The organism is Acinetobacter sp. M5A5_2a (genome assembly GCF_053345265.1).
On record NZ_JBKEZV010000009.1, the window covers coordinates 230687 to 287718 of the forward strand.

Below are 57032 nucleotides of genomic sequence, written 5' to 3' on the forward strand. Positions count from 1 at the left end.
ATTTGGGGAGTCGTGACTTATAACCTCAAACGAATGAGATAAGGCGTTACTTTGCTTTAGTTACTGATCCGAAATAGGGACCAGTAACTTTAAGATAAGTAATATTTTTAAATTTGCCCAATCAATAAACATGTAGCGATAATTACCATAAGACCACCCGAAAAGCGACCGACTAACTGTGCTGCTTGTGGTCTCGTTTTCAAAATAGCTTCTGAACCGTAACCTACCATTAAGTAAATAATCGCGCAGCTAATCATGTGGACAACACCAAAGGCAAGAATTTGTGTTGTCACTGACCATGAAGCAGTGGTGTCAATAAATTGAGGAAGCAAGGCTAAAAAGAGTAGAAAAACTTTTGGGTTTAATCCACTCACATAAACGCCTTTGGTTGCCCAGCTCAACCATGACTGAGCCTTTTCAGAACCAGACTCATTCGGAGTAGGAGGGGTAAGTAATAAGTTTATTCCCATCCATAACAAATAAGCAGAACCTGCAATTGTTAGGATCATGAGTGCAGTTGGATTATTTGCTACAAGCAGACCAACACCAGCCGCTACCAATAAAATCGTAATAAAGTGCCCAAATAGCATACCTGCGACAGCCGGTACGACGACTTTGCCTTTAATTCCTGCCGAGATGGCATAGGCCCAGTCTGCCCCTGGAGTAATAATAAAAAGAATGGAGACACTCCAAAATGCAATAAAAATGTTAAAAGCCATATGCTTATCTCGGCAAAATATTTTCCAAAGGTTTCGCTCGTGGTTTAGAAAAAATTCCTATTCATTCGAACTTGTTGAAAATAATATGCTCATGTATTTAGAATGTGCTTTTAAATGTTTGCTCATATCACACTCATTTGGGGTAAATTTTTCTAAATGGATCGCACAGATAAAAAGATTCTTGCTGAATTGCAGTTAAATGGCCGATTATCTATTACTGAATTGGCAGAAAAAGTAGGCTTAAGCATTTCACCATGTCATCGACGAGTGAAGGCTTTAGAGGAGTCAGGAGCCATCAAAGGCTATCGGGCAGAACTCGACCCAAACTTAGTGGGATTTGAGTTTTCAGCGATTGTTTTTATTACGCTTAAAGAAGGTGATAAGCAGGCAGTTGAGAAGTTTGAAAATGCTGTGATTGATATTCCGCAAATCATTCAGGCCCAGCGCTTATTTGGTGAGCCAGATTATTTGCTGCATGTGGTAGCAAAAGATTTACCCGCTTTTCAACGGCTATATGATGAAAAGTTATCGGCTATTCCGAGTGTGCAACGGCTTATCTCAACCATTGTGATGAAAGATGTTGTGCCTGAACGTTTATTTCCGATTGGCTAAAATTTTTAGGGGTAAAAAAAAGAAGCTTTAAAAAGCTTCTTTTTTAGTCTTAAGGATATTTAGGTATCTAGTGTTTTACATAAAGAGCAGATCGTACCGTTATGTTTGTGAGAGTACATAATATCTGGACGCTCGTAACCTTCTTCACATACGCGGCAATGGTAAACAGTGGCAACTGGTGTACCTTCAGCATCAAAACGTGGTTCTTTAATGCCGTCATCATGTGACTTGATGTAGTATTTTCCTTTGGTTAATAAGCCCATGATTGGTGTTAATACAAAGGCAAGTACAAGTGCGATAAGCGGTGAGTATGGAGCCAAGAAACTACCAAGTAATCCGAAGAATGCTGCGATTGATAGTCCTGCTGACACAAGGAACGCCACCATACCCACAGGGTTTACGTTGTAGAGCATGTCGCGGCGGTATTCCGGTTCTTTTGGTGAAAGCTTTAAAACATATTTGTTGATTGAAATGTCTGTTGCAACAACCACAACCCACGCAATCGCAAAGTTTGAATAGAACCCTAAGATTTTACCGAGTACTGCAAACATGTTGCCTTCCATTAAGGCAAGGGCAATTGCCAAGTTCACCATCACAAAGACAATACGACCCGGATAATGTTTGCTAATACGAGTGTAGGCACTTGTCCAAGCAAGAGAACCAGAGTAAGCATTGGTCACGTTAATTTTAATTTGAGAAATGACCACCAAAATAACCGCAAGTGTTAGAGCAGCCCAGCCCGGAAGCATGTCATGAAAGGCTGCATTAAACTGTTGAACAGGTTCAGTACTGTTTACACCCGGTAATTTTGTTAATAAGTAGAAACCTAAAAATGCCCCAATAATTTGTTTGATTGCCCCTAAAATTACCCAACCTGGACCTGCTGAAATTACGGCTGCCCACCATGCTTTGCTATTTTCTTTTGTTTTAGCAGGCATGAAACGTAAGTAATCAATTTGCTCACCGATTTGCATAATCAAAGATAAACATATGCCAGCACCTAACATGATCGCGGCCATATCTACAGTCGCAAAACCCTCTTTACCTGTAAAAGTAGCAAACTGGCTGACTAAGGTGGGTTCTTGGTAAATCAGATAGGCCACAGGACCAATCATGAGAATGAGCCAAAGGGGAGTTGTCCATACTTGTAATTTACTCAAGGCCTTCATGCCGTAAATAACAAGCGGAATCACCATGACGGTCGAGATGAGGTAGCCTGCCCAAAGCGGAATATCTAAACCGAGTAATAACCCTTGCGCCATGATTGAACCTTCAAGGGCAAAGAAAATAAATGTGAAACTGGCGAAAATGATACTGGTGAGGACTGATCCGATATAACCGAAACCTGCCCCACGGGTAATCAAGTCGAGGTCGATGTTATAACGTGCTGCGTAGTAGGCAAGAGGAATACCGGTTAAGAAGATAATAATTGCTGCAAATAAAATGGAGAAAACCGCATTGGTTGTTCCATAAGACATACCAATACTGGCGCCAATAGAAAAGTCAGCAAGATAGGCAATACCACCAAGTGCAGTAATAGCAACAACTTTGGGGCTCCAGCGCCGAAAGCTATGTGGAGCATAACGTAAAGTATAATCTTCTAAGGTTTCATTCACTGCTTTTTGTGAATCTGTACCTTGCACAGTGTCCAGATTTGGATGTTCAGATACACTCATAACATCAATCTCCCAATCATTTTCGGTCAATCAACACAAATATTGATCATTGTTTTTTGATGAATTTGAGTGTGTGATTTTTGATGAAAATTGGAAATACGTTATTTTGCGTATATGTGCGTATTCGAGAAAATCGCCATGATAAATGACTTTTGGCATAAGGATTGCTGGGTTTAATGCAGCCACATGCCAAACATGAGTGTTATGCCAGATTCTTCACGCCCCCAACAAGCGCCACAACGTGTGATCAAAACGCGCCGTGAATATAATATTTGGGTGGCAGATGAAAGTATCGAAGATTATGCACTCCGCTATGCACCTACCTCAGTGAGAAAATGGTCACCTTGGACCGTTACCAATACCGCAATTTCAACCGTTAGTTTTCTGGCGATGGAAGCCATTGGGGCGACCATGCTTTGGCAGTATGGCTTTAGCAATGCAGTTTGGGCAGCAATTGTCGTATGCACCATCATATTTTTAACCAGTTGGCCGATTAGTTACTACGCTGCAAAATATAATGTAGACGTCGATTTGCTTACTCGTGGTGCAGGTTTTGGCTACATTGGCTCGACCATTACATCTCTAATTTATGCCAGTTTTACCTTTATTTTACTTGCGTTTGAAGCCGCAATCATGGCGATGGCACTTGAGCTTGCTCTTGGCATCCCACAAGTTATTGGTTACTTAATTTCTGCATTAGTGATTTTGCCTTTAGTGGTCAAAGGTATTGATTTTATTAATAAAGTTCAGGCAATCACACAACCAATTTGGCTCTTGTTGCTGTTGTTACCTTGGTTTTTTGTACTTTGGAAACAGCCACAAATTTTAAGTAGTAGCTTGCATTTTGTTGGTGCGGTTTCAAACTCGACCGATTTTAATTTGTATTACTTTGGTGCAGCGTGCACCCTTATTTTTTCATTTGTGATCCAAATTGGTGAGCAAGCTGACTATTTACGTTTTTTACCGCAACAAGAAAAAAATAGAACTGCATGGCGTTTTGCCGTTTTTTTAGGTGGTCCATCTTGGATTATTTTTGGTTTTCTCAAAGTTTTGATGGGCATGCTGCTGATGGTTTTAGCCTTTCAGCTGTTGATTCCTGTTTCTGAACTAGACAATCCGACTTATCTGTATTGGGTTGCCTACCAACAATTTATTCCAAATCCTCAGCTTGCTTTAATTCTCACGTTGGCACTTGTTTGCTTGGCACAGATTAAAATTAATATGACCAATGCCTATGCGGGCTCATTGGCATGGTCAAACTTTTTTGCCCGTTTGACTCATAGCCATCCGGGGCGAATTGTCTGGCTTCTTTTTAACGTTTTCATTGCCATTGTTTTGATGGAAATGGGCATTAGCCATGCGGTCGAGCGCATTTTGGGACTATATAGCAATATCGCTTTGGCATGGATTGGCGCTGTTGTTGCCGATTTAATTATTTGTAAACCTTTGGGTTTAAGTCCTAAGGGAATTGAATTTCGCCGTGCTTATTTATATGACATTAACCCCGTAGGTGTGGGTGCTTTACTGATTGCTTCAGTGTTATCGATGCTTAGCTATTTGGGCTTTTTCGGATTGATGGCGAAAGGCTTGGCGAGTTTTATTGCGCTGGGAAGTGCGATGTTATGTGTTCCTATCATTGCTTACTTAACCAAAGGTAAATATTACATTGCACGCCAGCCTGAAAAAATTCAGGCAACTTCGGTTGCAAACTGTGTGGTATGTGAAAGGGACTATGAACTGGCTGATATGGCAGGCTGCCCAGCCTATAACGGTACGATTTGCTCACTATGCTGTTCACTCGAAGCACGCTGTCACGATTTGTGTAAGCCCGATGCGCGTTGGTCAATACAGCTTAAAAAAGCCATTTGGCACTATTTACCAGAGCGTTGGGCCAGCCGTTTAAATAGTCGGGTCAGTTTATATTTATTACTGACTTTAGGACTTTCTATTGTTTTGGCGGTGAGTTTAAGTCTGGTTTATATCCAAGAAAAAGCATATCTGGAAACGATTAATGCTGAAGGAGTTCCTCAGCTATTTACGCTATTTGTCAAAATTTACACCATCTTGTTTTTATTGATGAGTGTTGCTGCATGGTGGTTAGTGCTAAACGATGAAAGCCGTCGTAATGCTGAAATTGAGACGCATCAACAAACAGCATTATTGATTGATGAAATTGCTGCGCATGAAGTCACTTCAAAAGATCTGCAAGATGCCAGAATTTCAGCAGAACGGGCAAATGATGCAAAAAGCCGTTATGTCATTGGAATTAGTCACGAACTACGAACACCTCTAAATAGTATTTTGGGCTATAGCCAATTACTTCAAAAACAAGAGCAGCTTTCGGAACAAGGCAAAATGGCGCTTGGGGTGATTAGCCGTAGCGGGCAGCATTTAACTTCACTGATTGACGGTTTACTGGATTTAGCACGAATTGAAACAGGTAAAATTTCTTTAAATGTGGTGGATGTTCACTTCCCAAATTTTATAGAACAGATTATTCAAATGTTTCAGCCACAGTTTGAACAGAAGAATTTACAGTTTATCTATGAAATTGGAGATAACCTGCCGCACTATGTCCGTACCGACAAAAAGCGCTTAGAGCAGGTACTCATTAATTTACTGGGCAATGCTTTAAAATTTACGACGAGTGGCACAATTACTTTAAAAGTCGATTACCGCTTTCAAACGGCCTATCTTGAAATTAGAGATACAGGTTGCGGCATTGCAGAAGCTGATTTAGAGCGGATATTTAATCCGTTTGAACGAGGCAGTAATGTGGTTCAGGGTGGATTTACCGGAACAGGGCTCGGACTACCGATTGTAAAATTATTGGTCGATTTACTTGGTGGGCAGCTATCTGTGAGTAGCCAGCTCAATCAAGGTTCACAGTTTAAAATTAAGTTTTATTTGCCTTCAAAAGAGGTGGTTCATCCGATTTCTAATGTCTATTCCAATCAGATTACGGGCTATCAAGGTGAGCGAAAACGAATTTTGGTTGTCGATAATGAAGCGGTAGATCGAGGCTTAGTCGCCAATTTTCTAAAACCTTTGGGTTTCATTATTGAAGAAGCCGAGTCGGGCATTGATTGTTTAAGACGTGTTCCTATTTTTCAGCCTAACCTGATTTTAATGGATTTGAATATGCCCTTGATGGGTGGCTGGGAAACAGCACGATTATTGCGTCAGAACAATATTACCAATGTGCCCATCTTAATTATTTCAGCCAATGCAGGCGAACGTGAGGTCAATCCACAAGATGCGGTGTTAAGTGAAGACTTTATGCTAAAACCAATCGACCTCAATTTGTTGCTGAGTAAAATTGGAGATAAGTTAGGGCTGGTGTGGGCTGGTTCTAAGTCAACATTAACCGAAGAAAATAATGTGGTTCAAGCACTTCATGTAAAGACGTATAAGCAAGAAAAAGTCACTGTTTATACACCAACAAGACAACCAGAAAACAATGGCCCACAAGATTTAACTCAAGCCTTGCAGCAGTTAAATGATTTGATTGGACAAGGCTATATTCGGGGCATTCAACATGCTTTAACGCATTTTCGTCAAGATTTTCCGGAGCATGACGAGTTATGGGAACAGCTTGAACAGGCTATTCAAAAATTTGATTTAAAACAGGCTCAACGATTAATTCAGGATAAGCAATGAGTACGCAACATGTTTCTTTTCAGCAGGCTTCAACAACTGAGCAGGCTGTTATTCTGATTGTGGATGATGTGCCGGAAAATTTGGGCTTGTTACATGAAAGTCTGGATCAGGCAGGGTATCGTGTGCTTGTTACGACAGATGGATTAAGCGCAATTGAAATTGCACATCGATGCTTACCAGATATGATTTTGCTCGATGGCAATATGCCACATATGGACGGCTTTGAAAGTTGTATACAGCTTAAAGCGAGTCCAATTACTCAGTTTATTCCCGTCATTTTTATGACAGGTTTGTCGGAGACAGAGCATATTGTGCGCGGTTTTCAGGTAGGTGGGGTGGACTACGTAACAAAGCCACTGAATATTGAAGAAGTACTGGCAAGAGTAAAAACGCATTTGGCACATGCCAAACTGTTACAACAACAAAAACAGGTGATTGATGCAACAGAAATAGCAATTCTTGCACTAGATGTTCAAGGTAAAATTGTTTGGAAAACCCAAAAAGCCAGTGATTTATTGAATCAATATTTGCCTGAAATTGATGGTTTTGAGGCAGCTTTAAAAGCTTGGTTTTCAGACTTGGAACATGAAAAAGACCCTAAAAAATTAACCAGTTGTTCTTATTCAACGCCATCTCAGCAATTACAGCTATTACTATTAACGCCGTGGCAATCTGGCACAAGTGTGGCGAAAAATTATCTGATACAGATCAAGACTTCTACGCCGGCATTAGACGTTGCTGATATCTTAAAATATTGCCCACAGTTGACTCAGCGTGAAGCAGAAGTCATGCACTGGTTATTGTTAGGTAAAACCAATAAAGATATTGCGGAAATTTTGGAGCTGAGCCCGCGGACGGTAAACAAACATTTAGAACATGTTTTTGAAAAACTTTGCGTTGAAAATCGAACTGCGGCAGTGGCGCATATTAATAGTCTGGTGCAAGAGTTTCATTAAATAAATAGAGGCCCGTGTTGAGCCTCTATCATGCCTCTTATTTCAAGTTTTGTTTAAAGAAACTAGTTAATTTATCAAATGGAATGAGATCGACCCGATCGTATAAATCAACATGTCCCGCACCTTTAACATAGTAAAGTTCTTTAGGTTGGCCTGCGAGTTTATAAGCTTCTTCACTAAACTCTTTTGAATGAGCCTGATCACCTGTAATAAATAGCATTGGGCGTGGTGAGATGGTTTCGATATCGTTAAATGGATAGAAGTTTAAAAATTTGACATTACTTGTAAGAGTTGGGTGAGTTGTATGCTCTCTTGATGAACTTTTCGGCGTATATTCTCCGCGTGGAGTACGATAAAAATCATAAAATTCACGTTGGATCGGATGTGTATCTGCCGTTAACTCATGCGTAGTGCCGCTGGTATATTTTTTTTCACCGCCTGTGAACTCGACATAACGTTGCGCAGCCGCTTCAGCAATAATTTGCTTTCTTTGCTCTAAGGTTTGTGAGTGACGTAAGCCATTGCGGTTCGCAGCTCCCATATCATACATACTGACAGTGGCAATTGCCTTCATACGAGGGTCAATTTTTGCTGCGCTAATAACGAAACTTCCACTTCCGCAAATGCCGAGTACGCCAATACGTTCACGGTTAATAAAAGATTGGGTTCCTAAATAATCTACAGCCGCACTAAATGCTTCTGCGTAAATATCAGGTGCAACCACATTTCTGGGTTGGCCTGCGCTTTCACCCCAAAATGATTGATCAATCGCCAATGTTACAAAACCTTGTTCAGCCAGTTTCTGTGCATAAAGCATAGAACTTTGTTCTTTCACGGCTCCCATTGGGTGACCAATTACAATAGCGGGGGCTTTTAGTTTTTTATTTAAGTTCTTGGGGATAACCAGATTACCGACTATATCCATGTTGTATTGATTTTTAAAAGTGACTTTCTGAATAGTCACTTGCTGACTTTGATAAAAGTTATTCGCGCCGTTAGTCATATCTGCTGCCATAGCTGAAGTTGAAGAGAGTAAACCAATTGTTGCAGCGCAAATCACAGCCGCCGTATGGGTTTTAAGCTTTTTAAACAAGGGAGATGTAGTCATGGATACCTCAATTTAAATAATTTGAATGGGTGAATTTGCTCATGCTTATTTCATTTGGGAAATTGAAATTTTGATGGGTTGTTTTTGCTTGAACTCTTGGGGAATAGCCTCAAGTTTCCCAAGCAAAATAAGACCATTTGCGTACCCAACAGTTGAGTCTTTATAGAAAAAAGCCAGATTACCCCAAGGGGCGTAATAGGTAAGATCACCAGCTTTTCCTGCATAGCCTTTGGGTGCATTCTGTGTAGTTAGCTTGATGGGTAGGTCGGCTATTTTTTCAGTAGAGTCATAATCTTTAAGGGTTAATGTCAACGGAAGCTGCTTGGCAAAATCTTGAACAGTCGGTGTCATGGGTAATGTTGCAAATAGTGGTTGCTTTGACCCCTCAATATCAATACGGATTTTCATCATCGATAACCTTTGTTGATTGTTGCCCGTAGGCCTTGTTGCATAAGAGATAGATATGGCTGAAAACGAGAAAAAGATGCTGAGTAAAGCGAGAAAAAACTTCTGATTAGCCATATCGAAGAACCTCATTTCTTTAAGAGAATGCACTTAAATACAGTGAAGTTATTCAATTTCTAGCGTAAAGGTATGAGCTGAATTTATTAATTTTTGATAATAATAAAATCAGGCACTTTTTATGCTTGAGCTCATCTAAATCTTGATACTTACTGCTTGATATCGATTTTAATGAATCTTCTTTATAATAATTAGCCTAAAAAACAAACATGGACTTATGAGCAATATTCATAAATAGTTTTATCATTTATAATTAAATTAAACCGTGAAAAGAGACAAAAGCAGATGATAAACAAAGAAAACTATAATGATCTTTATGCTTTTTTAATGGTGGCTCGAGAAGGGAGTTTTACGAAGGCCGCAGGAAAAATGGGAATTTCGCAGTCTGCGCTAAGCCATACCATTCGCGGTTTAGAAGAGCGCTTAGGCATGTTGCTACTGACCCGAACCACACGAAGCGTTTCGCCGACAGCCGCGGGTGAAAGGTTAAAGCAAACCATTAGCGCCAGCTTTGACCAGATTGATAATGAATTATCGCTTTTAACATCATTTCGGGATCAGCCCGCTGGTACGGTTCGTATTAATGCCAGTAGCCATGCGATACGGGAAGTGCTGATTCCAAAACTTGAAAAGATTGCTGGTGATTATCCTGACGTACAAGTTGAGCTAGCGGCGAATAGCGGTATGGTGGATATTGTTGCAGAGCGATTTGATGCAGGAGTTCGCTTTGGAAGTCGTGTAGCAGATGGCATGATTGCGGTACGTATTAGCGCAGATGTCAAAATGGCGGTGATTGCAACGCCACAATATTTTGAGAAATATGGGATCCCCACAACCCCCAAAGATCTGGTTAATCATCAATGTATTGGCTTTCGTTTAACGACCCAAGGCAGTGTGTATGCATGGGAATTTTTGAAGGATGGACAAGAAACAAAAATCAAAATCCAAGGACAATGGATATTTAATGAAAGCTACGATATTGTCGAGGCAGTTAGAGCGGGATTTGGATTGGCTTACATTCCGCAAGAGCTGATCCAACAAGATCTCGATCAAGGCAAACTTGTTCAGGTATTGGAAGAGTACAGTATCCAGTTTCCGGGATACCACCTGTACTATCCACATCGTAGACAGCTTTCGCCTGCATTAAGGTTGGTTATTGATGTGTTGCGTGAGTAGCACTTCGCCAAGTAATAAAAGCAGTAATAGCACCGAATAACAACACGATGGCGCTCATATAAAACGTAGCACTATAGCCTTGTGAGTCATATAGCAAGCCTCCCAAAGTTGCACCTAAAGTAATTGCAAATTGGATAATCGCCACCATCAAACCGCCACCAACCTCAGTATCTTGATGCAACGTTTGTGCAAGCCATGTGTTCCATGCGACAGGCGCCGAAGTTCCAATGAATCCCCATAATCCCATTAATATTGCGACCAACCACAAGTGCTGACCACCAAGCACGAAGGCATAAGCAATGCTTGCCATCATTAAAGGAATAAGGATGAGGTAGCGATAGACATGTTGATGAAGAATAAAACTAATCACGAATGTGCCAACTAAACCTGCGATACCTAATATGAGTAATAAAATGGATAACATGGCCGCATCGACATGACTGACGGTTTCTAGAAATGGGCGTAAGTAGGTAAATAGCGCAAATTGCCCCATAAATAGCAATAAAATCCCTGTCATGCCATAAAACACAATCGGACGTTTCAGTAGTCCAAATGGATTTTGTGACTTTTCAACAGACATAACTGCTGGAAGAGCGGGCATACTTTTAAATTGCCATACAAGCGCAATAATCGCGATAGGAACGATACAGAAGAACGCACCACGCCAGCCAATGATTGAACCTAGAAAACTTCCTAAAGGTGCGGCTATTGTGGTGGCTAAAGCATTGCCGCCATTTAATAGACCGAGTGCTTTGGGTACAGCTAAAGGAGGTACAAGTCTCATCACAATCGAAGTCGACATGGCCCAAAAACCACCAATCACTACACCTAAAATTGCACGACCCACCATGAATAAAGCAGCAGAGTGAGCAAATGTAATAAGCATGCCAGAAATGATCATGAGTAGGGTAAGTAACAGCATGATATGACGGCGATCCCATGTCTTAAATACACGGCTAATAGTTAAGCTGGTTACCACAGCAAAAATGCCTGAAATTGCGATTGCCTGACCGACTTGGCCTTCACTCATATTTAAATCTGAAGAGATTGGTGTGAGTAAACTTACGGGCATGAATTCTGAGGCAATTAATACTGCACAGCATAGTGACATTACAAATACAGCACCCCATGCAGGTGTGCTATTCTCATGTGTATCTTGCTCAATTTGATGGAAAGAAGACATAAAAGTTCCGACTTTAAAACCGTTAAATGTTCATAAAAGAAATGAACAAATCTGGTTGCAGAGCTTATCAGCAAGGGTTTGAAAGGATTAGGCCTAGAATTACGAATAGAATTATGAGTTTTATGCATGAATTGTCTTTAAAAAGCATACAGACTCGCTGCTAAAAACAGGCTATTTTTTTACACTTAGATTTGTTCTTATAGTTCAAGATATACAAAGTCATTTTTAAATAAATATGAGTCGTAAGAAGAGGAATTTATTGTGAATATTCAACAAAAAGATGATACAAAACACGGTAGCTTTAGTTTACTTGATGGTGAAACCGTTGCAGGTGAAATGACTTATACATGGGCAGGCGAAGGCATGCTGATTATTGATGCCACAGATGTGAATGAAAATTATCGGGGACAAGGCGTAGGTCGCCAATTACTTGATGCTTTAGTTGCTTTTGTTCGCGAAAAAGATGTGAAAGTGATTCCGCTTTGCCCTTATGCAAAATCGGTATTTGATAAAGATCCAAGCATTGGCGATGTCCTTAGAAAATAAGCAATAGACTGGAAGTTGTTTCATGAAAATCGGGCGTTGGTGTCCGATTTTTTTTATTGGTTTTTATTATATATGGACTGAGATGAACATGTTTTAAGCGGTTGTATTCAACTGATTTGAATGCTTTCGATTGCCAAATCGAATTTATCAAACTTATAGAAAAGCTTATCTAATAAAAATAGTTTTAGACCAATTGGGAAAAAAATAAACTCGGTACACAAATATTTGATCGCTGATTAAAGCTAAATATTTATAACGTTTTAATATTATTTTTTGGAATTTTCCTTGAACTGGCAGTATATCCATAGTGTGTTGCCGCAATTTTTCTCTGCAACTTTGACCACGCTGAAAATTTCAATTATCAGCATTATTCTGGCCATTATTGTAGGGCTGATTTGCAGCATTTTAATCACATATCGCGTGCGGGTACTAAATAGAATTGCCCAGTTCTATATTGAGTTATCTCGAAATACCCCTTTATTAATTCAACTATTCTTTTTGTATTACGGTTTGCCCAAACTTGGTATCAAAATCGATGGTTTTGCCTGTGGTGTGATCGGACTGACCTTTTTAGGTGGAAGCTATATGGCGGAAGCTTTTCGAGCGGGTCTACAATCTGTTGCAAAAGGGCAGATTGACTCTGCAAAAAGTATTGGTCTGCAACCGATTCAAATTTTTAGATATGTCATTTTTCCTCAAGCGCTTGCTATTTCAATTCCAGCAATTGGAGCAAATTGTTTATTTCTCATTAAAGAAAGTTCTGTTGTAAGTGCGATTGCTGTCGTTGAGCTGCTTTTTGTCACCAAAGACTTAATTGGCATGGACTATAAAACTACGGAAGCTTTGTTTTTATTAATCATGGCTTATCTGATTATTTTATTGCCCGTGTCTATTTTAACCAGTTATCTGGAACACAGAAGTCGGAAGGTGAGCCATGGAACTTGATTATTTATTTCAGGCGAGTCATCTCGAACGTTTAATGTGGGGACTCTGGGCAACCGCAAAAATTGCTTTTATTTCAGTATTTTTCTCTGCGATTTTAGGCACGATTTTAGGTGTCATTATGACTTCTAAAAACATAGTAATTAAAGCACTGTGCCGTGTTTATTTAGAAGCGATTCGAATCATTCCAATTTTAGTTTTGCTTTTTGTTTTTTATTTCGGCTTTGCGACATGGTTTAACTGGCAGTTTTCTGCGATGTGGGTGTGTGTTGTGGTGTTTGTTTTGTGGGGCACGGCTGAAATGGGCGATTTGGTCCGTGCAGCCATAACCTCGATCGATCAACATCAACGCGATTCGGCCTATGCGCTCGGACTGACTCATGTTCAAGCATTGGTCTATGTCATTTTTCCGCAAAGTCTAAAACGTGTAACACCAGGCGCAATTAATTTATTTACCCGAATGGTGAAAACCAGCTCTTTAGCAGTACTAATTGGTGTTGTTGAGGTCATAAAGGTGGGCCAGCAAATTATTGAAAATTCGCTGCTGACTGTGCCGAGCGCCTCGCTTTGGATTTATGGCTTTATTTTTATTTTGTATTTTCTGATTTGCTATCCCTTATCTCGTTTGGCGGCACATTTAGAAAAGGTCTGGGAGTAATTATGCCTTTGTTATCGATACAACAATTACAGAAATCATTTGCACAAAGTCATATTTTACAAGGTATTGATCTGGATGTAGAACAAGGAGAGGTGGTTGTTATTTTAGGGCCATCGGGCTGTGGTAAAAGTACCTTACTGCGCTGCATTAATGGCTTAGAACCGATTCAGGGTGGTGAAATCCGTTTAACTGGTTCAGGTGTTTTGGGTAAAGATGTTGACTGGACTAATGCTCGTCAAAAAATTGGCATGGTTTTTCAGAACTATGAGCTGTTTGGGCATATGAATGTGATTGACAATATTTTGCTCGGGCCACTCAAAGTGCAAAAACGCCGCCGTGATGAAGCTGAACAAGTTGCAGATGAGTTGTTAAAGCGAGTAGGACTCTTTGAACGAAAACTCGATTATCCGCGACAACTTTCTGGTGGACAAAAGCAGCGTATAGCCATTGTCCGTTCACTGGTCATGCAACCTAAAGTCATTTTGCTCGATGAAATTACAGCCGCACTTGACCCAGAAATGGTCAGAGAAGTGCTTGATGTAGTTTTGAAACTAGCCAATGAGGGGATGACCATGTTGATTGTGACTCATGAAATGTCCTTTGCCCGTAAGGTTGCTGACCGCATTATTTTTATGGATAAGGGCAAAATTATTGAACAGGCGCCACCTGAAGATTTTTTTGAACAGCCGAAAACAGAACGAGCTAAAACCTTTTTAAATATTTTGTCGTATTAAGTCTTTTATTATTTGAATCATGAGGAAGTGAATGTTTAAACGTAATTCAATAAAAATATTAAGCAGTATTGCTGTTGCTGGGGTGTTATTAACGGCATGTAGTAAAACGCCATCAACTGAGCAAGCAAGTAATACTCAAGAAGACCAGTCTTTAGAGCAAGTCAAAAAAAATGGGGTGTTGCGAGTTGCCGTTTTTGCTGATGATCCGCCGTTTGGTTATGTAGACAGTGCTGGCAATAATCAGGGCTTTGATGTGGCCTTAGCAAAACGAGTTACTAAAGATCTGCTTGGCGATGAAAAAAAAGTTGAGTTTATTGTGACTGAGGCTTCAAATCGGGTGGAGTTTTTAAAATCAAACCGTGCCGATGTTGTATTTGCGACATTTACAGTAACGCCTGAACGTAAGGAGGTTGTAGATTTTGCCGAGCCTTATTTAAAAGGTGCTTTCGGTATTGTCTCTCCTAAAGCCAAACCAATTACTGACATTGCTCAATTAGAAGGTAAAACGTTAATTGTAAATAAAGGCACCAGTTCAGATACCTATTTTACTAAGCACTATCCGAAAGTGAATTTACTGAAGTTTGAAAGAAATTCGGATGCGTTCAAAGCCTTGACTGATGGTCGTGGTGACGCAATTTCACAAGATAGTACTTATGCTTTGGCGTGGGCTGCGAAGAATCCAAGTTATGTGGCGGGTATCCAGTCTATTGGTGATCAAGAGTTTATTGCACCAGCAGTTAAAAAGGGTAATACCCAATTATTGAATTGGCTCAATACTGAAATTAAGCAGCTAAGAACAAGCGGTGAAATTAAGAAAATTTATGATGAAACCTTAAAACCAATTTATGGTGAATCGGTTAATCCTAATGTGTTTTTAGATGTAGGCCAATAATTTTCGATATCGCTGGAGCAGTGTCTAAAAGTAGGCACTGTGATTTTAAATAAGACTTTTACAAGAACGATAGGGTGAAATAATGACAACACTAACTTTACAAAATATAAAGCATGTCCTCGCTGCATCTTTGCTGAGTTTAGGTTTGGTTGCATGTGATAAAGGCACGCAATCTAATGAAAAAACAGCTGACAGCACTCAAACTGTGTCGAGTATTGAGCAGATTAAAAAGAATGGTGTCGTGCGTATTGGTGTATTTAGCGATAAACCGCCGTTTGGATATTTAGATGCTCAAGGTAAAAATCAGGGCTTCGATGTAGAGATTGCCAAGCATGTTGCTAAAGACTTGTTGGGTGATGAAAACAAGGTAGAGTTTGTTTTAACTGAAGCTGCAAATCGTGTCGAATATTTAAAAGCAAATAAAGTGGATATTATTTTTGCCAACTTTACGGTTACACCAGAACGTAAAGAAGTAGTCGATTTTGCTAAACCTTATTTAAAAGTTGCTTTGGGTGTGGTGTCTCCTAAAACTCATCCAATTACAGATATTGCTCAACTCAAAGACAAAACTTTGTTGGTGAACAAAGGCACTACGGCTGATTCATTCTTCACTAAGACTCATCCTGAAATTAAACTGCAAAAATATGAGCAAAACACTGAAACCTTTGATGCTTTAAAAGATGGCCGTGGAGCTGCTTTAGCACATGACAACTTGCTGGTTTTAGCTTGGGCTAAAGAAAATCCAAATTACACAGTAGGCATCACAAGTTTAGGTGAGCAGGACTTAATCGCACCGGCAGTGAAAAAGGGTGATAAAGAGCTATTGGACTGGTTGAATCAAGATTTAGAGAAATTGGCAAAAGAAGGCGTAATTCATCAGGCCTATGAAAAAACTTTAAAACCAGTCTATGGCGATACGATTAATCCAAAAGATTTATTGGTTGAGTAGTCGTACCCCATAGCCCTTAATGACTAGGACTATAGATAGTATTTGCTTGAGCTAGAATTCATCTACAGCCTGCCCATAATTTATAAAGATAATGTGTTTGCAATATTTTTATAGATGTAAACAGGGGGCAGGTTCTGTAGATGCGAAAGTTTTTTGGTTACTTTTTCCAAAAAAAGTAACAGAATTAGCTGATTGCTTTAGAGGTTAAAAGGTTGGATTCCATCGTGCTAATTCCTTGACTTTATATTACTTTAATTTAAATAAAGTCGGCTCGGCTGCCAATTTATCTGCCAAATATTGAATAAACACACTTAATTTCGGTGGTACATGGCGTGTTGGCGGATAGAGTAACCACAAGCCTCCACTGTAATAGGTCTTAAAATCCCAGTCGGGTAAAACTTGAACCAAAGTCTGTTGTTGTAAAGCATGGCGCGCAACAAAGTAGGGTAAGCTGGCTACTCCTAAATGCTGTAGGGCTGCGCTTAAACGAACACCAGTATGATTTGCAGCATAGCGGCCCCGCACGGCAACACTAATCGACTTATTCCCTTGTTGAAATTTCCATTTTGAATCACTGATTTGTTCACCCAAATAGATACATTCATGCTGTTTTAAGTCATGAGGATGGGTTGGTATGCCATGTTTTTCTAAATATTCAGGAGTAGCACAAATCAAGTGATCGATATCAATGAGTTTTCGTCCCATTAAGCCGCCAGAGGGTTGCTCGGTAATTCGAAGCGCTAAATCAACTTCATCATCAATTAAGTCAACGTAACGGTCTTCTAAAAGCATTTGAATATCAATTTTTGGGTAGCGTTCTAAAAACTCAGGTAAATGTGGATGGATCATAAAATGTCCAACGGCTTTTGGAACACTCAGGCGAATGATTCCTTGCGGTTCGACATGAAATTGGCCCGAACTTTCCATCACTGCCTGTGCCGCATTGACCATATCTAAACAACGTTGATAGACTTGTTGACCACTTTCACTCAAGCGAAGCTTTCGTGTGGTTCGATAAAGTAAGCGGGTTCCTAAAGCACGTTCTAAGCGAGCAATCGCACGGCTTATCGCAGAGGGTGTAGTACCGAGTTGTCGAGCCGTTTCAGAAAAACTCCCTGACTCGACCACTTTAACGAAAGTCGCCATTTCATTTAAAAGAACTAAACTTTGATTTGTGCTCATGAGGCAAAAGTTATTTGGATTTAGAGTGGATTATCGCGTTTAAGAAATCGCAATACAATCTTTTTCATCTTAACGTGTATGTAGAAAAGTATGACGCAAGCATTGTATTTAACAGGTGCTCTTGCCGCTGAGGTTGAAGTTCTAGCGTGTAATCCTTGTGAAGATGGGCGTTTTGCAGTGCATTTATCGGTAACCCCATTTCATCCTCAAGGTGGCGGTCAACCGAGTGATACGGGCAAAATCGCAGAAGTTGATGTAGTGCATGTGGCGATTGAACAAGGGGAAATCATTCATTACTGTACACAACCTGTTGAGTTGGGAGTGGCTTTCGCACAAGTGGATGAAGCAGTACGTCGTTATCATAGCCGCTTACATTCAGCAGGGCATTTGCTTGGACATGTAATGCATCTATTTGGCTGGCAAGCTGTAAAAGCACAACACTGGCCACATGATGCACGAGTTCAGTTTATTGCTTTGGATACAGCTCAGCAGTTAGATGCTCAAATGCTTGAACAGCACTGTTTACAATATATTCAGGCTAATTTACCAGCCAATCTTCAGCAACATGCAGATGGTTTTCGTGAAATCGGTTTTGGTGAGTTTTCTGCATTTCCATGTGGCGGGACTCATGTTGCAGCATTGGGGGATATTGGTTTTATAGAAATTCAGTCTTATCAGATTAAGAAAGGAAAGCTCAGTGTTAGCTATAGCGTTGCCAAGGAGGCTGAATAAATGTGGCAGTTGTATGGGCATGAGTTTTTAACACTGGCACTCATTCACTTTTTGGCAGTGATTTTACCGGGACCAGATTTTGTGGTTACGGTAAGACAAAGTGTACGTTATGGCTACTTAATTGGATGTCTGACTGCGATTGGTATTGGTGTTGGAATTTCGGTTCATGTGTTTTATACGCTTGTTGGCATTGGCTTTTTGATTCAACAAAGCGAATGGCTCATGTCACTCATCAGAATAGCGGGAGCAGCTTATTTGCTTTATTTAGGATGGCAGTGTTTGCGTAGTCAGCCGAATACTAATATTGAGATTAATGACCAAGTAGACAATGACACTCCGAGTTTGTTTAAAGCCTTTACGATGGGCTTTTTAACTAATGCGCTGAATCCTAAAGCCACGATCTTTTTTCTGGCAATTTTTACAACTATTGTGAGTGTAACAACCCCCATGAAAGTTCAGATCTTTTATGGCATTTGGATGTGTATGGTTAATGCGATCTGGTTTATGGTGGTGAGTGTAATGTTTGCTCATCCAATAGTACGTAAACGATTTTTGGAGTTTGGGGTTTATTTTGAGAGGGTGATGGGGCTGTTGTTAATTGGAATTGCATTGAGATTGATTTGGGGATTGTTTGTTTAATTGCCGAGAGTATTTAGTGGGGTTGCAGAAGTACGATTTTAGATTGCTTATATTGTTCAAGGCGGAGTCTTATCGTTTATACACCAATAGAAAGTAGCTAATTCTGTTACTTTTTTTGGAAAAAGTAACCAAAAAACTTTGTCATCTACAGAACCTGTTAACTGTTTTCATCTATCAGGAAATGTTGCGAAAACATTATTTTTATAAATTACGGGCAGGCTGTAGATGACTCTTAGCACGAGCCGAAGGTTAATCTAGGAATCGAAATTAAAATAACAAGACTCCGCTGTGATAGCTACTTTGACTTGTTCCTATATATGAAGTTGAGCTCAAGAAGTTTCAGTAAATAATTTATAAAAAAGACCGCTCGAAAGCAGTCTTTTTTCCAAAATAGATTTAAACACTACGCTTGTTACGTGTTAACTGGTGTAAAACAGACACCAATAAATCAATTTCTTCAGTCGTATTATAAAAAGCTAAAGACGGGCGCACAGTTTGTTCCACACCAAAACGACGTAAAATTGGCTGTGCACAATGGTGACCTGAACGTACAGCAATGCCATGTTGGTTTAAAGCCTTACCGACCTGTTCAGTCGAATAGCCTTGTAAGGTAAAGGACATAACACTGGCTTTGTGATGTGCAGTTCCAATCAAACGTAAACCAGACACACTGCTAAGCGCATTTTGACCATATTCAAGTAAATCATGTTCATAGCGAGCAATGTTATGAATACCTAGACTTTCTACATATTCAAGTGCAGCACCTAAACCAACAGCATCGGCAATGTTTCCAGTTCCAGCTTCAAACTTGTTTGGTGCAGGTTGGTAAACTACTTGTTCGAAGGTAACATCCTGAATCATGTTACCGCCGCCTTCCCAAACAGGCATGCTTTCTAGCAACTCTGGTTTTGCATAGACCGCACCAATACCCGTCGGCCCAAACACTTTATGTCCAGAAAACACAAAAAAGTCTGCATCGAGAGCTTGTACATCGGTAGGGATATGCGAAACAGATTGCGCGCCATCAACTAAAACACGTACACCTTTGGCATGCGCAATTTTAATGACTTCAGCAACAGGGGTAACTGTTCCCAAAGCATTCGAAACTTGAGTAATCGACAGCAGTTTAGTGCGTTCATTAATCAGTTTTGGCAACTCTTCTAAAATAATCTGACCCGTGTCATCCACAGGAATGACTCGTAATTTTGCTCCAGTTTTTTTAGTGAGTTGATACCAAGGTACAATATTGGCATGGTGTTCTAAGTGAGAAACGATAATTTCATCACCTTCACCAATATTTTGCTCACCCCATGTTTTTGCAATCAGGTTAATGCCTTCGGTTGTTCCTCGAACAAAGATAATTTCTTTGGAAGAGGGTGCACCAATAAATCGGGCAACTACATTTCTTGCATGCTCATAGGCATCGGTTGCACGAGCCGCTAACTCATGTGCAGCGCGGTGAATATTTGAGTTTTCATGCTGATAAAAATAAGCAATCCGGTCAATCACACGCTGCGGTTTTTGTGTAGTGGCAGCATTATCCAACCAGATTAGAGGTCGACCGTTGACGCGTTCCTGCAAAATTGGAAAATCACGACGAATGGCATGCACATCTAAGGGCTGAGCACTGCTTGCTACAAAGGTAGGTTGAGATGGTTGATAGTGACTATAACTTTGCCCACTTTGTGGTAATTCTAAGAAATAAAATCCAGAGCTTGGTGAGGTTTTTGCTGGGGTATCAGCTGCGAAACGATCTTCAACGAGCAATGATTTTAGCTGGTCGCCATGGGGCAACTGAAAAGACTGCGCAATTGAATAATTATCTTCAACACCTTTAACAGACGGTTCTTCTGTATTTGGAGCAGAAAAATCATTTAAAAAATAATAAGGTGATTCACCAGCACCCGTCGGTAAGTTTGGTTCAATACGTGGCACATTAGGCTCATGATGTACCGCTTGTGGCAAATGTGGTTCAAATGGCGGACGAGGTAAATTTGCACCACCAACTACAGGCGCAGACGCTACAATTCGACGTTCAGGGTAGTCTGGCAAATTAGGAATATGCTCAGGATATTCCGGATTAAGACTTTTCTGAAAGGCGATATTGGGCGCACGACCACTGAGTGCAGAAAATGGTTCACCCGGTTGCGGTGGGTGCGGTGGCGCTCCGACAGGTAAGTCCAAGTTAAGGCCCGATGGAGAAGCTGAACTGCTTGAGCTTGGCAATGCTGAAAAAAACTCATTAGCAAGACGAGCAATGGTGGACTCATCAGGGAAGTTGGCTGGTGGGTTAACACCAGTCACTTCAGGCCCCGTTGGACTACCTTGCAGATTACTTGTAGTTAACTGGGTAGTCATGATATTTGTCCACCTCCACATCATCTAATACTGCTAAAGCATCATCAGTCAATACTGCAAGCGAGCAATATAAAGAGATTAGGTAAGATGCAATCGCGTTACGGTTAATGCCCATAAAACGTACTGAAAGCCCCGGTGACTGTTCACCAGCAAGACCCGGTTGGAACAAACCAACAATCCCTTGACGCTTTTCACCGACACGAAGCAGCAAGATTTTAGTTTTGCCATCTTCTACCGGAATTTTATTAGATGGAATGAGGGGAATCCCGCGCCATGTAATAAATTGCGAACCGAATAAACTCACTGTTGGAGGCGGTACGCCACGACGTGTACATTCACGGCCAAATGCTGCAATTGCATCTGGATGTGCTAGGAAAAATCCTGGTTCTTTCCAGACTTTACGTAATAAATCATCTAAATCATCTGGAGTTGGTGGGCCATTTAAAGTTGGTATACGTTGGTCATCTGTCACACTCGCCAATAAGCCATATTCAGGGTTATTGATGAGCTCACTTTCTTGACGTTCTTTAATGGTTTCAATCGTTAAACGTAGCTGTTCCTTAATTTGATCGTGGGGGCTGCTGTAAAGGTCAGCAACACGTGTATGTACATCCAGAACAGTCGATACACCATTCAAAAAGTATTCGCGTGGCTCTGGGTCATAATCAACAAAAGTTTGGGGTAAAGTTGCTTCATCACGTTGTGTGCAAGCCACTTGAATATCATCGGTATTATTTACACGGTTTAGGCGATAAATACCTGCTTCAACTGGAAGCCATTGAAGTAAGTGAGTCAGCCATCGGGGAGTAATCGTAGAAAGTTGAGGAGCTGTCTTGGTTGCATTGGCCAGTTGGCGGGCCGCATGGTCCCCAAGCGCAAGTTGGGCTTTATCAGTATTTTTCGCCATGAATCATTTTTCCTTATTACAGTGGCTTGGTAAAATCAAAAAATTAAAAACTCTAGTATTGCTATAAACTAGAATTAGTTCTGGTTTTAAAAAAATAAAAAGGTTTTATAAACTTTGAATAGGTGGCTTATTAATTAAAAATCTATCTTTAAAATAAAAATATATTTAAATGAGAAATAAGCATTAAATTAATTTAATTCAGCTCTTACTATTTATTTGTCTCCTTATCTATTTATTTCACATCTATAGTTTTTAACCGGGAATATGATTTTTTTGATAAGACTCATTTGGTGACTGTAAAATCTGGCTACCGGCGGCAATACTATGTGTAAGCCAGACATTTCCCCCAATAATGGACCCTCGACCAATCGTAATACGGCCTAAAATAGTGGCACCTGCATAGATCACGACATCATCTTCAACAATTGGATGGCGTGTATAATCTTTTTTCAAAGCACCATCATCATTGGTTTCAAAGCGTTTTGCTCCAAGCGTTACTGCCTGATAAATACGGACACGTTCCCCAATGACACTGGTTTCACCAATCACTACGCCAGTCCCATGATCGATAAAAAATCCTTTACCGATTTGTGCACCCGGATGAATATCAATTCCCGTTGCAGAGTGGGCTAACTCAGAAATAATGCGAGACAGCAGAGGTACTTGGGCATATAACTGATGCGCAATTCGGTGATGAATAATCGCAAATATGCCCGGATAGCAGAGTAGTACCTCATCCACACTATGTGCCGCCGGATCACCTTCGTAGGCTGCACGCACATCGCCATCTAAAAGACGACGTATAGAAGGCAAGGTATTAGCAAAATCTTGAACAATGTTTTGAGCAAGCTCTTGTGGCTGTTGGGCTGTGCTTGAATGACCCAAATGACGCTTTGCCTCATAATTTAAAGCCAGTTGTACTTGAGCATGTAAGGCTGTGAGTACCCGATTTAAAGTATAGGCAATATAAGAATCTTCAGTTTCCTGACGTAAGTCGGCAGGGCCTAAACGCATTGGAAATAAAATCCCGCAAAGGTCATCTAAAATAGCTTTCAAAGCTTCTTTAGATGGAAGTTCACGGCCCCCAAATTCTTTGATTCTGTGCTGTTGCTGACGCCAGTCATGCCTTGCTTGTTGTAAACCCTGTACAACAGCATTAATGTTCCATTGAGTCACAAGCTTTCCTTGATTCACTGAAAATGTGTTGAAGTTTTAGTCTTGTTGCCAAGGGAGTTGATGAATACGCCAGCCGTTTTTTTGATTACGCTGCTGTTGATCATCTAAGTCACCTTCGAAGCCTTCAAGAACGTTATAAATGTGCTCAAAACCCGCATTAAATGCGGCTTCGGCTGCTAATGCTGAGCGGTTTCCGCTACGACATAACAAAAGAATGGTTTTATCTTTACCCGTCTTGGTTTCGAGTTCTTTTAAAAAACGTGGATTACGATTGAAAGAGGTGCCTGTTGCCCATGCAACATGAATACTTTCAGGAACATATCCTACAAATTTTCGTTCTTCGTTAGTGCGTACATCAACTAAAACTGCCTGTCCTTGTTGTACGAGATGCCATGCATCAGTGGGTGATAAACTTCCACTAAAATTAAGCTCATGGTCTTGGGCATATTGTTGTGCTTTAGAAAGAATCTCTTCATTTGACAAGGATGTATTTGAACCCGATGAAATAAAACCAGAACGGTTTTCTGTATTTAATTTGGCATTCATTAAAAGTATCCTTTATCTTCTATCTAGATTGTTATTGTTGAATTTACGCTGATTTGAATATAAGCAGAAATAACGAATATCTATTTATATATATTTTTTTATAAATAGAGCATGTGGGGATTTTTTAGAAATATTATTAATTAATCTTATTAACTATTATTAAAATTAGATAAGTATAAAAATTAAATAAACTCGTTGTTTAATGTCACATCATATTAAACAATAAGAGCACCCACCGCTAAAGCGAACAACTGGTTGCTTCGTAAAATAAATGCTTAGCGTCTAAGCCATAACTTGTATACTCAATGGTGTTTAGAAATATAAGATTTTGGTGACGATGTGATTGAACTGCCCAATGCAAATGATTGGATTGTCAGAAATTCCGATCCAAATAGTCTGGAGCGAATCGAAGCATTTTTTAATAATCATGCTTATGAGTCGCATCGCCATGATACATTTGCAATTGGTCGAACATTAACTGGTGTTCAAAGTTTTCATTATCGTGGCGAGATGAAACATAGCTTGCCAGGAATGACCATGGTGTTACATCCTGATGAAAAACATGATGGAGAGTCAGGTACACGAGATGGTTTTAGATATCGGATGGTGTACGTAGAGCCTGCAACCCTACAGGAAATTATGAAGGGTAAGCCTTTACCATTTTTTGAAAATGGCTTAAGTCAGGACCCCCGTTTATTTAAGGCAACAGATGTTCTATTACAAGGGATAGACCAGCATATCGACCCTTTAGAAAAGCAAGATGCTTTATATGATTTAGCCACGACTCTTTACGAAATTTCAGATAAAAAACAGCGAACTTCTCATTCTTATGACTATGTCGCAGCGGAACGTGCCAGAGAGTTTATACATGCATCTTTATTTGAGAATATTTCTTTAGATGATATTGAAAAAAATATTGGGCGTGACCGTTGGAGTCTTTCACGCGACTTTCGACTGCTATTTGGTACAAGTCCACATCGATATATGACCATGCGTAGGTTGGAGGTTGTGAAGTCTTGTCTAATGTATGGAGAGTCATTGACTCAAGCTTCCTTAATTGCCGGATTTTTTGATCAGAGCCACATGACTCGTCATTTTCTAAAAGCATTTGGATTGACTCCAGCCAGATGGCGGATGATCAACAAGTTATCTTCCTAAACAGGTTATTTAAAAGTCAGCCTGTTTAGACTGACATAAACTTTATCTTAAATTAGATTTATACCTTTCAAGAAATCGTAAAGCATAAATATGCCAGAAATGATTAGCATCATTGCCATGGTTTTATTTAAGCGATTAAACCAAATTTTATTTTTAATTTTTTTGCCTAACACTGCACCAGCCCACGAATAAAGACAGGGTGCGCCTGCTGCACCAATCGAAATGAGCAACGATACCAAGAAGATTTGAATGCCAGTAGTGTGCGCTGTTGGGTACATAATCGTTGTAACAGGCAAAATAACCAAAATCCCTTTTGGATTTAATGTTTGTATCCAAAAGCCATTCCAGAAAGAAAGTGTCTGAATTTCAGTGGCTTCATCATTAATGTCGATATCTGCCTTTAACATCTGAAACGCAAGATAAAATGTATAACATGCGCCGAGCAAGGCAATATAGTGCAGGGCATTTTGTGGAATGATAACCGCACCTGCATATCCAAAAATCATGAATAACATCAGCATCGCACAGCCGACACCCATAAAAAAATAAATGGTTTTTTTGAACTGTCCTGTAAGTCCCGAATTCAAACCCATGAAATTTACTGGGCCAGGGCTATACATCACACTTAAGGTATAAAGAAAGATTTCCATAACGCATCTACTGAATCAAAAACAACTCAGCATACTGACTCGTAAATTTAGGGTCTTGTACGTTTGTGATTGCGCTTGCACAAACGTACAAGACGAGAAAAATCGGGATTAGGCATGATGACTAACTTGAGATAAATGATTCAGGATAGAGGTTTATGTTTGACACAAAAATTGCATTGATTGTCCGTAATGATCTTGCGACTTGGCAAAGGCTAAATGTTGTGGCTTTTTTGGCAACGGGAGTTGCGTCGGCTGTACCTGAAATGTTGGGTAAACCTTATATCGATGCGAATGGCTATGAGTATGGCAACATGTTAGGGCAGCCGATGTTGGTATTTGAGGGGGATTTATCTGGATTGCAAAAAGCGCATCGAAAAGCAATTGAGCAAGATTTAACGATAATTCCCTATGTACATGCCATGTTTTCTACAGGAAATGATGAGGATAATCGGGCGATTTTTTTGGCTGACGATGCGAATCAATTAAATTTGGTCGGAGTGGCGTTAAGAGGACCTAAAAAGGCAGTTGATAAAGCAATTAAGGGACTTTCTTTGCATCAATAAGATTTTTATTGGAAGAATGATAAAACCCACTTTTTGAGCAAAAGTGGGTTTTGTTTAAAAATGATGATTAAACTTTATCTTGAGTCTTGGTCTCAAAATCGCTGGCATCATGACGTTCATGCAACTGTGTTTCTAAATCACCAAAAGTACGGTTCACCATACGCCCGCGTTGAACCGCAGGGCGCGCTAAAATCGTATCTGCCCAACGTTTTACATGTTTATATTCATCAACACCTAAAAACTCGGCGCCGTTATAAACCCAGTTTTTAACTAGACCACCATACCAAGGGAAAGCAGCAATGTCAGCGATAGTATATTCAGAACCTGCCAAATATTCATTTTTTGCTAGATGCTGATCTAACACATCAAGTAAGCGTTTTGTTTCCAGAGCAAAGCGGTTAACCGCATATTCAATTTTAACGGGCGCATAGGCATAAAAATGTCCAAAACCACCACCTAAATATGGCGCGCTGCCCATTTGCCAGAATAACCAATTGAGACATTCGGTACGCGCAGCAATATCGGTCGGAATGAAAGCTTTAAACTTTTCAGCTAAATAAAGCAAAATTGAGCCAGACTCGAAAACGCGTAGCGGAGGATTCTGACTATGGTCAACCAATGCTGGAATTTTAGAGTTAGGGTTAACTTCTACAAAGCCACTGCCAAATTGCTGGCCTTCACCAATTTTAATGAGCCAAGCATCATATTCAGCATCTTGATGCCCTAATGCTAAAAGCTCTTCTAGCAAAATAGTGACTTTCTGACCATTAGGTGTTGCTAAAGAATAGAGTTGGAGCGGGTGTTTTCCGACGGGCAGAGTATGTTCGTAGCGAGAGCCTGAAGTAGGTTGGTTTAAATCGGTTTTTTCTCCAGTCCATTGCCAAACTTGTGGAGGAATATAGTTTGAATCACTCATTTTTTATCTCATGTTTGGTGTAAATATAAGGATTTATTTATGTCGCAAGGCAAGCCATTTTTGTACGGTCGGACGTTGCCATTGCTGTAATGCATAGTTCTTTAAACGTTCTGGTACAGCATCACCATTTTGGATGAGACGTTGTAACATCAGTGCGAGTTCAGCATCCACAATGCTCCATGAACCAAAAAGAAATTCGGCATGAGGCGCTAGAAGTTTTTCTGCAACAAAAAACAGTTTCTCGGCTGCCTTTTGACCTTCTTCTGAAAGTAGGGTAGATGTGGGTTCAATAAAAATAACATCAGTTGGACGTTCAGTTCTTAATGCCACTAAATCTGATCGGAGCCATGCCTGAATTTGTCTTGCTCTTGCCCGAGCCTGAATATCTGTTGGATAAATTGGTGTGTCTGGATAGAGCTCTTCTAAATATTCCAAAATGGCAGATGATTCTGATAGAGCAAAATCATTGTGTTCAAGTACAGGGACTTTGGCTGTTAATGACTTTTCTACAAAAGATTTCTCAAACTGGTCTTGTTGGCCTAAGTTGATGGTCGCTATTTCAAATGGAATTTGTTTTTCATGTAGCCCTACAAAAACTGTAAATGCATAGGGACTTAGAAATTGTGAATCTGTGTACAGCTTAAAATGTTCATTATTCATTGTTATTGTCCATGTCATAAAACAGATGGGATCTAGTCTAAGTGAGAGAGTTAAAGATTGGGTAGCTTTTTTGTGGAAAAGCTTTATCGGTTTTTGAATTAAGCAATTTCATTGTTCATTAGGGTTTAATGTGCTGAAAATGCTGACGAACAATGCTCAGCCACGCTTGTACCGCTGGTGAGACAGGAAGATTCTTTTTCCAAGCCATGACTAAGTGCCATTGAATATTTGGTTTTTCAAGCGGTATTGCTGCAAATAAAGTAGGGTCCAGCATGTCGGTATAGTATTGAGGGAGAAGCGCAATTCCCATACGTTGTAAAACCATATCTGCCAAGAGGTGCCATTGACTGGTACGACAAGCGATAGTTGGATAGAATCCACGCTGTTTACAAGCATCGAGAATAATACTATTTAGAGAGAAGTTTTCTGGAAACATTAAAAACGACTGATGTTGTAGTTCTTCTAGATTTATTTTTTTGCGAGTTGCCCAAGTCGCATCGCGACGTAAAAGAACCATTAAAGGGTAATTACATAACTCAATGCTATTAAAGATTTGCTCATCAAAGGGCTGTAATAAAACGCCAACGTCTAGTTCGTTGTTGAGCAAAGCTTGTTCAATACCACGCGAACCAACCTCCATAAAAGCCAATTCAATATCTGGCCATTGTTGATGATAATCAAACAGTGCAGTTGTTAGGAGCTGCGAACCTAAAGGCGGTACGCCAAGTTTTAAAGTACCTGTTTTTAATTGTTGATAGTTTTCAATTTCAAGAAATATGTTCTGTTCTGCCTGAAGAAGTTCAATCGCATGTTGATAAATACGCTCTCCAATTGCAGTTAATTCAATTTGTCTTTTGCGTCCATGATCCGGTTTAACTAAAAGCTGTACCTGAAGCTGCTCTTCAAGCTGTTGTAAGATTTTACTAATGGTGGGTTGAGTCAAATACAACTCTTCAGCGGTACGGGTAAAGCTTTTTGTTTTTACCAAGGTAACGAAACACTGTAATGATTTTAAAGAGAGCATAGTGAAGAATAGATTATTCCATTTTGGAATAATATTAACATGAATAATTCATATTTAGCAGGTTTAACCAAGATAGCATAATGGTGTAGTTAACCATTTAATTTCGCAAAATGAGTACTGAATCTGCTTCTGGAACACCCACACAACCTTCATTTTTAGTTTTAGGTAAACAAATTCTGATTTTGGCCGGATTTTGGTGGGTTGGATATCTCTTACATCAAAAACTTGGTGTACCTGTCTCGGCAGGCATTTTAGGTATGTTTTTATTGCTTTTATGCTTGTTCTTTAAAATTATCAAAATGGATCAGGTGGCAATGGGAGCAACTGTTGTTTTAGGTGAGCTGTTACTATTTTTTGTGCCTGTGGTGGTTGCCGTAGTTCAGTATAAAACCTTGTTTATGACTGAAGGTTGGCAAATTGTCTTGAGCATTGCAGTTGGGACAATTTCAGTCATGCTCAGTACGTGCTTGACCATTCATTATTACAATCGTTTGAAAGCTTATTTACAGGCTCGAAAACGTCTTCAACATAAGCATAGCTAAAGAGAAAAATGACATGAATATCTGGTCAATTCTTTGTCTGATCTGGACTTTGGTAGCTTATGTTGTGGCAAAGAAAATCTATCAAAAGCATCCAAAACTTTGGTTGTCACCCGCGATTAGTGTGCCTGTACTCACCATCATTTTGATGACGATTTTTGGCATTTCATATCAAACTTATTCAGAAGATACGCAGTGGATTGTTAATTTATTAGGTCCAGCTACGGTCGCGTTTGCTGTACCGATTTATCGTTATCGGGAAACAATCCGTAAAAACTTAGGTGTTTTATCTATCGCGATTATTGTGGGAATGAGTGTGGGTGTGATGTCTGCCTATGAAATGGCACAGTGGTTCCATTTTAGTCCCGAAGTCACCAATAGTTTGATGGCACGTTCGATTTCAACACCATTTGCCATGATTTTAGCTGAAGATATTCATGGTTCGGCGGCTTTGGTTTCATTATTTACCGTTATTACTGGTTTAGTCGGAATGATTTGTGGCGATGCAATTTTAGCGATTACTAAAATTCGTTCTAATGTGGCAAATGGAGCTGCCTTTGGGAACGCAGCCCACGGTTTTGGTACAGTTAGAGCTCAGCAGCGCAATAGTGAAGAGGGCGTGATTGCAAGTTTAACCATGGTCATTGCAGGTATTTTAATGGTGCTGATTGGCCCGTTTGCCATTCATCTATGGTTGCTGTTGTAGGTTTTGTCTACGTTGGCTTGTCATGTTGTTGAATGATTTTTGATAGTTCTTTTATGGCTTGTCTCATCAGTTCGGGTTCAAAGTCACCCAAGCCAACAATTAAACCTGAACGTTGCTGTTCTTTTGAAAATGTCGGTGAAATTGCCTTAATCGCAATGCCTGCATTGACTGCCGTGCTTGCAACTTCAACGTCATTAATGTGTTGAGCAAGCCATAACACCATATGCATGCCTTGATCGCCCGGTTGTAACCAAGCCAGCTCTTGAGGTATGTATTTTTCAATTAAACCAATAATGTGCTCTCGAACTTCTGAGTAAACATTCCGAATACGTCGAATATGCCGCTCTAAATAGCCTTCTTGAATAAAAGCAGCCAAAACATGTTGGTCGGCTGTAGGTGGGTGTCTATCAATTAACACCCTGAGTCCACAAAAAGGTGCCACCAGTTCCTTAGGTAACACTGCATAGCCAAGTCTAAGAGATGGAAATAGAACCTTGCTAAACGTTCCGAGATAAATCACCTGATCGGGTGCCATGCCTTGTAAAGATGGAAAGGGCTGACCGTTATAGCGGAGTTCACTGTCATAGTCATCTTCAATGATCCATGCATTTTGCTGCTTGGCCCAAGCCAATAATGCAGTACGTCTTGCCAAGCTCATAGGCATGCCAAGTGGATATTGATGAGAAGGGGTTACAAAAGCTGCACGGGCATTTGGAGACAGTTTAATTCCAGCTTCAACCTGAATACCTTCTTCATCAACTGGAACACGCACCATACCAATGCTTTGTACGGTATGCTCAAAAATAGCTGTGGTCCCACGATAAGCTGGATCTTCAATCCAGACCTCATCTTTGGCTTCAAATAAGATCTGGCTGCAAATATAAAGTGCTTGTTGAATGCCAGGTGTAATCACGATTTGTTCAGGTTCGCAGTGTACAGAGCGTGAACGACGTACATAGTCTGCAATAGCAATTCTTAGTGATAAGACACCTTGCGGTTCGCCATATCCCGAAGGTGCACCTGCGCCGCGTGATCTAAATTTATTACCAAACTTACGCCAAATATCACTCGGTTGAGTGCGGCCAATGGGTACAGATACAGCAAATGGAACATGGGGAAGTGGTTTAAATTCCTTGAGCACTTGGGCATAAGAAAGAGCAGATTTGGTCAAAGGTATTGAGCTTGGTTTAATCGATTCTTTTTGAATATGTTGCGGCGTAGGTGTTTTAACCAACGCATGAGATACATAAGTTCCAGTTCTTGCTTGAGAATCAAAAACACCTTCTGCCAAAAGCTGGTCGTAAGCTTCAATGATGGTTCCGCGAGCGACCTCAAGGGTTTGAGCCAGTTCTCGGGAAGATGGCAAAGGGTCTCCCGGTTGCAAATCGCCACTTTGCACAGCTTCGCGTAAGGCTTGGGTCAATTGAGCACTAATCTTTCCTTGGCTTTTATCAATCTTTGCAATAGACGGAAGTTCAACAACTTTTGCCATTCTTGCCATAATTCTGGTCTACTTAAAAAAATACAAAGTGGTTCTTTTTAATAAACCACATAAACCAGAAAATTTACAACACAAAATATAAATAACCCTGATATTTACAACGAGGTTCTTAGCCATGTATATCCCTGATGATTTTGCAGAAAACCGTTTGGACGTATTGCATTCTCTTATTTTGGAGCATCCGTTTGGTGTGCTTTTTAGTCATGGGAACAATGGTTTAGATGCAAATCATCTTCCGTTTGAGTTACAGACAAATAAAGGGAACTTTGGGATGTTGCATGCGCATGTATCTAGAATTAATCCTGTCTGGCAGGACGTTAAAAATGGAGATGAAGTGCTAGTCGTGTTTCAGGCGGGTGATGCTTATATTTCTCCAAACTGGTATCCATCCAAACATGAACAGCACAAACAAGTTCCAACATGGAACTATAGAGTTGTACATGCTTATGGCAAAGTGACGATTCGAGATGATGAGCGTTATGTTCGAGGTGTTGTGGCTCGTTTAACCCGTACACATGAAGCATCTCAACCTGAACCATGGAAAATGTCTGATGCGCCAAAAGACTATCTAGAACCCATGCTAAAAGCTATTGTCGGTATAGAAATTGAAATTACCAAGCTTCAAGGAAAATCAAAACTTGGGCAAAACAAAGATCGTCGAGATATTTTAGGTGCGGCGGATGGTCTAGCGAAATCTGGTCATAAAACTATAGCGGATGCTATGTACAGTGTGGCTGAGTTAAACAAATAGTTTTGAAAATATAAAATTTTAGTATTCATTAAGGAGAAAAACATGTCTTGGACTACACCTGTTGAGTTGGTAGGCGAACACGTTATTTTAAAGCCGCTAGATGTAACTCAAGCTGAATCGCTCGCAGAAGCAGTTTGCGATGGTGAGCTCTACAACCTTTGGTATACCCGTGTTCCAAGACCTGAACAGATGACTGCTGAAATTGAAAGACGTCTTGGTTTGCAACAATCTGGAAGCATGTTGCCATTTTATATTGAAGACCGAAAAACAGGGCAAGCGGTGGGTATGACGACCTTAATGCATATTGAAGCAGCTCATCGCCGTGCAGAGATTGGTTCGACTTGGTATCGTAAATCTGCACAGCGCACGCCTGTGAACACTGAGTGTAAAAAACTATTGTTGGCTCATGCATTTGAGTCTTTAGACTGCATTGCGGTTGAGTTACGAACATCTTCTTTAAATGTGCAAAGCCAAGCCGCAATTGTACGTTTAGGTGCAAAGCTCGATGGCGTGCTCAGAAGCCATCAAATTGTCAAAGATGATATTTTACGGGACACTCATGTTTATAGCATTTTAAAACATGAATGGCCTGCGGTTCGTCAAAACTTGGAATGGCTGTTAAGCAAACCGCGTTAGAAATCATTTAAACAGGCTGCTTTTCTCTTTTTGGGCTTAGCCAGAAAAGAGAAACTGCTGCAATGACTAACCACGGTATTAAAGCCATATTCATTGCTTTCCAGCCAACTAAGTCGAGTAACGCACCTGCGCTAAAAGAACAGATTAAGCCGACAATAAAAACAGTCATGTCGTTAATGGCTTGGGCCTTGGCTTTTTCAACTGGCGTATACGTTCCTGTTAGTAAAGAAGTACTGCCAATAAATAAAAAGTTCCATCCCACGCCTAATAAAATTAGAGATATAGCAAAAGATTCGAACTGAATACCAGAGAGGGCAAAACCAATGTAGCAAGCAAATAACACAAGACCTGCAAACATGATTTTAAGTACACCAAATCGGGCGATTAAATTTCCAGTAAAGAATGAAGGCAAGAACATACCGAGTACATGCAGTTGAATGACTGTCGTAATCGATCCAAGTTCATGATGTGAGTGTCGCATGGCGATCGGTGTGGCGGTCATACCTAAAATCATGATGCCATAGCCTGTTACCGCCCCAAACAAAGCAACTAAATAGGTAGGTTTAAATACAATCTCTTGCCATGGTCGACCAGCAGTAAAGTCAGATTTTTGTTCAACTGTATGAGCAATATTTAAGCTGGATAAAATACCCATTGCCACGAGTGAGATGATGCTGATAATTAAAAATGAACCGATATATTCTAAATGTTGGAATAAATGACCACCAAAACGTGCCAAAGTTGGGCCAATGAGTGCAGCAACAATTCCGCCTGCCATAACCCAAGAAATAGCACGTGAACGGAAAGCATCATTTGCAACTTCACTGGCAGCAAAACGATAAAACTGAGCAAAAGATTGATATGCTCCAACACATAGCGTGCCTAATGCAAGAAGCAGTAGTGAGCTATAAAAGATGCCAATTGAGGCAATAATGCCACCAAGCACGCCTAAAGAGGCGCCGAATAAAAAACCGTTACGTCGTCCTACATGCGCCATGAGCATTGAGGCAGGAAACATCATTAAAGCCGTACCCAAAAACATAGATGCAATCGGTAAAGTTGCAAGCGTAGGAGTATTTGCAATATTAGCCCCAGCCAAACCACCAATGGTCATGACGATCACTGATATTGTTTGAAAAAGTGACTGGGAGCTCGCCAAAATTAGAACTTGGCGATGCATGGTATTTTGAAGCATAAAGAGCCTTTAATTATAAGTATTAATTGATGAGTCTGGATGTTTTAGGTTTTTATATAGGGAAGTATCAACAGTCCAGCTTGAAAATGTTGAGGCGTTTTTGGCAACAGGTATATGTATGTTTCTTTAGCATAAACTATTTTTTATCAAGTAATTGCAGCTGAATAATTAGACTTAATATTCTATCATCTGATAGTTTGATACAAAACAGTTGAAGCACCAGTTTTTATAAATAAGCAAGTTTATAGCGGACGTTTGGTGCGTTGATTCTCTCAAATTATTTTCACTTCATCCCTTTCTTATTGTTTAGTGTATCGACCAGAGTATGCAAATTTACCCAAAGTCAAAATCTGTCTGGATAGGTTTTTTGAAGAAATTCTTGGGATATGAAAACAAATCATTAACCTGAGGTTAATGACTGCTGATGTAGGTTGATTGATCAAAATTCCATAAAGCGCTTTTATAGATTCAGAACAAAACTGCGATCTATATAGGTAAGCACATGGAAGGATCAGTTCAGAATAAAGAACGATTATGGACAAAGCGGCGTCATGCTAAACAGCTAAAACTGGAGATGGCAAACCAATATACCGATGGTGTGGTCATTCCAACTCAAGATATTATTAAAGTCTTAGAAACGCTGATTACACCGGGTGACAGAGTCGTACTCGAAGGGAATAACCAAAAGCAAGCAGATTTCTTATCTAGATCTTTGGCACAAACCAATCCAGATGTTTTGCATGATTTACATATGATCATGCCAAGCGTTGGACGCTCAGAACATCTTGATCTATTTGAAAAAGGTATTGCACGCAAGCTCGATTTCTCGTTTGCTGGTCCGCAAAGTTTGCGTATTAGCCAGTTGATTGAAGATGGATTATTAGAAATTGGTGCTATCCATACTTATATCGAACTATATTCACGCCTTGTAGTCGATCTTATTCCAAATGTGGTGCTTTCAGCCGGTTTTATGGCAGATCGCCAAGGGAATATCTATACAGGTCCAAGTACTGAAGATTCTCCTGCACTTATTGAACCTGCAGCTTTTAGCGATGGCATTGTGATTGTGCAAGTCAATGAATTGGTCGATGACGTCTCTGATTTACCACGTGTCGATATTCCTGCCTCTTGGGTTGATTTTGTGGTTGTGGCAGACCAGCCTTTTTATATTGAACCGTTATTTACTCGCGATCCAAAACACATCAAACCTGTTCATGTACTTATGGCCATGATGGCAATTCGCGGAATTTATGAAAAGCATAATGTGCAATCGTTAAATCATGGGATTGGTTTTAACACTGCGGCAATTGAACTGATTTTACCAACCTATGGTGAGTCTTTAGGTTTAAAGGGGAAAATTTGCCGAAACTGGACTCTTAATCCACACCCAACCTTAATTCCTGCTATTGAAACAGGTTGGGTTGAAAGCGTGCATTGCTTTGGTACCGAACTCGGTATGGAAAAATATGTTGCCGCACGTCCTGATGTTTTCTTTACAGGTCGTGATGGGGCGCTACGTTCTAACCGCATGATGTGTCAGCTTGCAGGTCAATACGCCGTTGATCTATTTATCGGTGCAACTTTGCAAGTTGATGGTATGGGGCATTCTTCGACTGTCACTAAAGGTCGTTTAGCTGGTTTTGGTGGTGCACCAAACATGGGGCATGACCCACGCGGTCGTCGTCACGATACGCCAGCATGGTTAGATATGCGTTTGCAAGGTGCTAATGAAACAGAAACCTATTTGGCCCGCGGTAAAAAACTAGTTGTGCAAATGGTGGAAACCTTTCAAGAAGGCGGTAAGCCGACTTTTGTGGAACGTCTTGATGCGATTGATGTTGCAAAAACGGCAGGTCTGCCTTTAGCACCGATCATGATTTATGGCGATGATGTCACCCATTTACTGACCGAAGAAGGCATTGCTTATTTATATAAAGCAAGTAGTCAAGAAGAGCGTCAAGCCATGATTGCCGCAGTGGCAGGGGTAACCAGTATTGGTTTAAGCCAAGACCCTAAAACAACAGCACGTCTAAGACGTGAAGGTTTAGTGGTATTCCCTGAAGATTTAGGCATTCGCCGTACCGATGCTACACGTGAACTTTTAGCTGCAAAAAATATTGCCGACTTGGTGACATGGTCTGATGGTTTATATCAACCACCTGCAAAATTCAGGAGTTGGTAATGATGGCTCAAATTCAATATCAAACACTCAGCCATAGTCAGCTTTTGGCAGACATGGCAGTCGAGGCTTTGATTGATGAGGTTAATCTGACACCTAAACCAGCTTTGGTTGATCGCCGTGGCAGTGGCGCACATGATGATCTGACTTTGGAATTAATGGAGCGTTCTGCGAAAAGTCTAAGCCCAATGTTTGATGCGATGGCGCAAGCAGCAATCCAGCACGGAACAGTGTGTCAGGCCTTGCGTGAAGACATTGGTGAAATTGGTCGCCAAGGTGAAAAGGTCATGATGTTGGCAACAGATGGAGTCAACACACACCGCGGTGCAATTTGGGCCTTGGGTTTAATGGTCACGGCAGCAGCATTGGCACGTACGAATCAACAGTACTTATCGGCTGTTGAGTTGTGTCAGCTAGCAGGTCAGATTGCTCAGTTAGAAGACCGCTTTATTCCCAAACAGGCTTTGAGTCATGGTCAGCAGGTACAGAAAAGATTAGCTGTCTTAGGTGCAAAAGAACAGGCACAACAAGGCTTCCCAACTATTGTGAATTTTGGTTTAAAGCAGCTTTATCAAAGTCGCAGCAAACCCATGAAAGAAGAATTCGCCCGCTTAGATGCTTTGCTTGCCATGATGACTGATTTGACAGATACCTGTGTGCTTTATCGCTCTGGAACTCACGGCTTAAAGCGTATGCAACAAGGGGCTCAGCAGGTGCTCGATTTGGGCGGTAGTTCAAGCTTAGAAGGCCGACGTGCTTTGCATTTGTTAGAGATTGACCTGCTTCGGATGAAAGCGTCTGCTGGTGGAGCCGCGGATTTGTTGGCAGCAACATTGTTTATAGATCGTGTTGAGCAGTCATCTGTCAAAAATAAAGAGGGATTTTGATTATGGAAACACTTCATTTTGAGTTTTTGGCGACAGAGCCACCTGTAAAAAAAGCATTAGTCGGATGTGTAGGTTCGGGTGATTTAGAAATTTTGATGGAACCTGGTGAGGCGGGAAAAACTACTATTCAGGTGGTGACTTCGGTGGATGGTAGCGTTGCACGTTGGAAAAATCTTTTTGAACGGATTTTTACAGCGCAAATACCACCAGCCGTCAATATTGATATTCATGACTTTGGTGCAACCCCTGGTGTTGTTCGCTTACGTCTGGAACAAGCCTTGGAGGAGATTGCACATGACTGATATCCAAAGTTTATTAAATAAACAAGATTTTATTGAACTGAGTGCAAGAGAACGTGCCAAGGCGTTATTGGATGAAGGGACTTTTCGAGAGTTGCTCGACCCATTTGCACGTGTTATGTCGCCTTGGTTGGCTCAGCAAAATATTGTGCCGCAAGCCGATGATGGCGTGGTGATTGCAAAAGGATCTATTCAAGAGCGACCAGTAGTTTTGATTTCAATTGAAGGCTTATTTCAGGGTGGAAGCTTAGGCGAGGTTGGTGGTGCCAAAATTGCTGGTGCATTAGAGCTTGCGGTTGAAGACAATCTTAAAGGTATTCCAACGGCTGCAATCTTATTACTAGAAACTGGTGGGGTTCGCTTGCAAGAAGCAAATCTGGGTTTGGCTGCAATTGCTGAAATTCAGGCTGCAATTGTGAACTTACGGCAGTATCAACCCGTGATTGCTGTGGTTGCAGGCAGTGTAGGGTGCTTTGGTGGCATGTCGATTGCTGCTGGACTATGTAGCTATATTGTAATGACACAAGAAGGACGTTTAGGCTTAAATGGCCCGCAAGTGATTGAACAAGAAGCTGGTGTACAAGAATATAACGCCAAAGATCGTCCATTCATATGGAGTATTACTGGCGGGAACCAGCGTTTTGCCAGTGGCTTAGCAGATGCTTATGTAGACGATGATCGCCAGAAAATTCGTCAGCAAGTGGTCGACTATTTAGTCCAAGGCGTGCCCAATCAGCATCGGAGTTCAAACTACTCATTCTATTTAGCGCAGCTACAACAAATCGATACTGTTGAGCAGATTACCCCAGCACAGGTTCAAGCTTTGTATCAAGGAGAGCAAGCATGAATATCGCCGTTGATACATTAAAAGCATCTACTCGTGGCGCACATTGGTTTAAAGCACTTACGCAGGGTTTTAAGACAGTGGACGGTTTTCCAGCTTCTGTTTGGGTGGCTGATGGTCAGATTGATCAGCAAGCAGTACGCGTGATTGCCGTTGTTCAAGACAGCAATAATTTGTTCCCGCGAGCGAGACAAGGTGAAGTTGGCCTTTTGGAAGGTTGGAGCTTGGCAAAAGCGGTTGATGATGTGATTCAAGCTGATGCGCATGCCGAGATTAAACGCGGCATTTTATGTCTAGTTGATGTACCTAGTCAGGCCTATGGTCGCCGTGAAGAATTATTGGGTATTCATCAAGCTTTAGCGGGTGCAGTAGACAGCTACGCTAGAGCCAGATTGGCAGGCCATCCTATTGTCAGTTTACTAGTCGGTAAGTCGATGTCGGGTGCTTTCTTAGCGCATGGTTACCAAGCCAATCGTATTATTGCCTTAAAAGATTCAGGTGTTATGGTGCATGCAATGGGCAAAGAATCTGCTGCACGTGTGACCCAACGCTCGGTTGATGAGTTAGAGCAATTGGCTGCAAGCATTCCTCCAATGGCTTATGACATCGAAAGTTATGCAACGCTTGGATTGTTGTGTGAACTTTTATCGGTTGAAAACCCTGAACAGCCAACAAACGATGATCTTTCATTAGCGAAGCAGGTAGTTGCTCAAGCATTTAAAGAAATTAATGCTGAGCAGTCTAGAGGACTGGAACAAAGACTTCACGGCCAAAACCGTCAAATGTCTAAAAAGGTCCGTGAATTATTGCGTGAGCAATGGTCATGAAACTTGATCTCGAAGCCCATGATTTGCTGTGGGGCATGACAGACGACTGCTTGGTTGATGATGCTCCGCTTTGGGTGAAAGAGGTGTTACATCGCGGCGATCCTGTTGTGGTTCGGCGGGAAATTACTCCCGTAGATCAGGTTGCTGTGGGTATAAGAGGGCAATTCCGTCATCAACGATATGCAGCGCAAATGCCACGATCTGCTATTACCAAACAACTTAAACCCGAAGCACTAACTCACGTTAATACACAGCAGTTTGAGCATTTGGCAGAACGTTTGCAGAGTATTTCTAACATCATGAAAAGTTTTTCAGGATATTGGGGCTATACAGGAAGTTTTGGGTTTGAGTTGGCAACTTGCATTGAAACAGTCACCCAGCAAAGTGACATAGATTTGTTGATTCGAGCTGAACAGCCTTTTGCCAAAAAGCAAGCAGTCGAGCTACTCGAAAATTTTCAGCAAGCGGGGCTGAATGTGGATATACAGCTACAACTGCTACAGGGTGGTCTGGCGTTAAAAGAATGGGCTAGGAATAGCGGAAAAGTTCTATTAAAACGTGCAGATGGTGCTGTTTTAGTAGAAAACCCATGGAATTAGGGAATAGATATCATGGCTTCGATTTGGGTATATCCGGGACAAGGTGTGCAACGAAGCAATATGTTGCACGACTTACCTCAAAGCGCTCTGGTTAAAGAATACCTTGAGCGTGCATCGGATGCACTCAAGGAAGATGTCTTGATGCTAGACAGTTCGGCTGCATTGCAATCGACGCGAGCCGTACAACTTTGTTTGCTCATTTCAGGCGTGGTGAGTTCAGCATTATTAGCTGCTGAAAACTTAAAACCTGATTATGTAGCGGGTTTATCGATTGGCGCATGGTCGGCAGCGGTTGTGGCAGGGGTTTTAACCTATGAAGATGCTATTCGCTTAGTTGCGTATCGAGGGGAACTCATGCAAAACGCCTATCCAACAGGCTATGGCATGACTGCCCTGATTGGCACAGACCGTGCAGCTGTTGAAACATGGGTCAAACAGATTTATGAAATAGAGCCAGAGGTGTTTGTCGCAAATATTAATGCACATAACCAGATCGTTATTTCAGGAAGCTTTGAAGCCATGAACCAAGTTGCAGCTTTAGCAAGGCAACAAGGTGTGGTGGCAAAAAAATTAGATGTATCGGTGCCATCGCACTGTGAATTATTAAGTCAGCAAGCAGAGCAACTTGCAGCGTCTATGGAGGGACTCACTTTTAAGCAGCCTAAAATTCGATATTTAAGTGGTACAACGGCTCGCACTTTAGGCAAGGCTGAACAGATTAGGAATGACTTGGCTTTTAATATGAGTCGAACTGTAGATTGGGAAAGTACCGTTCAAGCTGCATGGGAGCGAGGTGTTAGGTTGCAGATCGAAGCTTTACCAGGAACGGTGCTTACTACACTTGCACATCGAACATTTAAAGAAGGAACCGTGTTGTCTTTTCAAGGAACACGCATAGACAGCATTCAGATAGCAATGCAAAAAGAACAGGACAATAGTTTTTCTTTTTGAATCTGATTTTACAAAAGCATAAATGATCCAAGGATATGAGGGATTGTCATGATTATATATGGAGTTGGTTTACTCGCACTTTGCACCTTGGTGGGTGTGATTGTCGGTGATCTGTTGGGCATTTTATTGGGCGTAAAGTCCAACGTTGGTGGCGTGGGTATCGCCATGATTTTACTCATTTGCATACGGTTATGGATGGAAAAACGTGGTGTTATGACAGTTGAAACCGAAAAAGGCGTTTCATTCTGGGGCACCATGTATATTCCCGTTGTTGTTGCTATGGCAGCACAACAAAACGTGGTTTCAGCTTTATCTAGTGGACATATGGCACTCTTTGCCGCTGTGGTTTCAGTTATCGTTTGTACGCTCACGATTGCGGGTTTAAGTCGTTATAACAAAGCAACCCCTTTACCGAAGGAAGAAGACACCACATTAAACCGCATTGGAGGCAAAGTTCATGGTTGAATTATTATTAAAAGACTTAACCCATTTAGGTTTAATTACAGCTTTCGCCTTAATTGCTTTAATTATGTGGTTGTCGACCAAGTTATCTAAATATTTAACCAATGGACGAGTGCATGCTTCAGCAATTGCGATTGTGATTGGTTTAATTTTGGCATGGTTTGGCGGAAAAATGACGGGTGGTGAAAAAGGCATAACTGATCTTGCACTCTTCACAGGTGTAGGGCTCATGGGCGGTGCAATGCTACGTGACTTTACAATTGTAGCAACGGCATTTGAAGTACAAGCCACTGAAGCGAAAAAAGCTGGGTTTATTGGCGCATTCTCTTTATTCCTTGGAACTATTCTGCCGTTTATTGTTGGTTGTATGTTTGCTTGGATTTTTGGTTATCGAGATGCGGTGAGTATTACCACAATCGGTGCAGGTGCTGTGACTTATATTGTGGGACCAGTTACAGGCGCTGCAATTGGTGCAAGTTCAGAAGTAATGGCATTGTCGATTGCAACTGGTTTAGTTAAAGCAATTTGTGTGATGGTCTCAACACCGCTCACGGCTAAATTTATGGGACTTGATAATCCACGTTCTGCCATGATTTTTGGTGGCTTGGCTGGAACTGTCAGTGGAGTGTCGGCAGGCTTGGCCGCGACAGATCGCCGTTTAGTACCTTATGGCGCGCTTACAGCAACGTTCCATACGGGCCTGGGTTGTTTAATGGGACCAACAGTTTTATTCTTTGCGGTTAAAGCATTGGTAGGTGGCTAAGCGTCCACGGCTTAAATAAAAAGGGCTGTTGTTATACAAAACAACGGCCCTTATTTTTATCTTTTAAAATTAGAAGCAAACATACGACACTCAGCAATCAGTGCGAGTAAGTTTGGATCTCGTTCTTTACTTTTCAAGAAAACCAAACCAATTTCTTGTTGCATATGATATTGCTGTTTTAGGGGAATAAGCTTAACAGAGCTTTCATAAACCGCAGAAATACGACCCGGTAAAAGGGCGAAACCAACGCCTGAACTAACCATACTAATTAAGGTAAAAATATCGTTCACTTGCAAAGCAACTTTAGGGGAAAAACCTGCTTTTTTAAAAATAATATCGCTATCGTTATGGGTTGCAAAGCCTTTGGTTAAAGTGAGGAAGGTCTCTTCTTTTAATAAACTTAAATCAATGTCTTTAAACTCTGCATATTTAGAATCTTTGTTTACCGCCAGAAAAATATCATCTGAAAACATCGGCAAAATTTCAAAGTCATCATCTTGAGTGGTTTCATTGAGTGCCACAATAATCGCATCCAGCTCCGTTGCTTTAAGCTTTTTAACTAAATCCTGATTTGAGCTGAGTAACAGTTGAATATCTAGCTCACTACGTCTGAGTTTAAGACCACTAATCACATTTGGAATTGTTTTGACAGTCAAAGAATAAAGAGAACCTAAATGTAAAACTTTTGCCGCAAAGCCAGCAGCTTCTCTCGTTTTATTAACGGTTATAAAAATGTCCTGTACGATTTTTTGTGCCCGTTCTTCAAATACATAGGCACTTTTTAACGGAATTAGATTACGTCCTTCATTTTTAAAAAGTGGGCAACGCAAAGCACTTTCTAAAGAGTGCAATGCTTTGTGAACACTGACATTACTAAGCTCCATTTCTGTCGCTGTTTTAGATAAGTTGCCACAGCGCATAAATGCTAAAAAAATCTGTATCTTTTTAAGGGTGAGTTCTTCATCAATTTCCATATTAATCCCTTGAACCTGTTTCCTTTAAAAATATAGATTTAAGCTATAAATTTACCACAAACCCACCACTATAAAATTGTGCTTAGGTCGAAGTACTTTATTTAAGAAACAGCTTCAACTCTTTGTTGAATTGTCTTAATGATTTGTTCTAATGCACTTTGAATTTTAGGTGTCGATTCAAAAGAACAGTTGATTCTTAAATAATGCTGCTGCGCGGGTAAAACACTAAACAATGGGCTTGGAGCTACCCCAATGTTTTGTTGAATTAACTCTTCATAAATTTGCATACTATCTAAACTATTTGGCAGCTTTACCCAAAGAAAATAACCACTTGGGTAATAATAAACTTCGCAAGATGGTGGCAGATGCTGCTTTAAATAATGATAAAACTGCTTTTTATAACGCTCAAGTGAAAGCCTGAGAGTACGTAAGTGCTTTTCATAATGATGATGAGACAAAAACTCGACCAATGCATTTTGAATGAGTGCATTTACTGAAATGGTACTCATGAGCTGTAAATGCTGAATATGATCGGAAAACTTCCCCGCATAGACCCAACCCACCCGAAAACCTGCACCTAACGTTTTAGAAAATGAAGAGCAGTGAAGCACCAGATTTTGTTGGTCAAAATACTTCATTGAAAGTGGTTTTTTTCCGCCATAAAACAGCTCTTCGTAGACATCATCTTCAATCAAATAAATTTGGTGCTCATGAAGAAATTTGGCAATTTTATATTTAATATCATCGCTGACTGTAAACCCAATTGGATTATGGCTATTGAGCATGAGCCAACATACTTTAATTGGATAATTGTTAATGACCTGTTCAAAAGCTTCTAGATCAAAACCATGTTGAGGATGTTCAGGAATGGTAATAACTTTTAGCCCTAAACGTTCTGCTGCCTGCCAAGCGCCATAAAATACGTTTTGCTGTAATAAAATATAGTCGCCTGGCTGGGCAACTGCTTGTAAAGAAAGATTGAGCGCATCCAACCCGCCAGATGTAATGACAATGTCATCTGGATCGGTCTGTATTCCTTGCATACAGTAGCGTTGAGCAATGAGTTTTCGTAAAGCTAAATTACCCGGAGGTAGGCTCGTAGTCTGGTCATAACTTTGTTTCTGGCGGGCAAGTTGCCCCATAATTTGAATGAGTTTTGGTGCATATAAAAGCTGACTATCAGGAAAGGCCGAACCAAAAGGGATGACAGACTCATGTTGAATCGATTTAAGATATTTAAAAACTAAAGAGTTAATTTCAATTTTAGAATTGAGTGAAACAACAGAATATTGTTCTAAAGGTTTAAGCGTAATTTGCTCGGCAACGAAGTATCCCGATTTTTCTTTGGAATAGATCAAACCTTGTGATTCAAGCTCTTGGTAAGCATTCATTACCGTCATTAAACTAAAACCAGAGCGTTGCACCTGATCTCTTAAAGAAGGTAACTTCTCGTGTGCATTTAAAGTGCCGCTCTCAATGAGTTGGCGAATGCTATGGGCAAGTTGTTCTGATTTATACATGTATTGGCTGCACGAAATGACAAAATGAAAGATGCACTTAATCAATAATAAATGCCGTTTGTAGAATCTACAAACGGCATTTGCTTATAAAAATAAGTTTACTTTAGGTAAGGGGCTGCATAAATCAATATCACTTTAAACAAACCGGCAATAACAGCTAATGCTAAAAAACCACCTAGCCATAGCAAAATAAACCATTGGGTTTGAGACAGTTTAGAAGATAAATTTTTCATAAAACCCTCCTAACTTTAATGATAGCCTTCATCACCTACACGTACTTTGTCACGGAATACCCAGTAAGACACAATAGTGTAAGCAATAATGATTGGAATCAGAATGAGCGCACCGACTAAAGCAAACAGTTGGCTTGAATGTGGAGCTGCGGCTTGCCAGATGGTGACTGATGGCGGAATAATATAAGGCCACAAACTAATCACAAAACCTGTAAATGCAAGGAAAACGAGGGCTAGCGTATATATAAATGGTTTAAGGTCATGTTGCTGCTTTTTACACGCCGATAAAATCAGGCCAACAAACAATAAAACCAAAATAGGTACTGGGCTAAAATAGAACAGATTCGGTAAAGAGAACCAGCGATCTGCGATTTCAGGATGAGTCAACGGAGTATATAAACTCACTCCACCAAAAATAATGAGCAGTGCAATAATCAGCTTTGGCATAAGCTCATACATACGTTGCTGCAAGCCTTTTTCGGTTTTTAAAATAAGCCATCCACATCCTAAAGTGGCATACATGGCAACCACACCAATACCAGTAAAGAAGGTAAATGGTGTCAACCAATCAAGTGATCCGCCAGAAAAAATACCATTGGTGGTTTTAATGCCTTGAATATAGGCACCCAAGATGATGCCTTGAAGGAAGCTAGTTAAAACTGAACCCCAAATAAAAGCTAAATCCCAAAGGTATTTGGTGCGATGAGCTTTAAAGCGGAATTCAAATGCGACTCCACGGAAAATTAAGGCAATTACCATAAAAATAATAGGTAAATACAGTGCCGATAAAACCGTTGAGTAAACTAGTGGAAATGCAGCATATAGACCAGCTCCACCGAGTACCATCCATGTTTCGTTGCCATCCCAGACAGGGGCTACGGTATTCATCATCACGTCACGTTCTTGGCTGTTCTTAATGAAAGGGAACATGATCCCGATTCCTAAGTCAAAGCCATCCATGACGACATAAATCATGACACCTAAACCGATAATACCGACCCATATTAAAGAAAGATCAATCATGACGGTTCTCCCCAGAATTTTGTTTACTGTCAATGTTTTCATCGACAGCACTGAGTGGGCGCATTGGTGTTTTAAAGTGTCCAACACCGCCTGCTTCCATATTTGGCGTATCGATAAATACAGGGCCCTTATTAATCAGTTTTAATGTGTAGTAGATACCGCTACCAAAAACGATGGTATATACCACTACAAAAATAAAGAGGCTAATGCCGACTTGTTCTGCCGACACAGTATGAGATAAACCATCTTTAGTTCGTAGGATGCCATATACCACCCATGGTTGACGGCCGACTTCAGTAGTCACCCAACCTGCAAGCATGGCGATATAACCAGATGGCCCCATCACTAAAGCAAACTTATGGAACCATGAAGTTTCATAGAGTTTTCCACGCTTACGCAACCAAAGAGCAATTAAAGACAGCGTGACCATGAGTACGCCAAGCCCGACCATCACACGGAAGCTCCAGAAAACGATGGTTGAGTTTGGTCGATCTTCAGGTGCGAAATCTTTTAAACCTGTGACTTGGCCATCTAAACTGTGAGTTAAAATTAAACTGCCTAAATATGGAACACCCACTTCAAAATGGTTTCGTTCTTCTGTCATGTCTGGAATTGCAAAGAGTAACAGTGGCATAGGTTCATTGTGATTCGTTTCCCAATGACCTTCCATCGCTGCTAGTTTGGCTGGTTGATGCTCACGGGTATTTAAACCATGGTTATCACCAATTACGACTTGCAAACATGAAGTCACAAGTACCATCCAGAGACCCATCGAGAACGATTTTTTTACCAATTCATCACGACGGCCTTTCACTAAGTGCCATGCAGAAGTTCCTACGACTAATAAAGAAGAAACTAAAAAGGCTGCTGCACCCATGTGGGCAAAGCGGTAAGGGAAGGATGGGTTAAAGACAATTGCAAACCAGTCTTTTGGCACAATAATGCCATTTTCTATAGCGAAGCCTTGAGGGGTCTGCATCCAGCTATTGGATGATAAAATCCAGAACATGGAAATACAGGTACCAATCGCAACCATTAGTGTGGCAAAAAAGTGGGCTCTGGGACCGACACGTCCCCAACCAAATAACATAATGCCTAAGAAACCAGCTTCTAAAAAGAAGGCACTCAAGACTTCATAGGTAAGTAAAGGACCAGTAATACTTCCTGCAATACGAGAAAACTCACTCCAGTTGGTACCGAACTGATAACTCATGACCACGCCCGAGACCACACCCATACCAAAGGCAACGGCAAAGATCTTGATCCAGTATTTAAACAGATCTTTATAAATCGGGTTTTGGGTTCTTAACCACTTCCACTCTAAAACTGCTAAAAAGCAGGCAAGACCAATGGAGGTGGCTGGAAAAATAATATGAAAGGATACTGTGAAAGCAAATTGTATTCGTGCTAATTCTAAAGCGGTTAGACCGAGGCTCATATACATTCCCCCTGTGAACTAGCTGATGATGATTGATTGTGTTAAATACTTATTTTCAGGCAATAAAGTATTCTGACGATTGAACTTACTTCTGTGATAAATGTTCTTAGCAAGTAAAATGCCAGAAGGGCGAAGTAATATAATTGCTTGATATTTCAATAGAATAGACCGATTGATTGTTCTCAATCTGTTAACAAAGCTCATGCTTGATGTTGCATTTGTAAAAATGCATGTTGCATTGAAACATTGATGAAATATCTGACGATGAACCATAGATCGTTTCATGAAAACTACCTACCTTAAGAAGTTTTCTTAATCATGCACTCACTCATTTTGTATATGTAGATACAGAAATTTTTTATAAAACTATAACAGTCCGAAGTCGTTATTATGGGTGCTATAGTTTTTTTTCAATTATCTGTAGCTATATATCCATTCATCTAAAGTCCAAAATAAAAATGAACAAGATTTATGGCTAACCAAAATCAATCTTCAAAAATACCATGAATGCGACTTTGGGGTTACATATGAGCACAGGATAAATTTCTTCTTGTCTATTCCCTTGTTGTTTTGTATGAGGTCTGGTTGTTACGTAGGTTATTAAAGACCGTGGTTTAAGTGTAGCTCTTCTAAAATAGCTTGGATGTTAAAAAATGTTTATTACTTCTCAACTCAATATCCTAAATAAAATTATTAAAAATCAGGCTATTCCAGCACCTATAATGGCTCAATTAGAGCAGGCCTATGTTAATCTTGAAGCAACTTTATTAAGAGCAAAAGTCTTAAGAGACTTTTCTAAATCTCAAACTGTTTATTTAATTCAATCACATATTCATCCACATCAAAGCAGTTTGGCTTATCTATTTTCACCTTTTGTTTTTGCTAACCTCAATAAGCCAGCTATTTATACAACACCAGCGACAAAGTCCGTTCTTGCTATTCTCAATAAATATTATCAAGCCGAAAAGAAAGTTTTGTTTAAAGTAGATGAAGTTCTTGAAAGTCTAAAAATATATCTAGATTTAGAATTATCAGAGTTGAGTGAAGTTGGGTTTATTTATTTAAGCTTAATCAAAGCGCTGTGCCGAAGTGATATCTCCACAATTTTTTTAATTACGAATTTAGATATAGACCTAGAGCATTTAGAAGAGCTTGCGTTGTTTTTAAAAGTCAAAATTTATTGGATTAATCCTCAACAAAATACTGGTTTAAACGATCTAAATGATTTAGATATGCGTCAATTATTATTTAAAAATAAAGATGAAACCTATGTGAAATTGTGTGCCCAATTTGCCCAGCTAAATGCACAGCTTGTAGGCTTATGCGATACTTTCACCGCCTCTCAAATGACCCATTTAATTGATGATATGTTTTATTCGGAACATATTTTTGAGAAGTTATCTGTCTATTCAGAATATATGCAAACCTTATTACAAAGTCAGCATAGTCTTCAAAAGAAAGAGATCGCTTAATGTTGGTAGGCATTTTCTGGCGTTATATGAAGAATGAATACTGTTATAAAAAAATAATCGTTTTCATGTGAAATAAATATTTTATGGTAAAAGCAAAGCAATATTGGTTTTACATAAATGACAAATCTAAATTTTGAGCATCATCTCGGTTCATTAACTCACGCTGCACTTAGTCAGGCCTCAATCATTTCTCGGGTATGGGGTGAAGGGCCTTCTGAACGTTATGATGAATTGGCAAAAAATTTCAGACCAACTTTTGCCCGTATTAAAGAAGGGGCTTTAATCCGTGAGCAACTGCATATTTTGCCATATGAACAACTTCAGTGGCTCAAAGATATTGGTTTTACACGGTTACGACTTCCTAAAGCACATGGTGGCTTTGAGGCAACTATTCCTGAATTATTTGCATTGTTAATTGAACTTGCTGAAGCAGACTCAAATTTACCGCAAGCGTTGCGTGTGCACTTCGGTTTTACTGAAGATGTGCTGGTCAGCAAAAATAAAGAGTTTCAACAGCGCTGGTTAAGTCGGATTGCAAATGGTGAAACCGTTGGCAGTGCTTGGTCTGAAGGTGGGAAAGAATCAATCGACCAATTCGAAACTCATTTGTATCGGGATGCTGACGGAAAAATTCGAGTTAAAGGTCAAAAATACTACACCACAGGTAGCCTATATGCGGACTGGGTTGACGTTGGTGTAACAGATTTAAATGGGGAGTCTGGCTCAGTTGTTGTCCGCCGTGAAGATGAAGGCGTTGAAATTGTAGATGACTGGAATGGCTTTGGTCAGCAACTCACTGCAAGTGGCACGGCATATTTTCATGACGTATTGGTTAATGAAACCGAAATCTTACCTGATGATGACCGTTTTAAATATTCGGCTGCCTATTATCAACTTGTGCAACTGGCAATCATTACTGGTTTAGGACGAGCTGCGACCTATGAGGTTTCCCAAGCGGTGGCTAAACGTACTCGAAACTATACTCATGCGAATGCCCAATTTGTAAAACAGGATCCACAAATTTTACAAGTAGTTGGACAAATCCGTGGCGCTGCTTACAGTGCAGGAGCGATTGTTGAAAAAGTTGCACGCAGCTTACAGCGCGCTTACTTGGCAGCATTTCAAAATAATGAGCAGCTTGAAGAAGAACAGAATGCGCTTGCCGAACTTGAAAGTGCACAGTCTCAAACAGTTATTACCGATTTAATTTTAAATGCTTCTACAATTCTATTTGATGCATTAGGTGCGTCAGCAACAGACAAAGATTTAGGTCTAGATCGATACTGGCGTAATGTACGAACCTTATCTTCACATAACCCAAGAGTGTTTAAAAATCGGATTGTGGGTGATTTTAGTGTGAATGGAACATTACCGCCTTATCAGTGGCGAATTGGTAACGTAGCTAAACAATAATTTTAGATTTTAGATTTTAGATATTAAGCTGCTACTTTTAGCGGCTTAATATTATTTTTGTTTTTAAAATAATTTATAAAAATCTATTAGAATAAAATCATATTTTGTTTGGGGTTTATATTATAAAGAATAGATGAAAATTGTTTTAGTATGAAAGTAATTAAAATGTTGGTTGATATTTTATGACTAAGAAGATTAGTTTTAATGCTTTTGAAATGAATTGTATTGCACATCAATCTCCGGGATTATGGCGACATCCTCAAGATCGCTCTGTTGAATATAAAGATTTAGAATATTGGACAGATTTAGCACAAATTTTGGAACGCGGTTTTTTTGACGGTATTTTTATTGCAGATGTGCTGGGGATTTATGATGTTTACCATCAGAGTGCTGAACATGCCTTAACAGGTGCGGTACAAGTTCCGGTCAATGACCCTCTACAGATTGTGCCAGCGATGGCAGCAGTCACAAAGCACTTGGGTTTTGGTGTCACGACCTCTATTTCCTTTGAACATCCTTATCCTTTTGCTAGACGGATTAGCACGTTAGACCATTTAACCAAAGGACGAGTTGGTTGGAATATCGTGACGTCTTATTTGGAAAGTGGTTCGAAAAACTTGGGCCTAAAAACTCAGGTTAATCATGACAATCGTTATGATATTGCTGATGAATACTTAGAAGTTCTTTACAAACTTTGGGAAGGTTCTTGGGAAGAAGGTTCGGTACTTCGCGACCGTGAAAATGGCATCTTTGCTGACCATAAAAAAGTACATCCAATTCAGCACGAAGGTAAATATTTTACTGTACCGGGCATCCATATTTGTGAACCATCACCGCAGCGAACACCAGTACTCTACCAAGCAGGCGCATCTTCACGCGGGCAGAAGTTTGCTAGTCAAAATGCCGAGTGTGTATTTATTGCAGCGCCGTCTAAAATTGCCACTAAAAAAGTGGTACAGGGCATTCGCCAAAAATTGGCTCAAGAAGGCCGCGACCCGTACTCAGTTAAAATTTATGCACTTTTGTCGATTGTCACTGATGAAACCGATGCAAAAGCTCAGGCTAAGTTTAAAGAATATCAGAGCTATGGCAGCTATGATGGAGCTTTAACGTTGTTGTCTGGCTGGTCAGGTGTTGATTTTTCACAATATCAACCGACTGACAAAGTTGAATATATTCAAACTAACGCGATTCAATCTTTATTAGATTCTTATGTAAATGCAGATCCAGAGCGTGTTTGGACCATTGAAGAAATTGCAAATTGGAACAGCTTAGGTGGTAATGGGCCTGTGTTAGTGGGTTCGGCAGAAACAGTTTCAGATGCTCTACAGCAATGGGTTGAAGATACTGATATTGATGGCTTTAACCTTGCTTACATTTTGGCTCATCAAACCTTTGCCGATGTAGTTGAGTTTATTGTGCCAGAGTTGCAAAAACGAGGGGTATATCAAACCTCATATACACAAGGAACATTAAGAGAAAAATTATTTGGTGCAGGTCCTTATTTACCTGAAAATCACCGCGGTGCTAAATATCGTAATCTAAAGGAATTAAAACTTGCTGAAGCTAGTTAATGTTGTAAATAGTACTTAAATAAAGGCTGGTTAAATACCAGCTTTTATTTTGTCTTTTTATATCGGTTTTACTGCTGAGTTAATAATGAAAAGATAATTCTATAATTTAGATTAAAACATCAGATTAATTTGTTTTTGTATTATGTGAATAATCATTATTTTGTTTCTGTTATTAAAATTCAGGAATTATTAAGTGAGCACACAAGAACTCGATCATAACCACCGTTATGAAATTAAATCTCCCGATGATGTTTCACAATTAATTTCCAAATTTGCAGGGAAGGGTAAATCGAATAAAGTTATTTGGTTGGCACTGATTGGTGTGTTTATTGATGCCTATGATTTAACAACGCTGTCGTTTGGTATTGAGCAAGTTATCTCAGAGTTTTCTTTAAGTCCCGTTATGACTGGTGTGGTGGCTTCAGCAATTGTCTGTGGAACCATTGTTGGTAACCTGATTGGTGGTTGGCTAACTGATAAAATTGGCCGTTATCGAGTGTTTATGGCTGACATGGTGCTCTTTGTCATTGCGGCAATTGTCGCAGGCTTTGCACCAAATGTTTGGGTTTTAATTTTAGCCAGATTTATTATGGGAATTAGTGTCGGTATTGATCTGCCTGTCGCAATGTCCTACTTATCTGAATTTTCCAAATTTAACGGTAGTAGTAATAAAGCTGCCCGTTTAGCTGCATGGTGCCCAATGTGGTATGCGGCTTCTTCTGTCTGTTTTGGTCTGGTTTTAGCGCTTTATTTTCTTTTACCGCCTGAACATAGCAACTGGTTATGGCGAGCATCTTTAATTTTTGGAGCAGTACCTGCGCTACTCATTATTTTTATTCGCGGTAAATATTTAACCGAGTCACCAATCTGGCTTGCAAACCAAGGGGATTTAAAAGGTGCAGCTAAAGTTCTACAAGAGTCTTATGCAATTAATGCAGTCGCCACAGTCGAAAAAGTAGAAAGAACTGCTGAAAAGAAAAAGCGTGAGGGTTTTGCGGTTTTATTTAATAAAACTTATTTGCCAAGAACGATTGTGGCGATTGTGATTCATATTTCGGTGGCATTTCAGTACACCACCATTGCTTTCTTTTTACCTTCTATTTTGACACGGTTCTTTCATACAGATGTTTTGACGACCATTACCACCACACTTGGACTCAATTTATTGTTTGCATTTACGGGTGGACTATTAGGTGTGTTCGTCGCCAGCAGATTTAAATCTCGTCATGTGCTACTCACAGGTTTTTTACTTCAGTTTATTGCCCTCATTGCATTGGCATTGATTGGCGAGCCCGGTAACAGCTTTTTACTCTACACCGCCATTGGCATGCTCGGTTTATGGCTTTTTGCGGAAGGTTTTGGACCGGGTGCGCAAATGATGGTCTATCCAACAATGGCTTATCCAGCTTCAATTCGTGGCGTTGGTGTTGGCTTTAACCGTGCGGTAACTGGTGTTGCTCAGGCAATTGCTTTGTTTGTGTTGCCAATTTGGATGGCGGGTTATAAAACCGATGTTTACCTGATTATTTCTATCTTTGCGTTTATTCCTTTAATTGTGATTGGCCTACTTATTAAATTTGAGCCTACTGCCCAAGATGTCGATGTGATTGATGAAAACAGTCCAGAACTTCCACTTAATAATTCACCTGTAATTGATTAGTTAAATCTAAATTTTTAGATAAAAACAAAGGCCAACATCTGTTGGCCTTTGTTTTAAGAGTTAGAAGTAATAAGCAAAAATCACAAACGCTTTTTTATTCCATTTATCATTGGTTCCACCAGCCGCAAGGCCTTCACTATCTCCTAAGTATGGGTCATGTTTGCCAACTAGCAACTCGGCTTGTACTGTCAATTTTTGATAGTTAAACGCAATGCCGGGTATAAAACGGGTTGAGTCTTTAAAGCCATCTTGTTCTTTTTGATAAGAACTATAGTTTAGATAAGGGCGAACAGAGGTAATCGGGCCAAACTGCTGAGGAAATAAATAGCTCAGTTCGGCTGAATAAATCTGACCTTTGGTTGCCGAGTTAAATGAATAATCGAAACCACCCAAAGTTAGATGATCTTTATATTGGGTGTCGGCATTATCAATGTCTTGATAACCAGCCAAAAGCTGTAAATTCCATTGGTTATAATTGGTATTGCTAAAAACTGAATAGACTTGGCGGTCGCCATCTTGTCCTGAACGTTTGTTTTCAATGGTGGAATACCATGCAGAGGCACCAAGTTGGGTAGAGAAATTTTCTTGGCCTAGAACATTTTTAAAGGTGTGAGCGCCGCGAACAACAATGGAGTTCTTTTCTTTGGTATTGGTGCCTTGTGGTACTGAGTCATCAGCATTGACAGGGTTGATACTAAATCGGCTTGAGTCTTTGCTTTTACCTCTATAGGTGCCACCATCGGTAGGGTAAAAGGCGAGTTGTGCTTCATTGATTCCATCATTGAAGTCATATTTCACCCCTAGGTTGTGTACATCTTCCCAACCTGCACTATTGGCAATCCCTAAATAATAAGTATTTCCCCAAAAGCGACCTAAGCCAAAAGGAACGGGGTTTAAGCCAGCAATAATTTTACTGTTGTCATTAATTTTATAACCCATCCATGCATCGGTCAGCCAATTTGCATCGCCTAAACGCCCGTAATATTCATAAACCCGATAATCTAAACGGCCAATCCATTTCGGGGAGTTGTAGTCTAACCATAATACTGCGTCGTTAAAGGAAAATTTACTCGTAGAAGGTTCAGAGTCAAAATCATAAACATATTTAGCCCGAACAGTACCACTCACTTTAAGTTGGCCTTCTTCAGCATTACCAAAGGTAAGGGCTGCATGACTTGAGAGGCTGAATGTAATTAAAGTCGTCGCGATGAATATTTTTTTGAAAGTTTTGGGATGTTTAAACAAAAGATTCTTTCTCCTCTTAAAAAATAAAAATTAAATTTGCCTCATGTATAAACCAGAAAAAGATTTGTCCAAATCTCAATATTTGCAGAAGATTAAAGATAAAAAGATAATAAAATCTGTACTTTATATAAAAGAATGAAAATTAATTAGATGCAAAACTCTGGTTGCGATAAGCAAAAACAAAAATGATGAAATGAGTAGGATAAAATAATTACAGGGTGTATGTCAGGTGTTCATCATCATGTATTTTTTGAATATCGTTTTTAATTATTGATATATAAGTATTTTAATTTTACCTCTAACCTGTAAGTTTGTTTGATATTTGCTTTTTACTAAAAGATAAAAACTTATAAGGAAAAGTTATTTATAAAAACCTGATAAGCAACTCATATTTTTTTATTTTTCATTATAAAGGCGGCTGCATACCATGGGCTTATATTATTGAAAGATCATGAAATTATGAGCACAAAGACCAAACCGTTGATTATCACGGCAATTGTGGTTGTAGCAATTGTTGCATTTATCGTATGGCAAAATAAGAAAGACAATAATACAAGTGCTTCAGTTGGTGACAGCAAACCAGTCATCATTGCTTATCAAACAGGGGTTGACCCAAGCAAAGTAGCGCAAGCAAATGGGGAATATGAAAAGCATAGTCAACGTACCATTCAATGGAAAAAATTTGATGCGGGTTCAGACGTTGTAAACGCTCTGGCTTCAGGTGATGTTGTGCTTGGTAATATTGGCTCAAGTCCACTTGCTGCTGCGGCGAGCCGTGATTTACCGATCGAAGTATTTTTAATTACTTCAAAACTTGGTGCATCTGAAGCATTAGTCGTAAGTAATAAATCAGGCATTAAAACTCCTCAAGATTTAATTGGTAAAACCATTGCAGTACCTTTTGTTTCAACTACGCATTACAGCCTATTGTCTGCGCTTAAACATTGGAACATTCCAGAAGACAAAGTAAAAATTATTAACTTGCGACCACCTGAAATTTCAGCTGCTTGGGAACGTGGTGATATTGATGCTGCCTATGTATGGGAACCTGCTTTAAGTAAAGCCAAAGCATCTGGCACGGTTTTAACCGACTCAAAACAAGTCGGCGAATGGGGTGCTCCAACTTATGATTTATGGGTTGTACGTAAAGACTTTGCAGAGAAAAATCCTGATTTCCTAAAATCTTTTGTTAAAACCACACTTGAGCAACTCGAAAAATATAACCAAGACCCAGCTGCTTACGTTAAAAATGCCGATAACGTTGAGAAAATTGCTCAGTTAACAGGTTCTGATCCAAAAGATATCCCGCTTTTATTAAGTGGAAATATTTACCTTGACCACGCTCAGCAAAAACAAACCTTAGATGGCGAGTTTGCGCAAAATATCTTTGATACTGCGAAATTCTTAAAAGGTCAGGGTAAAGTCGACCAACTGAAAGCCGATTATAAAGGCAATGTGAACTCTTCATTTTTGCAGCCTTAAGGAGTTGTCATGAGTGTATTAGAAGCCAAACATATTCATCTGACTTTTCCTAAACAGCAAAAGCCAGTTTTACAAGACATTAACCTAACGATTGAAGAAGGTTCTTTAACTGTCATTTTAGGTGAGTCGGGTTGTGGCAAAACAACTTTACTTAATATCTTGGCTGGTTTTCAAAAGCCAAGTTCAGGCGATGTGCTTGTAAATCATGAAGTCGTAAATGGACCAGATGTAACCCGCGCTGTGGTGTTTCAGGATCATGCATTACTTCCTTGGTTGAATGTTGCAGATAATGTTGGCTTCGCTTTGCAGTTAAAAGGTTTAAAGCGTGCGGATATCGAAGCGCAAGTGAGCGCAATTTTAAAAATTGTGGGTTTAAGTCACGTTGAAAAAGCCAATATCTGGGAGCTTTCCGGTGGTATGAAACAACGTGTTGGTATTGCCAGAGCTTTGATTAGTCACGCGCCGTTTATTTTATTAGATGAACCTTTTGCTGCATTAGATGCTTTTACACGTGAAAACATGCAGCAGTTAGTGCTCGATTTATGGATTCAACAAAATAAAAGCTTCTTTTTAATTACACATGACATTGAAGAAGCATTATTGCTCAGCAATCAGTTAGTTCTGATGACAGCCCATCCAGGCAAAATTGTAGAAACTCTACATCTCGATTTTGCTAATCGATATCGTCAGGGCGAGTCTATTCGCTCAATTAAATCGGACCCTCAATTTATTCAGCTCAGAGAGCAGCTATTTGAAAGTTTAAGGGCACAAAAACAAAGCGGTAAGGAGGCGTTAACCACATGAGTACTAAAGATAACGTCTATGAATATGACAAAGCAGGGCTAAAACCTGAGCCAGATGTGCAAATAGAAAATCCTTCATTTTTATCGTCATTTTTTGAGAAACATCGAACTCTTGCGGTAAGTTTTATTAGTGTGGGAAGCGTTGTTGCGATTTGGTTTCTCATTACTGCTTTGCATGTTGTACCTGAACTGTTTTTACCTAGCCCACAGGC

58 protein-coding genes and 1 pseudogene (2 of these 59 running past the window's edge) are annotated in these 57032 nt (G+C 40.1%); 36 read left to right on the top strand and 23 right to left on the bottom strand.

From position 1 onward, the window contains the following. Window positions 1-42 carry the 3' end of a LexA family protein gene (locus ACLBWE_RS13190; protein WP_005041445.1) on the top strand. The gene continues 570 nt to the left of window position 1, outside the view, so only the last 42 of its 612 coding nucleotides appear in the window; its start codon lies beyond the left edge, outside the window; it ends in the stop codon at window positions 40-42. Window positions 43-107: 65 nt separating this feature from the next. On the opposite strand, the gene ACLBWE_RS13195 is transcribed toward ACLBWE_RS13190, so the two are convergent. Continuing rightward, the gene (locus tag ACLBWE_RS13195; protein WP_013198208.1) at window positions 108-719 is read right to left on the bottom strand and encodes a LysE family translocator; all 612 of its coding nucleotides are present in this window, start codon (window positions 717-719) and stop codon (window positions 108-110) included. A 156-nt stretch (window positions 720-875) separates the two neighbouring features. Between ACLBWE_RS13195 and ACLBWE_RS13200 the strand changes: the two genes are divergently transcribed. Continuing rightward, window positions 876-1331: an Lrp/AsnC family transcriptional regulator gene (locus ACLBWE_RS13200; RefSeq protein WP_000376211.1), complete on the top strand. Its 456-nt coding sequence runs from the start codon at window positions 876-878 to the stop codon at window positions 1329-1331. A 59-nt stretch (window positions 1332-1390) separates the two neighbouring features. Here the strand turns inward: ACLBWE_RS13200 and ACLBWE_RS13205 are convergent, their stop codons facing one another. Continuing rightward, window positions 1391-3007 (bottom strand): purine-cytosine permease family protein, encoded by a 1617-nt coding sequence (locus tag ACLBWE_RS13205; protein WP_447603398.1) that lies wholly within the window; start codon window positions 3005-3007, stop codon window positions 1391-1393. Between the two features lie 195 nt (window positions 3008-3202). Between ACLBWE_RS13205 and ACLBWE_RS13210 the strand changes: the two genes are divergently transcribed. Together ACLBWE_RS13210 and ACLBWE_RS13215 are read left to right on the top strand one after the other, a co-directional pair. Then, window positions 3203-6667, top strand: coding sequence for a hybrid sensor histidine kinase/response regulator (locus ACLBWE_RS13210; protein WP_447603502.1), 3465 nt, complete (start codon window positions 3203-3205; stop codon window positions 6665-6667). Continuing rightward, the gene (locus ACLBWE_RS13215; RefSeq protein WP_424608385.1) at window positions 6664-7623 is read left to right on the top strand and encodes a response regulator; all 960 of its coding nucleotides are present in this window, start codon (window positions 6664-6666) and stop codon (window positions 7621-7623) included. Before ACLBWE_RS13210 ends, ACLBWE_RS13215 begins: the two co-directional genes overlap by 4 nt. A gap of 37 nt (window positions 7624-7660) precedes the next feature. Here ACLBWE_RS13215 and ACLBWE_RS13220 read toward each other — a convergent pair whose 3' ends face one another. Beyond that, on the bottom strand, window positions 7661-8731 hold the full coding sequence (locus ACLBWE_RS13220; protein ID WP_447603401.1) for an alpha/beta hydrolase: 1071 nt from the start codon (window positions 8729-8731) through the stop codon (window positions 7661-7663). A gap of 45 nt (window positions 8732-8776) precedes the next feature. Next, window positions 8777-9253, bottom strand: a complete 477-nt coding sequence (locus ACLBWE_RS13225; protein ID WP_447603403.1) for a cyclophilin-like fold protein — start codon at window positions 9251-9253, stop codon at window positions 8777-8779. Window positions 9254-9538: 285 nt separating this feature from the next. On the opposite strand from ACLBWE_RS13225, the gene ACLBWE_RS13230 reads away from it, so the two are divergent. Further along, window positions 9539-10429 (top strand): LysR family transcriptional regulator, encoded by an 891-nt coding sequence (locus tag ACLBWE_RS13230; RefSeq protein WP_231763620.1) that lies wholly within the window; start codon window positions 9539-9541, stop codon window positions 10427-10429. Here ACLBWE_RS13230 and ACLBWE_RS13235 read toward each other — a convergent pair. After that, window positions 10407-11612: an MFS transporter gene (locus ACLBWE_RS13235; RefSeq protein ID WP_447603405.1), complete on the bottom strand. Its 1206-nt coding sequence runs from the start codon at window positions 11610-11612 to the stop codon at window positions 10407-10409. The two genes, ACLBWE_RS13230 and ACLBWE_RS13235, sit on opposite strands and share 23 nt — an antisense overlap. Before the next feature lie 261 nt (window positions 11613-11873). Between ACLBWE_RS13235 and ACLBWE_RS13240 the strand changes: the two genes are divergently transcribed. Beyond that, window positions 11874-12158, top strand: a complete 285-nt coding sequence (locus ACLBWE_RS13240; RefSeq protein ID WP_004642449.1) for a GNAT family N-acetyltransferase — start codon at window positions 11874-11876, stop codon at window positions 12156-12158. A 107-nt stretch (window positions 12159-12265) separates the two neighbouring features. Here ACLBWE_RS13240 and ACLBWE_RS13245 read toward each other — a convergent pair whose 3' ends face one another. Beyond that, complete coding sequence (locus ACLBWE_RS13245) at window positions 12266-12379, bottom strand: hypothetical protein (RefSeq protein WP_080547582.1); 114 nt, start codon at window positions 12377-12379, stop codon at window positions 12266-12268. A gap of 64 nt (window positions 12380-12443) precedes the next feature. On the opposite strand from ACLBWE_RS13245, the gene ACLBWE_RS13250 reads away from it, so the two are divergent. From ACLBWE_RS13250 to ACLBWE_RS13270, 5 genes are all read left to right on the top strand, one after another. Further along, complete coding sequence (locus tag ACLBWE_RS13250; protein WP_002114214.1) at window positions 12444-13103, top strand: amino acid ABC transporter permease; 660 nt, start codon at window positions 12444-12446, stop codon at window positions 13101-13103. After that, entirely contained in the window at window positions 13093-13758 is a 666-nt protein-coding gene (locus ACLBWE_RS13255) for an amino acid ABC transporter permease (protein WP_198496020.1), read from the top strand. The genes ACLBWE_RS13250 and ACLBWE_RS13255 overlap by 11 nt, the downstream gene beginning before the upstream one ends. Window positions 13759-13760: 2 nt before the next feature. After that, a complete protein-coding gene (locus ACLBWE_RS13260) occupies window positions 13761-14492 on the top strand; it encodes an amino acid ABC transporter ATP-binding protein (protein ID WP_198496019.1) in 732 nt (243 codons plus the stop codon). Window positions 14493-14523: 31 nt separating this feature from the next. After that, complete coding sequence (locus ACLBWE_RS13265; protein ID WP_003651209.1) at window positions 14524-15384, top strand: transporter substrate-binding domain-containing protein; 861 nt, start codon at window positions 14524-14526, stop codon at window positions 15382-15384. A gap of 82 nt (window positions 15385-15466) precedes the next feature. Then, window positions 15467-16333 (top strand): cysteine ABC transporter substrate-binding protein, encoded by an 867-nt coding sequence (locus ACLBWE_RS13270; RefSeq protein WP_086398872.1) that lies wholly within the window; start codon window positions 15467-15469, stop codon window positions 16331-16333. A gap of 246 nt (window positions 16334-16579) precedes the next feature. Here ACLBWE_RS13270 and ACLBWE_RS13275 read toward each other — a convergent pair whose 3' ends face one another. After that, window positions 16580-17515 (bottom strand): LysR family transcriptional regulator, encoded by a 936-nt coding sequence (locus ACLBWE_RS13275; protein ID WP_205469440.1) that lies wholly within the window; start codon window positions 17513-17515, stop codon window positions 16580-16582. 90 nt (window positions 17516-17605) lie between these two features. Here ACLBWE_RS13275 and ACLBWE_RS13280 point away from each other — a divergent pair, with 90 nt between their 5' ends. Together ACLBWE_RS13280 and ACLBWE_RS13285 are read left to right on the top strand one after the other, a co-directional pair. Beyond that, window positions 17606-18247, top strand: coding sequence for an alanyl-tRNA editing protein (locus ACLBWE_RS13280; protein ID WP_447603410.1), 642 nt, complete (start codon window positions 17606-17608; stop codon window positions 18245-18247). Beyond that, window positions 18248-18886 (top strand): LysE family translocator, encoded by a 639-nt coding sequence (locus tag ACLBWE_RS13285; protein WP_447603412.1) that lies wholly within the window; start codon window positions 18248-18250, stop codon window positions 18884-18886. A 396-nt stretch (window positions 18887-19282) separates the two neighbouring features. On the opposite strand, the gene ACLBWE_RS13290 is transcribed toward ACLBWE_RS13285, so the two are convergent. From ACLBWE_RS13290 to ACLBWE_RS13305, 4 genes are all read right to left on the bottom strand, one after another. Then, a complete protein-coding gene (locus tag ACLBWE_RS13290) occupies window positions 19283-21244 on the bottom strand; it encodes a family 2A encapsulin nanocompartment cargo protein cysteine desulfurase (protein ID WP_447603414.1) in 1962 nt (653 codons plus the stop codon). Next, the gene (locus tag ACLBWE_RS13295; RefSeq protein WP_004642462.1) at window positions 21219-22151 is read right to left on the bottom strand and encodes a family 2A encapsulin nanocompartment shell protein; all 933 of its coding nucleotides are present in this window, start codon (window positions 22149-22151) and stop codon (window positions 21219-21221) included. Before ACLBWE_RS13295 ends, ACLBWE_RS13290 begins: the two co-directional genes overlap by 26 nt. Window positions 22152-22403: 252 nt before the next feature. Further along, entirely contained in the window at window positions 22404-23345 is a 942-nt protein-coding gene (gene epsC, locus ACLBWE_RS13300) for a serine O-acetyltransferase EpsC (protein WP_080026793.1), read from the bottom strand. A gap of 18 nt (window positions 23346-23363) precedes the next feature. Further along, entirely contained in the window at window positions 23364-23873 is a 510-nt protein-coding gene (locus ACLBWE_RS13305; protein ID WP_004642463.1) for a rhodanese-like domain-containing protein, read from the bottom strand. 339 nt (window positions 23874-24212) lie between these two features. On the opposite strand from ACLBWE_RS13305, the gene ACLBWE_RS13310 reads away from it, so the two are divergent. After that, window positions 24213-25031: an AraC family transcriptional regulator gene (locus ACLBWE_RS13310; RefSeq protein WP_427962080.1), complete on the top strand. Its 819-nt coding sequence runs from the start codon at window positions 24213-24215 to the stop codon at window positions 25029-25031. Between the two features lie 47 nt (window positions 25032-25078). On the opposite strand, the gene ACLBWE_RS13315 is transcribed toward ACLBWE_RS13310, so the two are convergent. Next, on the bottom strand, window positions 25079-25681 hold the full coding sequence (locus ACLBWE_RS13315; protein ID WP_447603418.1) for a LysE family translocator: 603 nt from the start codon (window positions 25679-25681) through the stop codon (window positions 25079-25081). A 155-nt stretch (window positions 25682-25836) separates the two neighbouring features. Here ACLBWE_RS13315 and ACLBWE_RS13320 point away from each other — a divergent pair, with 155 nt between their 5' ends. Then, window positions 25837-26244 carry a DUF2000 family protein gene (locus ACLBWE_RS13320; RefSeq protein WP_447603420.1) on the top strand — a complete coding sequence of 136 codons (408 nt, stop codon included), beginning with the start codon at window positions 25837-25839 and terminating at the stop codon, window positions 26242-26244. Window positions 26245-26311: 67 nt separating this feature from the next. Here the strand turns inward: ACLBWE_RS13320 and yghU are convergent, their stop codons facing one another. The 3 genes from yghU to ACLBWE_RS13335 all read right to left on the bottom strand — a co-directional run bounded on the left by yghU (window position 26312) and on the right by ACLBWE_RS13335 (window position 28844). Beyond that, the gene (yghU, locus tag ACLBWE_RS13325; protein ID WP_447603422.1) at window positions 26312-27160 is read right to left on the bottom strand and encodes a glutathione-dependent disulfide-bond oxidoreductase; all 849 of its coding nucleotides are present in this window, start codon (window positions 27158-27160) and stop codon (window positions 26312-26314) included. 33 nt (window positions 27161-27193) lie between these two features. Next, entirely contained in the window at window positions 27194-27820 is a 627-nt protein-coding gene (gene yfcF / locus ACLBWE_RS13330; protein WP_447603424.1) for a glutathione transferase, read from the bottom strand. A 118-nt stretch (window positions 27821-27938) separates the two neighbouring features. Further along, entirely contained in the window at window positions 27939-28844 is a 906-nt protein-coding gene (locus ACLBWE_RS13335) for a LysR family transcriptional regulator (protein WP_447603426.1), read from the bottom strand. A gap of 110 nt (window positions 28845-28954) precedes the next feature. Between ACLBWE_RS13335 and ACLBWE_RS13340 the strand changes: the two genes are divergently transcribed. Together ACLBWE_RS13340 and ACLBWE_RS13345 are read left to right on the top strand one after the other, a co-directional pair. Next, a complete protein-coding gene (locus ACLBWE_RS13340; protein WP_447603428.1) occupies window positions 28955-29386 on the top strand; it encodes a CidA/LrgA family protein in 432 nt (143 codons plus the stop codon). Window positions 29387-29399: 13 nt separating this feature from the next. After that, window positions 29400-30089 (top strand): LrgB family protein, encoded by a 690-nt coding sequence (locus ACLBWE_RS13345; RefSeq protein WP_130172798.1) that lies wholly within the window; start codon window positions 29400-29402, stop codon window positions 30087-30089. Between the two features lie 7 nt (window positions 30090-30096). Here ACLBWE_RS13345 and pdxR read toward each other — a convergent pair whose 3' ends face one another. Further along, window positions 30097-31590: a MocR-like pyridoxine biosynthesis transcription factor PdxR gene (gene pdxR, locus ACLBWE_RS13350; protein WP_447603431.1), complete on the bottom strand. Its 1494-nt coding sequence runs from the start codon at window positions 31588-31590 to the stop codon at window positions 30097-30099. A 115-nt stretch (window positions 31591-31705) separates the two neighbouring features. Here pdxR and ACLBWE_RS13355 point away from each other — a divergent pair, with 115 nt between their 5' ends. Then, complete coding sequence (locus tag ACLBWE_RS13355; RefSeq protein WP_447603433.1) at window positions 31706-32341, top strand: FMN-binding negative transcriptional regulator; 636 nt, start codon at window positions 31706-31708, stop codon at window positions 32339-32341. Window positions 32342-32383: 42 nt separating this feature from the next. Next, window positions 32384-32977 carry a GNAT family N-acetyltransferase gene (locus ACLBWE_RS13360; RefSeq protein ID WP_005047594.1) on the top strand — a complete coding sequence of 198 codons (594 nt, stop codon included), beginning with the start codon at window positions 32384-32386 and terminating at the stop codon, window positions 32975-32977. A gap of 7 nt (window positions 32978-32984) precedes the next feature. Here the strand turns inward: ACLBWE_RS13360 and ACLBWE_RS13365 are convergent, their stop codons facing one another. Next, window positions 32985-34172, bottom strand: a complete 1188-nt coding sequence (locus tag ACLBWE_RS13365) for an MFS transporter (protein WP_447603435.1) — start codon at window positions 34170-34172, stop codon at window positions 32985-32987. Window positions 34173-34415: 243 nt separating this feature from the next. On the opposite strand from ACLBWE_RS13365, the pseudogene ACLBWE_RS13370 reads away from it, so the two are divergent. The 10 genes and pseudogenes from ACLBWE_RS13370 to madM form a co-directional block, all read left to right on the top strand. After that, window positions 34416-34562 (top strand): annotated as a pseudogene (locus ACLBWE_RS13370) (LysR family transcriptional regulator); the annotation flags it as partial. Window positions 34563-34674: 112 nt separating this feature from the next. Then, window positions 34675-36354 carry a malonate decarboxylase subunit alpha gene (gene mdcA / locus ACLBWE_RS13375; protein ID WP_281832339.1) on the top strand — a complete coding sequence of 560 codons (1680 nt, stop codon included), beginning with the start codon at window positions 34675-34677 and terminating at the stop codon, window positions 36352-36354. Continuing rightward, complete coding sequence (locus tag ACLBWE_RS13380; RefSeq protein WP_447603438.1) at window positions 36354-37238, top strand: triphosphoribosyl-dephospho-CoA synthase; 885 nt, start codon at window positions 36354-36356, stop codon at window positions 37236-37238. The genes mdcA and ACLBWE_RS13380 overlap by 1 nt, the downstream gene beginning before the upstream one ends. Window positions 37239-37240: 2 nt before the next feature. Next, window positions 37241-37540: a malonate decarboxylase subunit delta gene (locus ACLBWE_RS13385; protein ID WP_004642485.1), complete on the top strand. Its 300-nt coding sequence runs from the start codon at window positions 37241-37243 to the stop codon at window positions 37538-37540. Then, window positions 37533-38384, top strand: coding sequence for a biotin-independent malonate decarboxylase subunit beta (locus ACLBWE_RS13390; RefSeq protein ID WP_447603440.1), 852 nt, complete (start codon window positions 37533-37535; stop codon window positions 38382-38384). The genes ACLBWE_RS13385 and ACLBWE_RS13390 overlap by 8 nt, the downstream gene beginning before the upstream one ends. After that, a complete protein-coding gene (mdcE, locus tag ACLBWE_RS13395) occupies window positions 38381-39208 on the top strand; it encodes a biotin-independent malonate decarboxylase subunit gamma (protein ID WP_447603442.1) in 828 nt (275 codons plus the stop codon). Before ACLBWE_RS13390 ends, mdcE begins: the two co-directional genes overlap by 4 nt. Then, a complete protein-coding gene (locus ACLBWE_RS13400) occupies window positions 39199-39807 on the top strand; it encodes a malonate decarboxylase holo-ACP synthase (protein WP_447603444.1) in 609 nt (202 codons plus the stop codon). Before mdcE ends, ACLBWE_RS13400 begins: the two co-directional genes overlap by 10 nt. 12 nt (window positions 39808-39819) lie before the next feature. Beyond that, entirely contained in the window at window positions 39820-40758 is a 939-nt protein-coding gene (gene mdcH / locus ACLBWE_RS13405) for a malonate decarboxylase subunit epsilon (RefSeq protein ID WP_447603446.1), read from the top strand. Between the two features lie 48 nt (window positions 40759-40806). Next, entirely contained in the window at window positions 40807-41223 is a 417-nt protein-coding gene (gene madL, locus ACLBWE_RS13410; protein WP_017390471.1) for a malonate transporter subunit MadL, read from the top strand. Then, window positions 41216-41983 (top strand): malonate transporter subunit MadM, encoded by a 768-nt coding sequence (gene madM, locus ACLBWE_RS13415; RefSeq protein ID WP_005041341.1) that lies wholly within the window; start codon window positions 41216-41218, stop codon window positions 41981-41983. Before madL ends, madM begins: the two co-directional genes overlap by 8 nt. A gap of 56 nt (window positions 41984-42039) precedes the next feature. Here the strand turns inward: madM and ACLBWE_RS13420 are convergent, their stop codons facing one another. From ACLBWE_RS13420 to ACLBWE_RS13440, 5 genes are all read right to left on the bottom strand, one after another. Further along, the gene (locus ACLBWE_RS13420; protein ID WP_003651250.1) at window positions 42040-42957 is read right to left on the bottom strand and encodes a LysR family transcriptional regulator; all 918 of its coding nucleotides are present in this window, start codon (window positions 42955-42957) and stop codon (window positions 42040-42042) included. Window positions 42958-43058: 101 nt separating this feature from the next. Continuing rightward, window positions 43059-44477, bottom strand: coding sequence for an aminotransferase-like domain-containing protein (locus ACLBWE_RS13425; protein WP_447603449.1), 1419 nt, complete (start codon window positions 44475-44477; stop codon window positions 43059-43061). Between the two features lie 98 nt (window positions 44478-44575). Beyond that, entirely contained in the window at window positions 44576-44710 is a 135-nt protein-coding gene (locus tag ACLBWE_RS13430; RefSeq protein WP_003651253.1) for a hypothetical protein, read from the bottom strand. Between the two features lie 15 nt (window positions 44711-44725). After that, a complete protein-coding gene (gene cydB, locus ACLBWE_RS13435) occupies window positions 44726-45733 on the bottom strand; it encodes a cytochrome d ubiquinol oxidase subunit II (RefSeq protein ID WP_003651254.1) in 1008 nt (335 codons plus the stop codon). Further along, window positions 45726-47171 (bottom strand): cytochrome ubiquinol oxidase subunit I, encoded by a 1446-nt coding sequence (locus ACLBWE_RS13440; RefSeq protein WP_017390474.1) that lies wholly within the window; start codon window positions 47169-47171, stop codon window positions 45726-45728. The genes cydB and ACLBWE_RS13440 overlap by 8 nt, the downstream gene beginning before the upstream one ends. A gap of 653 nt (window positions 47172-47824) precedes the next feature. Between ACLBWE_RS13440 and ACLBWE_RS13445 the strand changes: the two genes are divergently transcribed. The 4 genes from ACLBWE_RS13445 to ACLBWE_RS13460 all read left to right on the top strand — a co-directional run bounded on the left by ACLBWE_RS13445 (window position 47825) and on the right by ACLBWE_RS13460 (window position 53290). After that, entirely contained in the window at window positions 47825-48643 is an 819-nt protein-coding gene (locus tag ACLBWE_RS13445) for a hypothetical protein (RefSeq protein ID WP_447603452.1), read from the top strand. A 117-nt stretch (window positions 48644-48760) separates the two neighbouring features. After that, the gene (locus tag ACLBWE_RS13450; RefSeq protein WP_447603454.1) at window positions 48761-50056 is read left to right on the top strand and encodes an acyl-CoA dehydrogenase family protein; all 1296 of its coding nucleotides are present in this window, start codon (window positions 48761-48763) and stop codon (window positions 50054-50056) included. Between the two features lie 182 nt (window positions 50057-50238). Continuing rightward, complete coding sequence (locus ACLBWE_RS13455) at window positions 50239-51630, top strand: LLM class flavin-dependent oxidoreductase (protein ID WP_447603456.1); 1392 nt, start codon at window positions 50239-50241, stop codon at window positions 51628-51630. Between the two features lie 193 nt (window positions 51631-51823). Continuing rightward, window positions 51824-53290, top strand: coding sequence for an MFS transporter (locus ACLBWE_RS13460; RefSeq protein ID WP_005041326.1), 1467 nt, complete (start codon window positions 51824-51826; stop codon window positions 53288-53290). A gap of 60 nt (window positions 53291-53350) precedes the next feature. Here ACLBWE_RS13460 and ACLBWE_RS13465 read toward each other — a convergent pair whose 3' ends face one another. Beyond that, window positions 53351-54535 carry a hypothetical protein gene (locus tag ACLBWE_RS13465; protein WP_447603459.1) on the bottom strand — a complete coding sequence of 395 codons (1185 nt, stop codon included), beginning with the start codon at window positions 54533-54535 and terminating at the stop codon, window positions 53351-53353. 441 nt (window positions 54536-54976) lie between these two features. Between ACLBWE_RS13465 and tauA the strand changes: the two genes are divergently transcribed. The 3 genes in view from tauA to tauC are tightly spaced (at most 9 nt apart) and all read left to right on the top strand, a layout consistent with a single transcriptional unit that may run on beyond the window. Beyond that, the gene (gene tauA / locus ACLBWE_RS13470) at window positions 54977-56017 is read left to right on the top strand and encodes a taurine ABC transporter substrate-binding protein (protein WP_447603461.1); all 1041 of its coding nucleotides are present in this window, start codon (window positions 54977-54979) and stop codon (window positions 56015-56017) included. Window positions 56018-56026: 9 nt separating this feature from the next. Then, window positions 56027-56821 (top strand): taurine ABC transporter ATP-binding protein, encoded by a 795-nt coding sequence (locus ACLBWE_RS13475; RefSeq protein WP_151745133.1) that lies wholly within the window; start codon window positions 56027-56029, stop codon window positions 56819-56821. Continuing rightward, window positions 56818-57032: the start of a taurine ABC transporter permease TauC gene (gene tauC, locus ACLBWE_RS13480; protein ID WP_447603463.1), read on the top strand. 655 nt of this gene lie beyond the right edge of the window; the window shows 215 of its 870 coding nt (coding positions 1-215); the start codon lies at window positions 56818-56820; its stop codon lies beyond the right edge, outside the window. Before ACLBWE_RS13475 ends, tauC begins: the two co-directional genes overlap by 4 nt.

Excerpts from the sequence above, each read along its gene's own strand:
- ACLBWE_RS13380 (WP_447603438.1), top strand. The coding sequence starts at position 36,354 with ATGATGGCTCAAATTCAATATCAAACACTCAGCCATAGTCAGCTTTTG.
- ACLBWE_RS13205 (WP_447603398.1), bottom strand. The coding sequence starts at position 3,007 with ATGAGTGTATCTGAACATCCAAATCTGGACACTGTGCAAGGTACAGAT.
- cydB (WP_003651254.1), bottom strand. The coding sequence starts at position 45,733 with ATGATTGATCTTTCTTTAATATGGGTCGGTATTATCGGTTTAGGTGTC.
- ACLBWE_RS13340 (WP_447603428.1), top strand. The coding sequence starts at position 28,955 with ATGAGTACTGAATCTGCTTCTGGAACACCCACACAACCTTCATTTTTA.
- pdxR (WP_447603431.1), bottom strand. The coding sequence starts at position 31,590 with ATGGCAAGAATGGCAAAAGTTGTTGAACTTCCGTCTATTGCAAAGATT.
- ACLBWE_RS13215 (WP_424608385.1), top strand. The coding sequence starts at position 6,664 with ATGAGTACGCAACATGTTTCTTTTCAGCAGGCTTCAACAACTGAGCAG.
- ACLBWE_RS13220 (WP_447603401.1), bottom strand. The coding sequence starts at position 8,731 with ATGACTACATCTCCCTTGTTTAAAAAGCTTAAAACCCATACGGCGGCT.
- ACLBWE_RS13195 (WP_013198208.1), bottom strand. The coding sequence starts at position 719 with ATGGCTTTTAACATTTTTATTGCATTTTGGAGTGTCTCCATTCTTTTT.
- ACLBWE_RS13255 (WP_198496020.1), top strand. The coding sequence starts at position 13,093 with ATGGAACTTGATTATTTATTTCAGGCGAGTCATCTCGAACGTTTAATG.
- ACLBWE_RS13230 (WP_231763620.1), top strand. The coding sequence starts at position 9,539 with ATGATAAACAAAGAAAACTATAATGATCTTTATGCTTTTTTAATGGTG.
- ACLBWE_RS13385 (WP_004642485.1), top strand. The coding sequence starts at position 37,241 with ATGGAAACACTTCATTTTGAGTTTTTGGCGACAGAGCCACCTGTAAAA.
- ACLBWE_RS13335 (WP_447603426.1), bottom strand. The coding sequence starts at position 28,844 with ATGCTCTCTTTAAAATCATTACAGTGTTTCGTTACCTTGGTAAAAACA.
- ACLBWE_RS13285 (WP_447603412.1), top strand. The coding sequence starts at position 18,248 with ATGTGGCAGTTGTATGGGCATGAGTTTTTAACACTGGCACTCATTCAC.
- ACLBWE_RS13235 (WP_447603405.1), bottom strand. The coding sequence starts at position 11,612 with ATGTCTTCTTTCCATCAAATTGAGCAAGATACACATGAGAATAGCACA.
- ACLBWE_RS13455 (WP_447603456.1), top strand. The coding sequence starts at position 50,239 with ATGACTAAGAAGATTAGTTTTAATGCTTTTGAAATGAATTGTATTGCA.
- ACLBWE_RS13390 (WP_447603440.1), top strand. The coding sequence starts at position 37,533 with ATGACTGATATCCAAAGTTTATTAAATAAACAAGATTTTATTGAACTG.
- madM (WP_005041341.1), top strand. The coding sequence starts at position 41,216 with ATGGTTGAATTATTATTAAAAGACTTAACCCATTTAGGTTTAATTACA.
- ACLBWE_RS13210 (WP_447603502.1), top strand. The coding sequence starts at position 3,203 with ATGAGTGTTATGCCAGATTCTTCACGCCCCCAACAAGCGCCACAACGT.
- ACLBWE_RS13400 (WP_447603444.1), top strand. The coding sequence starts at position 39,199 with ATGGTCATGAAACTTGATCTCGAAGCCCATGATTTGCTGTGGGGCATG.
- ACLBWE_RS13355 (WP_447603433.1), top strand. The coding sequence starts at position 31,706 with ATGTATATCCCTGATGATTTTGCAGAAAACCGTTTGGACGTATTGCAT.
- mdcE (WP_447603442.1), top strand. The coding sequence starts at position 38,381 with ATGAATATCGCCGTTGATACATTAAAAGCATCTACTCGTGGCGCACAT.
- ACLBWE_RS13260 (WP_198496019.1), top strand. The coding sequence starts at position 13,761 with ATGCCTTTGTTATCGATACAACAATTACAGAAATCATTTGCACAAAGT.
- ACLBWE_RS13275 (WP_205469440.1), bottom strand. The coding sequence starts at position 17,515 with ATGAGCACAAATCAAAGTTTAGTTCTTTTAAATGAAATGGCGACTTTC.
- ACLBWE_RS13315 (WP_447603418.1), bottom strand. The coding sequence starts at position 25,681 with ATGGAAATCTTTCTTTATACCTTAAGTGTGATGTATAGCCCTGGCCCA.
- ACLBWE_RS13225 (WP_447603403.1), bottom strand. The coding sequence starts at position 9,253 with ATGGCTAATCAGAAGTTTTTTCTCGCTTTACTCAGCATCTTTTTCTCG.
- ACLBWE_RS13445 (WP_447603452.1), top strand. The coding sequence starts at position 47,825 with ATGTTTATTACTTCTCAACTCAATATCCTAAATAAAATTATTAAAAAT.
- mdcA (WP_281832339.1), top strand. The coding sequence starts at position 34,675 with ATGGAAGGATCAGTTCAGAATAAAGAACGATTATGGACAAAGCGGCGT.
- ACLBWE_RS13360 (WP_005047594.1), top strand. The coding sequence starts at position 32,384 with ATGTCTTGGACTACACCTGTTGAGTTGGTAGGCGAACACGTTATTTTA.
- ACLBWE_RS13475 (WP_151745133.1), top strand. The coding sequence starts at position 56,027 with ATGAGTGTATTAGAAGCCAAACATATTCATCTGACTTTTCCTAAACAG.
- ACLBWE_RS13295 (WP_004642462.1), bottom strand. The coding sequence starts at position 22,151 with ATGGCGAAAAATACTGATAAAGCCCAACTTGCGCTTGGGGACCATGCG.
- ACLBWE_RS13440 (WP_017390474.1), bottom strand. The coding sequence starts at position 47,171 with ATGAGCCTCGGTCTAACCGCTTTAGAATTAGCACGAATACAATTTGCT.
- ACLBWE_RS13265 (WP_003651209.1), top strand. The coding sequence starts at position 14,524 with ATGTTTAAACGTAATTCAATAAAAATATTAAGCAGTATTGCTGTTGCT.
- ACLBWE_RS13320 (WP_447603420.1), top strand. The coding sequence starts at position 25,837 with ATGTTTGACACAAAAATTGCATTGATTGTCCGTAATGATCTTGCGACT.
- ACLBWE_RS13430 (WP_003651253.1), bottom strand. The coding sequence starts at position 44,710 with ATGAAAAATTTATCTTCTAAACTGTCTCAAACCCAATGGTTTATTTTG.
- mdcH (WP_447603446.1), top strand. The coding sequence starts at position 39,820 with ATGGCTTCGATTTGGGTATATCCGGGACAAGGTGTGCAACGAAGCAAT.
- ACLBWE_RS13420 (WP_003651250.1), bottom strand. The coding sequence starts at position 42,957 with ATGGAAATTGATGAAGAACTCACCCTTAAAAAGATACAGATTTTTTTA.
- yfcF (WP_447603424.1), bottom strand. The coding sequence starts at position 27,820 with ATGAATAATGAACATTTTAAGCTGTACACAGATTCACAATTTCTAAGT.
- madL (WP_017390471.1), top strand. The coding sequence starts at position 40,807 with ATGATTATATATGGAGTTGGTTTACTCGCACTTTGCACCTTGGTGGGT.
- ACLBWE_RS13365 (WP_447603435.1), bottom strand. The coding sequence starts at position 34,172 with ATGCTTCAAAATACCATGCATCGCCAAGTTCTAATTTTGGCGAGCTCC.
- ACLBWE_RS13290 (WP_447603414.1), bottom strand. The coding sequence starts at position 21,244 with ATGACTACCCAGTTAACTACAAGTAATCTGCAAGGTAGTCCAACGGGG.
- ACLBWE_RS13450 (WP_447603454.1), top strand. The coding sequence starts at position 48,761 with ATGACAAATCTAAATTTTGAGCATCATCTCGGTTCATTAACTCACGCT.
- ACLBWE_RS13425 (WP_447603449.1), bottom strand. The coding sequence starts at position 44,477 with ATGTATAAATCAGAACAACTTGCCCATAGCATTCGCCAACTCATTGAG.
- ACLBWE_RS13345 (WP_130172798.1), top strand. The coding sequence starts at position 29,400 with ATGAATATCTGGTCAATTCTTTGTCTGATCTGGACTTTGGTAGCTTAT.
- ACLBWE_RS13200 (WP_000376211.1), top strand. The coding sequence starts at position 876 with ATGGATCGCACAGATAAAAAGATTCTTGCTGAATTGCAGTTAAATGGC.
- ACLBWE_RS13270 (WP_086398872.1), top strand. The coding sequence starts at position 15,467 with ATGACAACACTAACTTTACAAAATATAAAGCATGTCCTCGCTGCATCT.
- ACLBWE_RS13280 (WP_447603410.1), top strand. The coding sequence starts at position 17,606 with ATGACGCAAGCATTGTATTTAACAGGTGCTCTTGCCGCTGAGGTTGAA.
- ACLBWE_RS13305 (WP_004642463.1), bottom strand. The coding sequence starts at position 23,873 with ATGAATGCCAAATTAAATACAGAAAACCGTTCTGGTTTTATTTCATCG.
- yghU (WP_447603422.1), bottom strand. The coding sequence starts at position 27,160 with ATGAGTGATTCAAACTATATTCCTCCACAAGTTTGGCAATGGACTGGA.